The 57,671-nt window shown below is 58.7% G+C and carries 58 protein-coding genes (1 of these 58 running past the window's edge); 54 read left to right on the plus strand and 4 right to left on the minus strand.

Translation table 11 applies throughout. The features are described from left to right. From VFQ24_10825 to rplQ, 32 genes are all read left to right on the plus strand, one after another. On the plus strand, positions 1–457 hold a 457-nt coding region (locus tag VFQ24_10825), incomplete at its 5' end, for an EF-Tu/IF-2/RF-3 family GTPase (GenBank protein ID HET9178837.1). Positions 458–467: 10 nt separating this feature from the next. Next, positions 468–797: a 30S ribosomal protein S10 gene (rpsJ, locus tag VFQ24_10830; protein HET9178838.1), complete on the plus strand. Its 330-nt coding sequence runs from the start codon at positions 468–470 to the stop codon at positions 795–797. 56 nt (positions 798–853) lie between these two features. After that, on the plus strand, positions 854–1,495 hold the full coding sequence (gene rplC, locus VFQ24_10835) for a 50S ribosomal protein L3 (protein HET9178839.1): 642 nt from the start codon (positions 854–856) through the stop codon (positions 1,493–1,495). Between the two features lie 38 nt (positions 1,496–1,533). Then, positions 1,534–2,157 (plus strand): 50S ribosomal protein L4, encoded by a 624-nt coding sequence (gene rplD / locus VFQ24_10840; protein HET9178840.1) that lies wholly within the window; start codon positions 1,534–1,536, stop codon positions 2,155–2,157. Beyond that, positions 2,154–2,459, plus strand: a complete 306-nt coding sequence (gene rplW / locus VFQ24_10845) for a 50S ribosomal protein L23 (protein HET9178841.1) — start codon at positions 2,154–2,156, stop codon at positions 2,457–2,459. Before rplD ends, rplW begins: the two co-directional genes overlap by 4 nt. 27 nt (positions 2,460–2,486) lie before the next feature. Then, positions 2,487–3,314: a 50S ribosomal protein L2 gene (gene rplB / locus VFQ24_10850; protein HET9178842.1), complete on the plus strand. Its 828-nt coding sequence runs from the start codon at positions 2,487–2,489 to the stop codon at positions 3,312–3,314. Between the two features lie 10 nt (positions 3,315–3,324). Then, positions 3,325–3,636 (plus strand): 30S ribosomal protein S19, encoded by a 312-nt coding sequence (gene rpsS, locus VFQ24_10855; protein HET9178843.1) that lies wholly within the window; start codon positions 3,325–3,327, stop codon positions 3,634–3,636. Between the two features lie 28 nt (positions 3,637–3,664). After that, a complete protein-coding gene (rplV, locus tag VFQ24_10860; protein ID HET9178844.1) occupies positions 3,665–4,012 on the plus strand; it encodes a 50S ribosomal protein L22 in 348 nt (115 codons plus the stop codon). Positions 4,013–4,087: 75 nt separating this feature from the next. Then, positions 4,088–4,768, plus strand: a complete 681-nt coding sequence (gene rpsC, locus VFQ24_10865; GenBank protein HET9178845.1) for a 30S ribosomal protein S3 — start codon at positions 4,088–4,090, stop codon at positions 4,766–4,768. Positions 4,769–4,813: 45 nt separating this feature from the next. Next, positions 4,814–5,233, plus strand: coding sequence for a 50S ribosomal protein L16 (gene rplP / locus VFQ24_10870; GenBank protein ID HET9178846.1), 420 nt, complete (start codon positions 4,814–4,816; stop codon positions 5,231–5,233). 21 nt (positions 5,234–5,254) lie between these two features. Then, complete coding sequence (gene rpmC / locus VFQ24_10875; GenBank protein ID HET9178847.1) at positions 5,255–5,497, plus strand: 50S ribosomal protein L29; 243 nt, start codon at positions 5,255–5,257, stop codon at positions 5,495–5,497. Positions 5,498–5,534: 37 nt separating this feature from the next. Beyond that, positions 5,535–5,819, plus strand: a complete 285-nt coding sequence (gene rpsQ / locus VFQ24_10880) for a 30S ribosomal protein S17 (protein HET9178848.1) — start codon at positions 5,535–5,537, stop codon at positions 5,817–5,819. After that, entirely contained in the window at positions 5,816–6,184 is a 369-nt protein-coding gene (gene rplN, locus VFQ24_10885) for a 50S ribosomal protein L14 (protein ID HET9178849.1), read from the plus strand. The genes rpsQ and rplN overlap by 4 nt, the downstream gene beginning before the upstream one ends. Continuing rightward, complete coding sequence (gene rplX, locus VFQ24_10890) at positions 6,184–6,519, plus strand: 50S ribosomal protein L24 (protein HET9178850.1); 336 nt, start codon at positions 6,184–6,186, stop codon at positions 6,517–6,519. The genes rplN and rplX overlap by 1 nt, the downstream gene beginning before the upstream one ends. A 24-nt stretch (positions 6,520–6,543) precedes the next feature. After that, positions 6,544–7,140, plus strand: coding sequence for a 50S ribosomal protein L5 (gene rplE / locus VFQ24_10895; protein ID HET9178851.1), 597 nt, complete (start codon positions 6,544–6,546; stop codon positions 7,138–7,140). Positions 7,141–7,143: 3 nt separating this feature from the next. Next, positions 7,144–7,329 (plus strand): type Z 30S ribosomal protein S14, encoded by a 186-nt coding sequence (locus VFQ24_10900; GenBank protein ID HET9178852.1) that lies wholly within the window; start codon positions 7,144–7,146, stop codon positions 7,327–7,329. A 70-nt stretch (positions 7,330–7,399) separates the two neighbouring features. Beyond that, positions 7,400–7,801 (plus strand): 30S ribosomal protein S8, encoded by a 402-nt coding sequence (gene rpsH, locus VFQ24_10905; GenBank protein ID HET9178853.1) that lies wholly within the window; start codon positions 7,400–7,402, stop codon positions 7,799–7,801. Positions 7,802–7,829: 28 nt separating this feature from the next. Beyond that, on the plus strand, positions 7,830–8,375 hold the full coding sequence (rplF, locus tag VFQ24_10910; protein ID HET9178854.1) for a 50S ribosomal protein L6: 546 nt from the start codon (positions 7,830–7,832) through the stop codon (positions 8,373–8,375). 25 nt (positions 8,376–8,400) lie between these two features. Continuing rightward, on the plus strand, positions 8,401–8,769 hold the full coding sequence (gene rplR, locus VFQ24_10915) for a 50S ribosomal protein L18 (GenBank protein HET9178855.1): 369 nt from the start codon (positions 8,401–8,403) through the stop codon (positions 8,767–8,769). Positions 8,770–8,787: 18 nt separating this feature from the next. After that, positions 8,788–9,285, plus strand: a complete 498-nt coding sequence (gene rpsE, locus VFQ24_10920; GenBank protein ID HET9178856.1) for a 30S ribosomal protein S5 — start codon at positions 8,788–8,790, stop codon at positions 9,283–9,285. A 15-nt stretch (positions 9,286–9,300) separates the two neighbouring features. Then, entirely contained in the window at positions 9,301–9,786 is a 486-nt protein-coding gene (gene rpmD, locus VFQ24_10925; protein ID HET9178857.1) for a 50S ribosomal protein L30, read from the plus strand. Positions 9,787–9,797: 11 nt separating this feature from the next. Next, entirely contained in the window at positions 9,798–10,244 is a 447-nt protein-coding gene (gene rplO / locus VFQ24_10930; protein HET9178858.1) for a 50S ribosomal protein L15, read from the plus strand. Further along, positions 10,241–11,650 (plus strand): preprotein translocase subunit SecY, encoded by a 1,410-nt coding sequence (secY, locus tag VFQ24_10935; GenBank protein ID HET9178859.1) that lies wholly within the window; start codon positions 10,241–10,243, stop codon positions 11,648–11,650. The genes rplO and secY overlap by 4 nt, the downstream gene beginning before the upstream one ends. 27 nt (positions 11,651–11,677) lie before the next feature. Further along, positions 11,678–12,340: an adenylate kinase gene (locus VFQ24_10940; protein ID HET9178860.1), complete on the plus strand. Its 663-nt coding sequence runs from the start codon at positions 11,678–11,680 to the stop codon at positions 12,338–12,340. Continuing rightward, positions 12,327–13,073 (plus strand): type I methionyl aminopeptidase, encoded by a 747-nt coding sequence (gene map, locus VFQ24_10945; GenBank protein HET9178861.1) that lies wholly within the window; start codon positions 12,327–12,329, stop codon positions 13,071–13,073. Before VFQ24_10940 ends, map begins: the two co-directional genes overlap by 14 nt. A gap of 49 nt (positions 13,074–13,122) precedes the next feature. Then, positions 13,123–13,344, plus strand: a complete 222-nt coding sequence (gene infA / locus VFQ24_10950) for a translation initiation factor IF-1 (GenBank protein ID HET9178862.1) — start codon at positions 13,123–13,125, stop codon at positions 13,342–13,344. A 93-nt stretch (positions 13,345–13,437) separates the two neighbouring features. Next, complete coding sequence (gene rpmJ, locus VFQ24_10955) at positions 13,438–13,551, plus strand: 50S ribosomal protein L36 (protein HET9178863.1); 114 nt, start codon at positions 13,438–13,440, stop codon at positions 13,549–13,551. Positions 13,552–13,635: 84 nt separating this feature from the next. Further along, positions 13,636–14,022, plus strand: a complete 387-nt coding sequence (gene rpsM / locus VFQ24_10960; GenBank protein ID HET9178864.1) for a 30S ribosomal protein S13 — start codon at positions 13,636–13,638, stop codon at positions 14,020–14,022. 65 nt (positions 14,023–14,087) lie between these two features. Further along, a complete protein-coding gene (gene rpsK / locus VFQ24_10965) occupies positions 14,088–14,495 on the plus strand; it encodes a 30S ribosomal protein S11 (protein ID HET9178865.1) in 408 nt (135 codons plus the stop codon). A gap of 105 nt (positions 14,496–14,600) precedes the next feature. After that, positions 14,601–15,230: a 30S ribosomal protein S4 gene (rpsD, locus tag VFQ24_10970; protein ID HET9178866.1), complete on the plus strand. Its 630-nt coding sequence runs from the start codon at positions 14,601–14,603 to the stop codon at positions 15,228–15,230. Between the two features lie 54 nt (positions 15,231–15,284). Further along, positions 15,285–16,310: a DNA-directed RNA polymerase subunit alpha gene (locus VFQ24_10975; protein HET9178867.1), complete on the plus strand. Its 1,026-nt coding sequence runs from the start codon at positions 15,285–15,287 to the stop codon at positions 16,308–16,310. Positions 16,311–16,312: 2 nt separating this feature from the next. Beyond that, complete coding sequence (gene rplQ / locus VFQ24_10980; GenBank protein ID HET9178868.1) at positions 16,313–16,780, plus strand: 50S ribosomal protein L17; 468 nt, start codon at positions 16,313–16,315, stop codon at positions 16,778–16,780. 645 nt (positions 16,781–17,425) lie between these two features. Here rplQ and VFQ24_10985 read toward each other — a convergent pair. The 3 genes from VFQ24_10985 to VFQ24_10995 form a co-directional block, all read right to left on the minus strand. After that, positions 17,426–18,580 carry an 8-amino-7-oxononanoate synthase gene (locus tag VFQ24_10985; GenBank protein ID HET9178869.1) on the minus strand — a complete coding sequence of 385 codons (1,155 nt, stop codon included), beginning with the start codon at positions 18,578–18,580 and terminating at the stop codon, positions 17,426–17,428. Between the two features lie 63 nt (positions 18,581–18,643). Further along, entirely contained in the window at positions 18,644–19,624 is a 981-nt protein-coding gene (gene bioB / locus VFQ24_10990; GenBank protein HET9178870.1) for a biotin synthase BioB, read from the minus strand. Positions 19,625–19,656: 32 nt separating this feature from the next. Further along, positions 19,657–20,121: a hypothetical protein gene (locus VFQ24_10995; protein HET9178871.1), complete on the minus strand. Its 465-nt coding sequence runs from the start codon at positions 20,119–20,121 to the stop codon at positions 19,657–19,659. A gap of 354 nt (positions 20,122–20,475) precedes the next feature. Here VFQ24_10995 and VFQ24_11000 point away from each other — a divergent pair, with 354 nt between their 5' ends. From VFQ24_11000 to VFQ24_11025, 6 genes are all read left to right on the plus strand, one after another. Further along, the gene (locus VFQ24_11000; protein HET9178872.1) at positions 20,476–20,775 is read left to right on the plus strand and encodes a DUF1330 domain-containing protein; all 300 of its coding nucleotides are present in this window, start codon (positions 20,476–20,478) and stop codon (positions 20,773–20,775) included. 54 nt (positions 20,776–20,829) lie between these two features. Then, positions 20,830–21,288, plus strand: coding sequence for a DUF1569 domain-containing protein (locus VFQ24_11005; protein HET9178873.1), 459 nt, complete (start codon positions 20,830–20,832; stop codon positions 21,286–21,288). A gap of 200 nt (positions 21,289–21,488) precedes the next feature. Next, complete coding sequence (locus VFQ24_11010) at positions 21,489–22,499, plus strand: carbon-nitrogen hydrolase family protein (GenBank protein HET9178874.1); 1,011 nt, start codon at positions 21,489–21,491, stop codon at positions 22,497–22,499. Between the two features lie 140 nt (positions 22,500–22,639). Then, positions 22,640–24,370, plus strand: coding sequence for a ricin-type beta-trefoil lectin domain protein (locus VFQ24_11015; GenBank protein HET9178875.1), 1,731 nt, complete (start codon positions 22,640–22,642; stop codon positions 24,368–24,370). A 22-nt stretch (positions 24,371–24,392) separates the two neighbouring features. Then, the gene (locus VFQ24_11020) at positions 24,393–25,439 is read left to right on the plus strand and encodes an alcohol dehydrogenase catalytic domain-containing protein (GenBank protein HET9178876.1); all 1,047 of its coding nucleotides are present in this window, start codon (positions 24,393–24,395) and stop codon (positions 25,437–25,439) included. Positions 25,440–25,567: 128 nt separating this feature from the next. Further along, entirely contained in the window at positions 25,568–26,284 is a 717-nt protein-coding gene (locus VFQ24_11025; GenBank protein ID HET9178877.1) for a glutaminyl-peptide cyclotransferase, read from the plus strand. A gap of 44 nt (positions 26,285–26,328) precedes the next feature. Here VFQ24_11025 and VFQ24_11030 read toward each other — a convergent pair whose 3' ends face one another. After that, complete coding sequence (locus VFQ24_11030) at positions 26,329–28,857, minus strand: hypothetical protein (protein ID HET9178878.1); 2,529 nt, start codon at positions 28,855–28,857, stop codon at positions 26,329–26,331. Positions 28,858–29,070: 213 nt separating this feature from the next. On the opposite strand from VFQ24_11030, the gene VFQ24_11035 reads away from it, so the two are divergent. The 16 genes from VFQ24_11035 to VFQ24_11110 form a co-directional block, all read left to right on the plus strand. After that, a complete protein-coding gene (locus tag VFQ24_11035) occupies positions 29,071–29,391 on the plus strand; it encodes a PadR family transcriptional regulator (GenBank protein ID HET9178879.1) in 321 nt (106 codons plus the stop codon). Between the two features lie 231 nt (positions 29,392–29,622). After that, positions 29,623–32,016, plus strand: coding sequence for an ABC transporter permease (locus VFQ24_11040; GenBank protein HET9178880.1), 2,394 nt, complete (start codon positions 29,623–29,625; stop codon positions 32,014–32,016). Between the two features lie 200 nt (positions 32,017–32,216). Continuing rightward, the gene (locus VFQ24_11045) at positions 32,217–34,880 is read left to right on the plus strand and encodes an ABC transporter permease (protein ID HET9178881.1); all 2,664 of its coding nucleotides are present in this window, start codon (positions 32,217–32,219) and stop codon (positions 34,878–34,880) included. 313 nt (positions 34,881–35,193) lie between these two features. Continuing rightward, positions 35,194–35,958, plus strand: coding sequence for an ABC transporter ATP-binding protein (locus VFQ24_11050; GenBank protein HET9178882.1), 765 nt, complete (start codon positions 35,194–35,196; stop codon positions 35,956–35,958). An 84-nt stretch (positions 35,959–36,042) separates the two neighbouring features. Beyond that, complete coding sequence (locus VFQ24_11055; protein ID HET9178883.1) at positions 36,043–37,845, plus strand: hypothetical protein; 1,803 nt, start codon at positions 36,043–36,045, stop codon at positions 37,843–37,845. 138 nt (positions 37,846–37,983) lie between these two features. Next, on the plus strand, positions 37,984–38,340 hold the full coding sequence (locus VFQ24_11060) for a PadR family transcriptional regulator (protein HET9178884.1): 357 nt from the start codon (positions 37,984–37,986) through the stop codon (positions 38,338–38,340). A 76-nt stretch (positions 38,341–38,416) separates the two neighbouring features. After that, positions 38,417–41,032: an ABC transporter permease gene (locus VFQ24_11065; protein HET9178885.1), complete on the plus strand. Its 2,616-nt coding sequence runs from the start codon at positions 38,417–38,419 to the stop codon at positions 41,030–41,032. A gap of 485 nt (positions 41,033–41,517) precedes the next feature. After that, a complete protein-coding gene (locus VFQ24_11070; protein HET9178886.1) occupies positions 41,518–43,428 on the plus strand; it encodes a TolC family protein in 1,911 nt (636 codons plus the stop codon). 147 nt (positions 43,429–43,575) lie between these two features. Continuing rightward, positions 43,576–44,829, plus strand: coding sequence for an HlyD family efflux transporter periplasmic adaptor subunit (locus tag VFQ24_11075; GenBank protein ID HET9178887.1), 1,254 nt, complete (start codon positions 43,576–43,578; stop codon positions 44,827–44,829). Continuing rightward, entirely contained in the window at positions 44,826–46,124 is a 1,299-nt protein-coding gene (locus tag VFQ24_11080; protein HET9178888.1) for a SpoIIE family protein phosphatase, read from the plus strand. The genes VFQ24_11075 and VFQ24_11080 overlap by 4 nt, the downstream gene beginning before the upstream one ends. 208 nt (positions 46,125–46,332) lie before the next feature. After that, a complete protein-coding gene (locus tag VFQ24_11085; GenBank protein HET9178889.1) occupies positions 46,333–48,798 on the plus strand; it encodes an ABC transporter permease in 2,466 nt (821 codons plus the stop codon). Between the two features lie 312 nt (positions 48,799–49,110). Beyond that, positions 49,111–51,636, plus strand: coding sequence for an ABC transporter permease (locus VFQ24_11090; GenBank protein ID HET9178890.1), 2,526 nt, complete (start codon positions 49,111–49,113; stop codon positions 51,634–51,636). Between the two features lie 295 nt (positions 51,637–51,931). Next, positions 51,932–52,663 carry an ABC transporter ATP-binding protein gene (locus VFQ24_11095; protein ID HET9178891.1) on the plus strand — a complete coding sequence of 244 codons (732 nt, stop codon included), beginning with the start codon at positions 51,932–51,934 and terminating at the stop codon, positions 52,661–52,663. A 30-nt stretch (positions 52,664–52,693) separates the two neighbouring features. Further along, the gene (locus tag VFQ24_11100; protein ID HET9178892.1) at positions 52,694–53,359 is read left to right on the plus strand and encodes an ABC transporter ATP-binding protein; all 666 of its coding nucleotides are present in this window, start codon (positions 52,694–52,696) and stop codon (positions 53,357–53,359) included. A gap of 281 nt (positions 53,360–53,640) precedes the next feature. Next, on the plus strand, positions 53,641–56,094 hold the full coding sequence (locus VFQ24_11105) for an ABC transporter permease (GenBank protein HET9178893.1): 2,454 nt from the start codon (positions 53,641–53,643) through the stop codon (positions 56,092–56,094). Positions 56,095–56,182: 88 nt separating this feature from the next. Further along, positions 56,183–57,671: the 5' portion of an ABC transporter permease gene (locus VFQ24_11110; GenBank protein ID HET9178894.1), read on the plus strand. The gene runs 992 nt beyond the window's last position; the window shows 1,489 of its 2,481 coding nt (coding positions 1–1,489); its start codon is at positions 56,183–56,185; its stop codon lies off the right edge, out of view.

Below are 57,671 nucleotides of genomic sequence, written 5' to 3' on the forward strand. Positions count from 1 at the left end.
GATTGTGGGATTGAGGCCGGAGCCGTTCAAGCGGGTGGTGACGGGCGTGGAGATGTTCAAAAAGCTGCTGGACGAAGGGCAGGCGGGGGACAACATCGGCGTTCTGCTGCGGGGGACGGAAAAGGATGACGTGGAGCGCGGGATGGTGCTGTCGAAACCGGGATCGATCACGCCGCACACGAAGTTCAAGGCAGAGGCCTATATTCTGACCAAGGAAGAGGGAGGACGGCACACGCCGTTTTTCTCGGGCTACCGGCCGCAGTTTTATTTCCGGACGACGGACGTGACAGGAGTGGCGACGCTGCCGCAGGGGACGGAAATGGTGATGCCGGGGGACAACGTAAGTATGGAGATCGAGCTGATTACGCCGATCGCCATGGAGAAGGGATTGCGGTTCGCCATCCGCGAAGGCGGCCATACCGTCGGCGCCGGCTCCGTAACCGATGTCATTCAATAAGCGAGTGAAAATGCTTCATCAGAAAATTAGAATTCGTCTGAAGGCTTACGATCATCGGGTGCTGGACCAGTCGGCGGCGGATATTGTTTCAACCGCCAAGCGGTCCGGGGCGCAGGTGGCGGGACCCGTTCCACTGCCTACGGTGAAGAATAAATACTGCGTTCTTCGATCGCCCCACTCGGACAAGAAGTCGCGCGAACAGTTTGAAATCCGAACCCACAAGCGGCTGGTGGATATTCTGGAGCCGACAGCGCAGACGATTGACGCGCTGACGAAACTGGACCTTCCCGCCGGTGTGGACATCGAGATCAAAGCATTCGGGAAGGAGCACGCAAAGTAGTTGCCTGGCCGGGCCACGTATCGGCTCGATCGCAACTCTAGTGCGGCGAAGTCAATATGCTGAAGGCGATTCTGGGTAAGAAGCTGGGGATGACGCAGGTCTTCGGGGAAAACGGGGATGTGGTTCCCGTGACCGTCCTGAAGGCGGGCCCCTGCGTCGTGATCCAGCGGAAGACCTCTGCAAATGACGGGTATGAAGCGGCCCAGATCGGCCTGGTGGAGGTTCCCCCTCCCCGGCGGGTTACTAAGCCGCAGGAAGGGCACTTTAAAAGCGCCGGCGCCAACCCGGCCCGCTTCCTTCGGGAAGTGAGATTGGATGAGGAATCCGCAGATATCAAGGTTGGGGATAAGGTACTTGCGGACATCTTTGCGGCCAACGACACCGTGGATGTGATTGGCACCTCCAAGGGCCGTGGATTTGCCGGGTTTCACAAGCGGCATCACTTTGGCGGAGGTGGCGCGGCGCACGGATCGATGTTCCATCGAGCGCCGGGTTCTATTGGATCATCCTCATACCCTTCGCGGGTCTTCAAAGGTATGCGCGCGGCGGGACACATGGGCGTCAACCAAGTCACGGTGCGTAATCTTCGCGTGGTGCGGGTCCTGCCGGAAGATAACGCCATTCTGGTCGAGGGCGCTGTTCCGGGGCCCGACGGCGGCTACATCATGGTTCGAAAGGCGAAGGCCCCGCACAAGTAGAGTTGGGCGAGGCTGCGGATAGAAAAAGGGTCAGCCACATGGCAACAGTGGAAGTAAAAAACTTGGAAGGGGCGAAGGTGAAAGACCTTGAGCTTGCGGATGAGGTATTTGCCTCGAAGCCGAATGGCAGCCTGCTCTGGGAGGCGACTCGGGCCTATCTGGCCGGTCAGCGGGGGGGCACGCACTCAACCAAGAGCCGGGGCGAAGTCTCCGGCGGAGGCAAGAAGCCCTGGCGGCAAAAGGGAACCGGGCGCGCCCGGGCAGGCAGTATACGGAGCAGCTTGTGGCGCCACGGATCGATTGCTCATGGGCCTGTGCCGCGCGATTACGCGATCAAGCTTCCGAAAAGGATTCTGGCGGGCGCGCTGCGATCGGCCCTGGCGGCGAAGTTCCAGGACAATAAAATGACGGTGGTGGACCACCTGAGCCTTCAGCAGCCCAAGACAAAGTCATTTGTCGCAGCCCTTGGCAAGTTGAATGTTGGGCCTGGAACGCTGGTGGTGAATGACACGCGAGACCGCAACTTGGAATTATCTTCCCGGAACATCGCCGGTTGCGACCTGGTGCGGCATCACGACGTTCAAGCGTACCACATCCTCAGCCACGACCGGCTGCTGATTACTGAAGGGGCGTTGACGAGATTGCAGGAGGCTTTGCGATGAAGAAGACGGGTCAGCAGATTCTTCGCAAACCCATCATTACCGAGAAGAGTGTTGGCTTAAAGGATGCCTCGCGAACCCTCTGCTTTCAGGTGGACCGCACTGCCAACAAGAACGAAATCAAGCAGGCCGTTGAAGAGATGTTTGTGGAGCTTCACGACAAGATCGAATCGGTCCAAACGGCTTCCTTCCGGGGGAAGCTGCGCCGGCGCGGGTGGACTAGCGGACGGCGGCCGGACTGGAAGAAGGCTTACGTCAAACTGAAGGAGGGGACCCGGGTTCCTGAGTACGCGGAGACCGTGTAATATGCTGCTTCAAGGGTGAGCGGAACAATGGGAATTAAAACCTACAGACCGTACACAAAAACACGAAGGTACCAGACCGGATCAAGCTTTGAAGAGCTGACGTCCTCGACGCCGCATAAGCCCCTTCTGGAACCAAAAGACCGCATCTCCGGGCGCAACAACCAGGGAAGGATCACCATCTGGCGCCGGGGCGGAGGGCACAAGCGGCATTATCGTGTGATCGACTTTAAGAGAGACAAGGTGGGAATTGCGGCGCGAGTGGCCACCATCGAGTACGATCCGAACCGCTCAGCGTTTATCGCGTTGCTGCACTACGTGGATGGTGAGAAGCGTTACATTCTCTACCCACAGGGATTGAAGGTGGGCGACCAGGTTTTGGCCGGCCCCGAGGCCGACATTGTCGTGGGCAATTCGCTGCCCCTGAAGAATATTCCCCTTGGGACCACGGTGCACAATCTGGAACTTCGCCCGGGCAAAGGCGGACAGCTTGTCCGGAGCGCCGGCGGCAGCGCGCAGGTTGTCGCCAAGGAAGGTGATTATGCTCAGGTCCGGCTGCCATCAGGGGAGGTTCGGCGCCTTCACATTGATTGTGTGGCCACCATCGGCCAGGTGGGCAACCTCGATCACGAGAACATCACAATCGGCAAGGCCGGGCGAAAACGCTGGAAGGGAATACGGCCAACGGTCCGCGGAGTGGCGATGAACCCGGTTGACCATCCTCTCGGCGGAGGAGAAGGGAAGACCTCCGGCGGCCGGCACCCTGTGACGCCATGGGGCCAGCCCACGCGGGGATACAAGACGCGCCAGAACAAGCGGACTGATCGGTTCATTATCCGGCGGCGCGAGAAGAAATAGGGAGGGAAGGTTGGCGAGATCGCTTAAAAAGGGGCCTTTTGTTGATGATCACCTCATCAAGAAGATCGAACTGCTCAACCGGCGGTTCGAAAAGAAGGTGGTCAAAACCTGGTCGAGGCGTTCGACGATCGTTCCTGAAATGGTCGGTCATACGATTGCTGTCCACAATGGCAAGAAATTTATCCCCGTCTATGTCACCGAGAATATGGTGGGGCATAAGCTGGGTGAGTTTGCCCCCACGCGCACGTTTAAGGGGCACAGCGTGAAAGCGGCGACTGAACGCACCGCATCTCCGGCCCCTGCTCCAAGGCCAGCGGCTTGAATCGAGAATCGAGGGTTTGGAACCAACCATGGAAGCGAGAGCAACAAGCAAGTATTTGAGAGTTTCGCCGCAGAAGGCCCGGCTGGTTGTCAACCTGGTCAGAGGGCAGAACGTGAACGCGGCGCTCGATACTCTTCGCTTTACCAAGAAGCGTGTGGCGCAGGAAGTGCTGAAGGTCCTCGAGTCTGCAATTGCCAATGCTGAGCAGAAGTCAGATTCGGTGGATGTCGATGAACTGGTGGTTGCGAAGGCCTACGTGAATGAAGGCCCGAGGGTGAAGCGCATCCGGCCGGCTCCGATGGGTCGTGCCTATCGGTATCAGCGGCGGATGAGCCACATCACGCTGGTGGTTGAATCGCCGGAGCCGAAGGAGTAACGCTTTGGGGGAGCGGCCGTCCTCCTCCGCGATGATTCAGAAGGACGGCATGGGGATCGACTGAGGAGGTTGTTGGTGGGTCAAAAAGTTCATCCATACGGTTTTCGTCTTGGCAACATCAAGACGTGGAAGTCGCGATGGTTTGCCAAGAAGGGTTATGCGGACCTGCTTCATGAAGACCTGAAACTGAAGCGGCAGCTTAAGGCCCAGCTGAAAAGCGCCGGCGTGTCTTCAATTGAAGTGGAACGTCCGGGCAACAAGCTGAAAATCTCGATCCATACGGCGCGTCCTGGCATCATCATCGGACGAAAAGGAGCGGAAATTGACCGCCTCCGCCAGGAAGTCCAAAGAAGGACGGGCCGCGAGGTGCTGCCGATTAATATTCAGGAAGTTCACAGGCCTGAACTGAACGCACAATTAGTGGCGGAATCGATTGCCCTGCAGCTTGAAAAGCGCGTTGCCTTCCGACGCGCGATGCGAAAGGCTGTGGACTCCGCGCTGCGTTTTGGGTGCAAGGGGATCAAGGTGCGGGTTGGTGGGCGATTGAACGGGGCGGAAATTGCGCGGACGGAATGGTATCTGCAGGGAAGGCTTCCCTTGCACACGCTGCGGGCTGACATCGATTACGGACTGGCGGAAGCCAGGACCACTTACGGCGTGATCGGCGTGAAGTGCTGGATTTATAACGGCGAGATTCTTGAGCAGCGGCGCCGGCCGACACCAAAGGCTGAGAATGTCGACCGCCCGGTTGCCTGAATCCAGCCGATGTCCCCCGTACATGGGATTGAAGGTGAATGACTTATGTTGATGCCGAGCAAGGTGAAATTCCGGAAGCAGCAGCGCGGCCGGATGGCTGGGAAGGCCTGGCGGGGCGCCACGGTTTCCTTCGGCGATTATGGGCTGAAGGTGCTTGAAGCTGGATGGATTTCGGACCGCCAGATCGAGGCCAGCCGAGTGGCCATCATGCGCTTTGTCAAACGCGGTGGAAAGTTGTGGATTCGCGTTTTTCCGGACAAGCCGGTGACCAAGAAACCTGCCGAAACTCGTATGGGTAAAGGGAAGGGCGCGCCTGAGTTTTGGGTTGCCGTCGTGAAGCCCGGCCGGATCCTGTTTGAGATGGAAGGCGTGCCAGAGGCGGAAGCCCGGCGGGCGTTCCGGCTGGCGAGTGACAAGCTGCCTCTGCCAACGCGGTTTGTAACCCGGCTGGAAACGGCGCATTGATCGTATGAAGGAGTCCATGGCGTGAAGCTCGAAAAGGACAAGAAGTGGAAATGGCCCGCCGAGAACATGCGGGAGTGGACCGACAAAGAGCTCGAAACGAATCGAGTCCAGTTCGGCCAGCAGATGCTGAAACTTCGGTTCCAGTTGATCGGCGGGCAGGGTGACGTTCTGCCTGTTATCCGACAGCTTCGAAAAGGAATCGCCCGGGTGCACACGGTACAGCGGGAGCGGGACCTGAGGCTGGGCGCTCAGAAGGAATCCTGACGGAAAGATCAGGGCATAGCAACAAGGACGATGGGTAATGCTGAATAACACGCGGCAGCAAAAAATCGGAGTGGTCAGCAGTAACAAGATGCAGAAGACCGTCGTGGTGACTGTTGATCGACGCATAATGCATCCTCTTTACAAGAAAGTCACCCGTAAATCGAAGCGGTTTCTGGTTCACGATGAGAGGGGTGAGTGTCAGCCCGGCGATACGGTGCGGATTGAGGAAACCCGTCCGCTCAGCCGGCGGAAGCGGTGGCGGGTGGTGGAGGTTATTTCCAAGGCCGTTCAAGTCGGCCTGATGCCGGAGGAAAACGCATGATCGGGATGCGTACGATTTTGCAGGTGGCCGACAATTCCGGCGCCCGCAAGCTTTCCTGCATCCTGCCCCTCGGCGGAAGCGTGGGGCTGCAGGCCGGGCTGGGCGACGTGATTACAGCCTCTGTGAAAGAAGCTGCGCCGGAAAGCCCTGTCCCGAAAGGAAAGGTTGTGAAGGCGGTGATTGTTCGCATGAGGAAAGAGCAGCGGCGGCGGGATGGAAGTTACATCCGGTTTGACGAAAATGCCGCGGTGCTGATCAACGACACCGGGGAGCCGGTGGGGACTCGTGTTTTCGGACCGGTGGCCCGCGAACTGCGCGAGAAAAAGTTTCTGAAGATTGTTTCCCTTGCTCCGGAGGTCCTGTAATGGGAGTGGCGCTGGATATCCGCAAGAATGATCAGGTCCAGGTGATTGCCGGACGCGATAAAGGCAAGACGGGGCGCGTGTTGAGCGTAGTGCCGCGCAAGGGGCAGGTTTTTGTGGAACATGCCAACATGATCAAGCGCCACACGCGGCCGAACCCCTCCAAGCAGATTCGGGGTGGGATCCTGGAAAAGGAAGGCCCAATTCACGTGTCAAACGTGGCGCTTCTCTGTACTGAGTGCGGCCCTACCAGGGTCCGCCATCAGCGCATGGCGGGAGGCGAAAAAGGCAAGAAGGTTCGCCAGTGCACCAAGTGCGGAAAGGTGCTCGACAGTTAGAAGATTGAGGAAGACCAGGCGATTATGGCAGCGCGATTAAAACAGAAATACCAGACGGAAGTGCTTCCGGCCTTGATGAAAGAGTTCAAGTATCCAAACCGCATGGCGGTACCCCGGCTGAACAAGATTGTAGTGAATATGGGACTGGGTGAGGCCATCCAGAACGTCAAAATTCTGGACGCTGCCACGCGCGAACTCGGACAGGTAGCCGGCCAGAAGCCGGTGGTGACCAGGGCGAAAAAATCCATTGCTAATTTCAAGCTGCGCAAGAACATGCCGATCGGGGCCATGGTCACGCTTCGCGGTGACCGTATGTACGAGTTTTTCGATCGCCTGGTGAACGTGGCGCTGCCGCGCGTACGTGATTTTCGCGGCCTCTCGACAAGAGCTTTTGACGGAAGGGGCAGTTACACGCTGGGGTTGCGGGACCAACTGGTCTTTCCTGAAGTGGAGTACGGGAAGATTGAGAAGGTCAAGGGAATGAATATTTCCATTGTAACCGATGCGCGAAGCGATGCTGAGGCCCTGGCCCTGCTGAAACATCTCGGGATGCCGTTCCGCGCTGAAGCCCAGCGCCGCCAGGCTGCGCAGGAAGACGTGAAAGAGCAGGCAGGAGGATAAGCAGTGGCTCGTACAAGCCAGATGGCAAAATTAGTTCGGAAACCGAAATTTAAGATCCGCCACCGGAACCGGTGCCGCATCTGTGGCCGTCCGCGCGGCTATCTTCGCAAGTTTGAGATGTGCCGTCTCTGTTTCCGCAAGCTTGCTCTGCAGGGAGACATCCCTGGGGTTGTAAAGTCAAGTTGGTAGTTGGATTTGAATAAAGCGGTCGTAGCGGTAGGTAACAAAGCTGCGACGAGCTAATTGAATCGGGAGCGATATGTCTGCAGTTTCTGATCCGGTCGCTGACATGCTGACGCGAATTCGCAACGGGCTTCGCGCCCGGCATCAACGAGTGGATATGCCGTCCTCAAAATTGAAAATCGAGATTGCCCGGGTGCTGAAAGAAGAAGGTTATATCAGCAACTACAAGGTCTCGGAAGAGAAGAAGAAGCAGAACCTGCGGGTTTTCCTTCGCTATGCGCCGAATGGCTGCAGCGTGATCACGAAGATTGGCCGTGTTTCGAGGCCTGGCCGCCGTGTTTACGTTGGGTCCAGTGAAGTGCCCAAGGTGCTTGGCGGGTTGGGTGTGAACATTCTGACGACGCCCCGGGGTGTGATGACCGGCAAAGCGGCACGCCACGCCAAGGTGGGCGGAGAAATTCTTTGCAACGTGGAGTAGGCCCGAACTTCGGGCAAGGCTAAGGTTTATGTCAAGAATTGGTCGAAAGCCGATCGCGGTCCCGTCCGGCGTGACGCTGCAGGCGGAAGCAAATGTTGTGACCGTCAAGGGACCGAAGGGGACCCTTCAGGTCCCTCTTCCGCGCGGGATTCGGCTCGAGAGGCAGGATGGGACATACCTGGCTCAGATGGAGAAAGAGGGCCAGACGGCGTTGCGAGGATTGGTTCGCGCCGAAGTCGCCAACGCTATTGAAGGCGTGACCAAAGGCTTTGAAAGGCACCTTGACATTGTTGGAATCGGTTATCGCGCTGAGGTAAGCGGCAAGTCGGTCGTGCTGGCGTTGGGCTACTCCCACCCGGTTAACTTCCCGATTCCTGAAGGAATTTCCGTCAGTGTTGAAAAGCAGACTCACCTGGTCATCAAGGGAGTCAATGCTCGCCTGGTGGGGCAGACCGCTGCCAGGATTCGCGGCTTGCGGCCCCCCGATCCCTACAAGAACAAAGGGGTGCGGTACACCGGCGAGCGGCTGAAGAAGAAAGTTGGCAAGGCGGCTGCAGGAGCTGCCAAGGCGTAGGCTGCAGGAAGGAATAGCAGACGGCATGTTGACTCAAGTTTCAAAAAATGTTCGTCGCCAGAGAGTTCATCAGCGCATCCGGCGCCGGGTGAGGAGCGCCGTGTCAGCTCCAAGGCTCAACGTGTTTCGGTCGCTCAAGCACATTTATGCGCAGATTGTGGACGACGCCAGAGGCTGTACTCTGATATCCGCATCGACGTGTGATGCGGACATTCGCAAGACCCTGAAGAGTGGCGGCAACATCGCGGCGGCCAAGGTGGTTGGAAAAGCGCTGGCGGAACGCGCGAAGAATGTCGGAATTGCCCGGGTTGTTTTTGACCGGGGGGGGTATACCTATCACGGGCGCGTCAAAGCGCTGGCCGACGAAGCCAGGCAGAACGGACTGACGTTTTAACGCGAAGGAGAGCGCAATTTGGCTGTTGAGATAGATCCAAGTACGTTACAACTGAAAGACCAGGTCGTGTCCATCAATCGTGTCACCAAGGTAGTAAAAGGCGGAAAGAACCTCAGCTTTTCGGCCTTGGTGGTTGTGGGTGACGGCAACGGCTACGTCGGCTTTGGCACCGGCAAAGCGCGAGAAGTGCCAATGGCCATCCGCAAGGGAATCGAGGTTGCCAAGAAATCGCTGCACAAGGTTCGCATTACTGAAACCACGATTCCGCACGCTGTGGTGGGCCACTACGGCGCTGGCAGGGTCCTGCTGAAGCCCGCCGCAGCCGGTACAGGCGTGATTGCCGGAGGGCCGGTCCGTGCGGTGGTGGAGGCTGCCGGAATTCAGAACGTTCTGACCAAATCACTCGGCACGACGAACCCGCATAACGTTGTCAAAGCCACGATGGAGGCGCTCCTCAGCCTCCGGACTACTGAGGATGTCGCTGCGTTGCGTGGGAAGCAAGTGGAAGAAATTTAGGGAGGCAGAAAGATCGTGCCAAAAAAAACCGGAACAATTCATATCAAGTGGATCCGGAGCGGGATTGGGTTTACGCGAAAGCAGAAGGAGATCGTCAGGAGCATCGGGCTGCACCGTTTGAACCAGGTGGTTGAACGGCCCGACACTGCCCACTTCCACGGCTTGGTTGCAAAAATATCCCATCTGGTAGAGGTGGTCGAGCCGCCGGGGGCCCCTGCGTGGACTGAGTTGCCTGAGTACAGGATTATTCCGGCGGAACCCGCGGTTGCGGCCCGGCCTCCGAGGGTCGTTGCTGAGAATGAGCCTGCCGCGGCGGCTGCGGATGCCGAGCTACAGAGTACGGCTCCCGCGAAGAAAGCGACGCCGGCAAAAACTCGTGCGGCCGCTTCGTCTCCCGGCAAGGTAGCGAAGGGATCTGAGAAGCCGAAGCGCAAGGCTGCACTGGCGAAACCCGCAGCCTCGGCCCAGAAAGAATCGAAGTCCAGGAAAGGTAAGCAGTAGACGCTATGGCCATGCAGATTGGAACACTTCGGCCTCCCGCCGGCGCTCATAAACGCCGCAAGAGGATTGGCCAGGGCATGGGATCGGGACACGGGAAGACGGCGACCCGAGGCAGCAAAGGTCAACGGTCGCGCTCCGGGATGCGGATGCGCCCGGGATTCGAAGGTGGCCAGATGCCACTGCACCGCCGTCTGCCGAAGCGTGGGTTCACCAACATTTTCAAGAAGCGATACGCCATCGTGAACCTTGGTGACCTCGCAGAGCTCGACCCTAAGGAAAAAGTGACGCCGGAGCTGCTTCAGCAGCTCGGAGTTATCGGACGGCTGCACGATGGGCTTAAAGTCTTGGGAGGGGGTGAGTTGAGCGCTCCTCTTCAAATTGCAGCGCATCAGTTTTCGAAATCGGCGGAAGAAAAGATTGCCAAGGCCGGCGGGAAGGCGGAGGTAATCTCCGCATGATGGAGAATCTCAAAAGCCTTACTGAGATTCCGGACCTGCGGAAACGGATCCTGTTCACGCTACTTATGCTGGCGGTGTATCGCCTGGGATCGTTTGTTCCCACTCCAGGGATCAATCCCGACGTCCTGGCCCAGGCTTTGAGCAGCCTGGGTAATACACTGTTCGGACTCCTTTCGATGTTTTCGGGAGGCAGCCTGGGCCGCCTCACGGTCTTTGCCCTGGGGATTATGCCGTACATCACGGCATCCATCATTCTGCAGTTGCTGGGCGTGGTTTCTCCCACCCTCGAAAAACTCCAGAAAGAAGGCGAACTCGGTCGCAAGAAGATTACGGAGTATACGCGCTGGATGACCGTGGGCCTAAGCATGTTTCAGGCCTTCGGCATTGCGATTGCTCTGCAAAGAGAGACCAGCGCGAATCTCCCGCTGGTGAGCCACCCCGGATTGGGCTTCATTCTGAGTACCGTCCTTACGCTGACCACCGGCTCGGTTTTCGTGATGTGGCTGGGCGAGCAGATTACCGCACGGGGAATCGGCAACGGCATGTCTCTTCTGATCTTTGCCGGCATCGTCGTCGGACTTCCGACGGCGATCGCGAACCTGTATCAGAAGGTTTTCGTCACGCGGACCTGGAGCTTTCCAATCGTGTTTGTGCTTTTAGTCTTCATGCTGGTCGTGGTGGCGTTCATTGTCTTCGTCGAGCGTGGAGAGCGCCGCATTCCGATCCAGTACGCAAAACGGATTGTGGGGCGGAAAGTTCTTGGAGGCGTATCCACGCACCTTCCGCTCAAGGTGAACAGTGGCGGAGTGATGCCCATCATCTTTGCGGTCTCTATTCTGACTTTTCCCCAGACGATCGCGCTGTTTTCTGGAAGCCAGGGAGCTTTCGGCCAAGTCCTGGGCTGGTTCAAGACGGCATTTGGCTGGGGCGAGCCCCTTTATACGCTGACTTACGTCGTCCTGATTATTTTCTTTGCCCACTTCTACCTTTCAATCATATACAACCCGGACGAGGTTGCGGATAACGTGAGAAAGCAGGGAGGATTCATTCCCGGCATTCGCCCTGGCAAGCGGACGGCCGACCATCTGGACGACGTTCTGACAAAGATTACATGGGTAGGCGGTCTTTACCTTGCGTTGATTGCGTTGATTCCGGAAGTGATGCTTGCCGGCTTGCGAGTGAACCATCTGCCGGTCTGGCTGGGGGGGCAATGGTTTGACTCAAATCTTCCTGGTTGGCTTCTTCACGGCTTGAATATTAATTTTTATTTTGGCGGCACCTCGTTGCTGATCGTGGTGGGTGTCGCAATGGACACCATCCAGCAGGTTGAAGCGCAATTGATCATGCGGCACTACGAAGGTTTTCTGAAGAAGGGGCGTGTTCGGGGGCGTCGCGCTGCCTCGTGAGTGCACTGAACGCAAAGAAGGCGAACGATGGCGCAGATCCTCATTTTCCTGGGCCCCCCAGGCGCCGGCAAGGGAACCCAGGCGCGAGCGGTTGCCAGGGAACTGGGTATTCCGCACATCTCAACCGGCGATATCCTTCGGGAGGCTGCACGGAAAAAAACTAGCCTTGGTTTGGCTGCCAAGGCTAAGATGGATAAAGGAGAACTGGTTCCGGATGAGGTAATTTCCCCGATCGTGGAAGAACGGCTGGGCCGGCCTGACTGCAAGGAAGGCGCAATCCTGGACGGCTTTCCAAGAACCATCGCTCAGGCAAAATTCCTTGACGCCATGCTCGAAAGAGTCGGCCTTGGCGAGCCGCTGGTTCTGAACATTCAGGTGGATGCCGATTCAGTGATCGAGCGGCTCACGGGTCGTAGGACTTGCCCGGCCTGCGGAGAGATTTACAACGTTTACTTCAATCCTGCAGGTCACGTCGGCATCTGTGATAGGGATGGAAGCCGGCTCGTCCAGCGGGCGGACGACAACGAGGACGCCATCAGGATCCGCCTGAAGGCGTATGAACAGGACACTTTGCCGCTGATTGATTATTATCAGCGGAAGGACACCTTGCTTCAGGTGGATGGAAACGGGGCGCCGGCGGCGATCACAGAAACGCTCCTGAGCCTCGTGAAGACACATGATTATCTGTAAGTCGGCGGCGGAAATAGAGAAGTTGCGCCGGAGCGGACGGCTGGTGAGAGAGATCCTTGAAGAGACGCGTGAACAGGCCAAGCCCGGCGTCACAACCATGGAGCTCGAGAAGTTCGTTGAGCGGCGTCTGGCCGGGGTGGGAGCAAAGCCGGCCTTCAAAGGCTATCGGGGGTACCCGTGTTGCCTGTGCGTGTCGGTGAACGAGCAGATTGTTCACGGCATTCCTTCAAACCGCCGTTTGAACGAAGGCGACATCGTCAGCCTCGATTTAGGTGTGATCATCGACGGCTACTATGGCGACGCTGCCATGACGGTCCCCGTGGGGATGATAAGGGAACCGCTCCAAAGGCTTCTTCGCGTGACCGAGGAATCACTGCAATTGGCGATTGACAAGGCGCGCGTGGGAAACCGGCTGGGAGACATCTCGGCCGCCGTGGAACAGCATGTTGTCAATAGCGGTTTTTCAGTCGTGAAGGAGTTTGTGGGCCACGGAATCGGCCGACAGCTTCATGAAGAACCCCAGATACCGAACTTTGGACCGCCAGGTTACGGCCCGCCGCTGAAGGCGGGAATGGTGCTGGCGATTGAGCCTATGGTTAATGTAGGCGGTCCCGGATTGCGGATTCTGGACGACCAGTGGACGGCTGTCACGGTCGATGGCGCTCCTTCAGCGCATTTTGAGCATATGATCGCCGTGACGCAAAATGGTCCCGATGTTTTGACCCGCTTGTAACGGGGGAGCGAAGGCTTGTGGGCCGCTGTTAAGACAAAGAAAAAGGTATATGGCCAAAGAAGAAGCGATTGAAGTGATGGCGACAGTTATTGAATCGCTCCCGAATGCCATGTTTCGCGTCGAGCTCGAAAATGGCAAGCACAAGGTTCTGGCTCACATCTCTGGCAAGATGCGGAAAAACTTCATCCGGATCCTGCCGGGCGACAAGGTTGCTGTTGAGCTTTCACCCTATGACTTGACGCGAGGCCGTATTGTCTATCGGTACAAATAAAGGATGGCGCACATCTCGAACCTGCGGCTCTCGCGCCGTTTACGGCTGGATCGCAATTCCTCATGTCATCTGTTACGAAAAAAGAGGCCAGGAATGAAAGTTCGCTCTTCTGTGAAGAAAATCTGTTCCAAGTGCAAGTTCGTGCGACGTGGCAGGGTTTTGCGGGTGATTTGCGAAAACCCAAAGCACAAACAGCGCCAAGGCTAGGTTGGGTGTTTGCGATTCCTGATCCCGGCCGTTAGATTCTGTTCGGGAGCAGGCCGTTATGTTTGACTCACTTGGAGGTCCTTTATGGCACGTATAGCAGGGGTCGATTTGCCGATCCGGAAGCGGGTTGGAATTGGCCTCACCTATATTTACGGGATTGGGCGCGCCAGGTCGCTCTCCATCCTTGGCCGTGCGGGCGTTGACCCCGGTAAACCGGTGAAGGATTTGACTGAAGAGGAAGTGACGCACATTCGGCAAATCATCGAGGAGGAAGGCGGCGTTGAAGGCGACCTTCGAAAAGAGGTCGCGTTGAATGTCCGGCGGCTGATTGAAATTGGCTCCTATCGCGGCATGCGACACCGGCGTAATCTGCCTGTCCGCGGACAGCGGACCCACACCAATGCCCGGACGCGCAAAGGCCCGCGCCGCGGCACGGTTGCGAATAAGAAGAAGGCGGCGGCAAAGACTTAGGGTTGGCAGGCTGAGCGGCCTCGGCAGGAAAATCGATGCCGTGGCAGGATTTTTGACGGAGGATTATGGCGAAGGCAGCGGCTAAACCAGGTAAGAAGAAGAGTGTTAAGAAACGCGAAAAGCGGGTGGTTCCTCACGGAGTGGCGCACATCCAGGCGACCTTCAATAACACGATGGTGTGTATTACGGATCCGGACGGGAAAACAATCTGCTGGTCAAGCGCCGGCGCGCTTGGCTTTCGCGGTTCGCGCAAGGGTACGCCGTTTGCGGCTCAGCAGGCGGCCGCGCGGGCGGCTAGCGCCGCTCGGGACCACGGCATGCGTAGCGTGCAGGTTCGAGTGAAGGGGCCGGGTGCGGGTCGCGAATCTGCCATCCGTGCGCTCGCTGCGTCCGGCTTGGAGGTTCGGGAACTCAAAGATGTTACACCGATTCCTCACAACGGTTGCCGCCCGCCCAAGCGGCGTCGCGTGTAAGCTTTAGCGTATCTATGGGCATGAAGGGGCTGGGGTAATGCTCCGGGGCAGGAAATCAGTTGATCGATCTCCCCAGTCCGGGATGGGAAGGTACAGGAGGGTTATTTGGCAAGATATCGTGAAGCAGTATGCCGGCTTTGCCGCAGGGAGGGGCAGAAACTCTTTTTGAAGGGCCAGCGCTGTTTGACCGACAAGTGCGCCATTGAAAAGAGAAACTTTCCTCCAGGCCAGCACGGAAAATCGCGTCGTCCGAAGCCCCAGGGGTATGGAATTCAACTCCGGGAAAAGCAGAAGGTTCGGCGGCTCTATCAGATTCTCGAGAACCAGTTTCGCAACTATTTTGAAAAAGCTGTGAGCCGCAAGGGTGTTACGGGCGAGACGTTGCTGCTGAACCTTGAACAGCGGCTGGACAACGTCGTTTACCGGCTCGGTCTGGCCACGTCGCGCGCCGAAGCCCGCCAACTGGTACGCCACGGGCACATCCAGGTGTCAGGAAAGAAGGTAAACATCCCCTCGTTCCATGTGGTGCCCGGCCAGGAGATCGGAGTCCGGGAGAAGAGCCGCAAGTTGGAATCCATCCAGCGGTCGCTCGATCTGTCAGGGAATCGCGGCGTGCCGCCGTGGCTGGCGCTTGATCGGGAAAATCTGAAGGCCCAGGTGGTCTCTGTTCCGAAACGCGAAGACGTCAATTTCCCGATTCAGGAGCAGATGATCGTCGAACTTTATTCGAAATAACTAATTTGATGATAGCGCTGGAGGCGGCGGCGCTTCCAGGGAGGTGAAGGCAATATGCTCTGGAAAGGTTTTCAAAAGCCCAAGCGGCTTGTGTGTAATACAAATACTCTTACCGACAAGTATGGTCAGTTCACTGCACAGCCCTTCGAGCGCGGTTTCGGCACAACCATTGGCAACGCGCTTCGCCGTGTTCTTCTTTCATCGATTGAGGGGGCGGCGATTACCGCGGTCAAAATCGAGGGGGTGATGCATGAGTTCTCTTCCATCCCCGGTGTGGTGGAAGATGCAACGGACATTATCCTCAGCCTCAAACAAATTCCTTTGAAGATGAACGTCGAGGGTCCGAAAACTCTTACGCTGGAGGTGAGCAATGCGGGCGAGGTGACCTCGAGCATGATCCAGCCGGACGCGGACATCGAAATCCTGGATAAGGATGCTTACATCGCAACGGTCAGCGAAGGTGGCAGCCTGCGGATTGAGATGCGTGTGAAGAACGGAAGAGGGTACGTTTCTGCAGAAAAGAATTTCGATGAAGACCTTCCGATCGGGTATATCCCGGTTGACTCGGTACACTCTCCGATCCGCAAGGTCAATTACGCGGTGGAAGCCGCACGCCTCGGGCAAATGACGGATTTTGATAAGCTCACGCTCGACGTCTGGACTAACGGCGCCGTTACTCCCCAGGATGCGATTGGCCTCGCGGCCAAGCTCCTCAAAGACCACATGAGCATCTTCATCAATTTCGAGGAGGGGACGATTTCTGAGGAGATCTCGGAGGAGAAACCTTCGACGGTGTATAACGAGAATCTCGACCGTTCGGTTGAGGAGTTGGAACTTTCAGTTCGCTCCTACAACTGCCTGAAGAATGCGAACATTTCGACCATTCGAGAGCTGGTGCAAAAGTCCGAGCAGGAGATGCTGAAGACCAAGAACTTCGGCCGGAAATCTCTGAATGAGATCAAGGAAATCCTGACGGCGATGGGCCTGGGACTGGGCATGAAATTTGACGAAAGGGGCAATCCCCTGCCATTGGCCAGCCAGCCGCCTTCAGACCAGCCAGCCTGGGGACAGGAAAGCTAGCGATGCGGCATCGTAATTTCGGAAGAAAACTTAGCAGGAACACCGAGCACCGGCGGGCCCTTCTGCGAAACCTCGTGACTTCGCTGATCCTGGAGGAGCGGATAGAAACGACCCTTCCCAAAGCCAAAGAGGCGCGGGCCGCTGCGGAGCGCATGATAACCCTGGGCAAACGAGGCGACCTCCACGCCCGCCGGTTGGCGGCAAGCTATTCACTGAGCGCTCCGGCGGTGAAGAAGCTCTTTGGAGATATTGCGAAGCGCTACGAGTCGCGCAACGGCGGATATACCCGCATCGTGCGCACGGGCTGGCGAAGCGGCGACGGAGCTGATACGGCCGTGCTGGAACTGGTCGGAAACCAGGTCCTTCAGCAGCGCGCTGAACTCCGGGCGAAGCGGGCCGAGCGACGTAAGAAAGCAGCGGAGGAAGCTGCCGCCCAACAGCCGGAATTGCCGCCAAAAGCGGAAGAGTAGCGAAACTCAGAACTGCTGCCTCGCTCCGATTGTGTCGAATCTGCTGGCGGGTTGATTTACTCCTGGACGGAACCGGACGATTCGCGGTCTGCCCAGCGGTTCGCCTGCTCTTCCTTTCTGCAGCGCTAGTGCATCTGTATTTCCTCTATAACTAAGGTCCGTTCCTCGCTCCTTCTAAGATTTCGTTACGACAGGAGGAAAATTTACGACTTCGAGACGTTCGACGCAGCTTGTATATCCACGAGCCGCAGTTCGAACTCGAGAAAATGTTCCTCGATGACGCCGACATGCAGTGGGCGAAAATCGTAGTCGTCAAATGTGTCATCGAGAAGGAGACCAATTGCCTGCCTGACGCTGCCGCGCTGTTTGATCTGATTGACAGTGTCGTGCGAAAACTCCGGCCCGACCCCGCCCCGTTATCGTCATCGGTGGGCATTCGCTGCCGGTTTTGTGGCGTCGGCACGTATGTTCGCGGGAGGTTTTATAGCAACGGCACATCGCCTTGCTGGGTCGGCCCCAGGCCCCAGGAGCGGGGCAGCAGGGGCGATAAAGGTCGTCCGGGTGTAATGAGGTGCAGCCACTGTGGCCACCTCGAATGTTTCCGCCGGCCTATCGGCAGACGCACTTTTGGCGAGTTGTGCTAGCCTAGGCGTGGTGAGCATCACGGGCGGCCCACAACGCCTTCTCCAGCCGGTTGAGGATTTCTTCTGAAAGCTTTGTGGTCACTGAGAGACGCAGTCGGGACTGGCCTTGGGGGACAGTGGGCGGGCGGATGGGGCGGACGGCGAAGCCGTGGCGCGAGAGTTCGCGGGCGTAATGGACGGCGGCGTCATTCCCACCCAGCAGTATGGGGACAATCTGCGAATCGCTCGAGCCGGTATTGAATCCGGCCTCCTGCAATCGGCCGCGGAAAAAGCCGGCCAGCGCCAGAAGTCGGCGGCGTTCGGCGTCGGCCTCGGCGGCGATTTCGACCGCTTTCCCAATCTGGGCGGCGAAGTAGGGCGGCAGGGCGGTGCTGTAGATAAAGGTGCGCGCCCGGTTGACGAGGAATTGCTTCAGCGTATCCGTGCCGCACACAAATGCTCCGGCAGAAGCCAGGGCCTTGCCGCAGGGATGGACCGAGGCAAGCACGCGCGCGTTGATGCCGGCGCCGGCCACGAGGCCCCGTCCACGCGGCCCGAAAACGCCCGTCGCATGCGCTTCATCCACCACCAGGTCAGCGCCAAAGCGATCAGCCAGCGAGAGCAATTCCGGCAAGGGCGTGCGGTCTCCCTCCATGCTGAAGAGGCTTTCCACCACAATGAATTTTCGGCCGGCGGTGTCGCATCGCCGCAATGCGTCTTGCAGAAAATTGAGATCGAGATGAGGGAAGATCACTTTGCGGGCGCGCGAAAGGCGAATGCCGTCAATCAGGCTGGCGTGGTTGGATTCATCTGAAAAGACCGTGTCGTCGGGGCGCAGGATGGCGGTCAGGAGTCCCACATTGGCCGCATAGCCGGAACTGAAAAAGAGCCCGGCTTCGGTTCCGATAAAGCGCGCGAACTCTGATTCCAGTTCCTCCCAGGCCGCTGCGTTGCCGCTAAGCAGGCGCGAGCCGGTGGAGGCCACGGGGCTGCCAGATACAAGCGCGGCCGCGACAGCGCGGGCGAGCCTGGGGTCTCGCGAAAGGTCGAGATAGTCGTTAGAGCAAAGATTGACGCCCTCCATCCGGCCGAGCCGTCGAAGCTCCTGCCGCGCTGCGAGCGATTCGAGTTCCGCCCGCAGGCTGTCGAGAGCCGAGATGGTGTCCAGCTTTTTCATACCCAAACAGACTCATTTTACGTCGGTGCATTGGGGTCCCGCCCCGGCGAGACCGCCGCTACTCTAGGCCATAGGCCGCAAACCGAGATCGCGGAACAACTGATGGTCCTCATCGAACTCGGGATTGGGCGTGGTCAGCAGTTTTTCTCCGGTAAAGATGGAATTGGCCCCAGCCAGGAAGCACAATGCTGCGGCCTCGCGCGAGAGTAACCGCCGGCCGGCGCTCAGGCGCACCATTGAGGCAGGCATCAGCAGGCGCGCTGTGGCAATGCACCGCACCAGCGCCAGCGGGTCGGCGGGGTGGGCGTTGGCGAGCGGCGTGCCCTCGACGGCCACCAGCATGTTGATGGGCACGCTTTCGGGATGCGGATCGAGCGAGGCAAGCTGGTGCAGCAGGCCGACGCGGTCATCATCACTTTCGCCCATGCCGATGATGCCTCCGCAGCAGACGGTGATGCCCGCCCGGCGGACGTGATCGAGCGTGCGCAGGCGATCATCGTAATTGCGCGTGGTGATGATGTTGCCGTAAAACTCGGGCGAAGTGTCCAGGTTGTGGTTGTAGGCGGTGAGGCCGGCCTCGGCCAGGCGCCGGGCTTGTCCCTCGGTCAGCATGCCGAGAGTGCAGCAGACTTCCATGCCGAGCGCCGCGACGCCGCTTACCATTTCGAGCACTGAGTCAAAGTCACTGCCGTCGCGCACTTCGCGCCACGCCGCCCCCATGCAGAACCGCGTGGAGCCTTCGCTTCTGGCCTCGCGCGCCCTGGCCAGAACGGCTTCCACATCCATCAGGGCGGCGCGTTCCACGCCCGTTTCGTAATGCGCGCTCTGCGGGCAGTAGCCGCAATCCTCCGGACAGCCGCCCGTCTTGATGGAAAGCAGCCGGCAGAATTGTACTTCCTGCGGATTGTGGTGCTGGCGATGAACCTGCTGCGCCTGAAACACCAGCTCGAGAAGCGGCTGATGGTAGATGGACCGGATTTCGTCCTTGGTCCAGTCATGCCGGAAGGCCTGGCTGTGCGCTGAGCGTGTCGTCGCAGATTTCAAAAGCTTTTTCCTTTCATGCCAGCCGGATTAGGCTACCCCACGTCAAGAACCACTCTCGCGTTCTTGTGCTCAATCAGCGCCTCTCGACCAACCAGGTGCGGCTTCGAAGGAAAGGCCACGATACGAACCCGATAATACTGGAAATCGGCGTAGCCCAGTTGGTCCCAATCAAAAAAGTCCAGAAAATGGAACTCGGCGTCTGATGCCTTCACCTCTTTGACCGGGTCGTCCCAGTATCGGTTCCGGTCGCCTTCCCGAGGACACTGAATCAAGATAGGTACAGGACCGACCCCTTGAGGCACGATGTGATACTCATGCTCGGGCACAGTGGCAAGATCGCACGCGTGCTCGTTTGCCAGCCGCGCATCTACCAGGGCCTTAAACACCAATTTCTCGATCTGATCGAAATGGTCGCGCGAATCCCAGTTCCGCAGCTCGTCTATAACCGAAAAACCGAAGTTCCACACAGACCTGGCCACTACTCTGTAATGGTCCATTATGTCTGTGATGTCTCGCATCGAAATAGCCGCTTTATGTGCTGAAGCCTCTCGCGATTGCAGATGCCATTATGGCACGGCTTCGCAGTCAGGTGAAAAGGTAGCGGCAATGGTTTGCTCTATCTGCTTACTGCCAACTGCCTTCTGTCTATGGATTGGCAGAAGGCTCCTGCCTCGTCTGCTTCGCCCAGTACAATTCGGCCTTCATCGTATCTCCCTTGCATTTGAGTGGCGGAGCATGTTTACAATCGGTTTCCCACATTTCCGGAAACGAGCGGCAGAGCTATGCCGGCGGCGATGGAGGAATGCGCGCTCTGCATTAGGCCGCATGAACTTTGCAATGGGAGAGAAACGATGGCTGTTTACGTGATAGCCGGTTATGACATTACCGATCCCAAACGCTTTGAGGACTACGGGCCCGGGGTGATGCCGCTGCTCCAGAAGCACGGAGCGGAGGTGCTGGCGGCCGACTTTGAAAGTGAGGCCCTGGAGGGCCAGGCGCGCAAGGTGACCGTGGTGCTGAAGTTCCCTTCGGCGGAGGCGGCCCGCAACTGGTACAACGACCCGGCCTACGGCCCAGTGAGGCAGATTCGCCTCGAGTCAACCGAAGGCGGCTACATTGCGATGGCGAAGGAGTTGAAGGCGCAAGCGTAGAGACGGAAAGCACGGTTTTTTAGAGCGGTGTGCAGGGAGTTAAAATAAGGGGCGATGAAAACACTTTCGAATCCAAACGACAGGATTGAAATCCTGTACCGGCTGAGGACCGTGCGGACCACCAGCCGGCGGAAATGGGGAGAAATGACGCCGCACCAGATGATCTGCCACCTGAGCGACGCCTTCCGGTCGTGCATGGGTGAGCGCGAAGTGCGCCCGGCCAGCTGGTGGATTCCGCGGACTCCGTTTCGTTGGGCGGCGCTATGGTTGCCGATGCCGTGGCCGCACGGCGTGCAGGGGCCGTCTGAATGGGACTCCAAAACCGGGGGCAGTCAACCCAAGGAATTTGAGGAAGACAAGAAGGAACTGAAGAAGCTGATTGACCGCTACAGCAAACTGCCCAGGAGTTTTGAGTGGCCGGCCCATCCCTTCTTTGGCCGCATGCCGCTGGGTGATTGGATGCGCCTGGGGTATCTGCACGCCGACCATCACCTGAGGCAGTTCGGAACATGAAGGGCAAGGGCATGGGAGAGTTAGCGCAGAGTGTTCTCTAAAGCTGCGGTTTGTCATTGCTGAATGCCCGAGTCACCGGAGGACCCCTCACCCGGTCGCTGGCGCGCCCACGCTCTCCCTTTGGGAGAGGGCTTTGAAGCCGGATGTCGGACGGCAGGCGATGAACGTGCAGTCGCCTTGCAACCGCAAGGGTTGAAACCATGAAACTGAACAAGCGACAGATTGTTTTCCTGGCCGCCGGGCTCGCCGCAGCGGTGGTGCTGGCGCATGTATCCCCGGGTGGGATGCCGGGCGCAGCGCCACACCAGGAGACTGCGCCGGCCGGGAACGATCAGCTCATCCGGGTCGGCATCGTGCAAATGAATGCGCGTGTGCTTGATAAAGATTACAACCTGGCGCAAGCGGAAGAATTGATTCGCCAGGCCGCGGCCGAGGGGGCGAAGATTGTCCTGACACCGGAAGCTGCCGTCCAGGGCTATGCGAGGGTATCACTGCAACCGGGAGAACCCGACAATGACCCGCACCTTATTTCTGGGCGGAAGAGAATTCTGGCGGCGGCGGAGCCCATTCCGGGTCCCGCCACCAGCCGCTTTTCGGCGCTGGCCCGGGAACTCGGCATCTGGATTATTTTTGGCATGGATGAGAACCGGGATGGGAAATTATTCAATACCGCCGTTCTGATGGATCCTGAAGGGAAGATTGCCGGTACCTACAGCAAAGTCCACCTGCAGAACTGGATGGTGGCATCCGGAGTCCAGCACGGCGACGACTTCCCCGTGTGGGACATCGATGTCGGCGGCGTCCGGGTGAAGGTGGGCATCGAGATCTGCTATGACGTGCAGCATCCCGAATCGACACTGGAACTCGCCTTGGGCGGAGCGGAAGTGGTTTTTATCCCTTACTGCACTGAAGATTTCTCGCGGCCGCTGCTGATTCACTTGTTTGAGACGACTGCGCTCGAGAACAGGCTCTACATCGTGCGCGCCAATTACGGCGAGCCTCGCAACACAGGCACCAGCTCCATTATCGATTATGAGGGGAACACGGTGCGCCAGCTCACGGACCAGCCGGGAATCCTGGTTGGCGATCTTGACCTCACGGCGCTGAGAAAAACGCGTGCAGATTGGAATCCCGTGTACGGCCTGCCGAACCGCTATCCCGCCGCTTATAAGCGCCTGAGAGGACTCCCGACCGATACCGCAAATCATTAGTTCTGCCGGCCGGATTCATTACAAAGAAATCTGCCTTGAAGGCGAGCGGCGGAGAATTGCTTGCAACGGTCAGCCGTGTGGTTGTACTCTTCACTGTCCGTTTTCTTGGCCATTCTGGTTGAGCAGGAGGTGTGTTCGTGTTGCTAGGAAGGATTCTCTACATCAGTCATCCCGGCCGGAAGGGCCGTGACCATTTGCAGCCAATCATCTTGTTTTTTTTGTTTCTCATTTTCGCGTGCGGAGCGGCGACTCCCGCGGCGGGGGCCGCCCAGGACCAGCCCCTGGCTGCCACACCGCCCATGGGTTGGAATGACTGGGCCCATTACCAATGCGGATTCACAGCCGATACGATCCTCGGAAACGCGCGGGCGCTGGTCTCGACCGGGCTCTCCGCGCTGGGCTATGACACGGTGACCATCGACGACTGCTGGATGCAGGCCGACCGCGACGCGAACGGCAATCTGCAGGTGGACCCGAAGCGCTTCCCGAACGGCATGAAGCCCGTAGCCGATGCCGTCCATGGAATGGGCCTGAAGTTCGGCATTTATGAAGATTCCGGCTCTGAAACCTGCGGCCGGTTTGCGGGCAGCGGCCGTCCGCAAGGCGGGGGGCTGGCCCACTTTTTCGAGGACGCCCAGCTATTCGCCTCGTGGGGCGTGGACTATCTGAAGCTGGACGGCTGCAATGTCTACGTAGTGCCGGGCGAAACGGAGGAGGAGGCGTACCACATGGCCTATGCGGCGCAGCACGAGGCGCTCCAGAGAGCGGGCCGCCCCATCGTTTTCTCCGAATCGGCCCCCGCCTATTTCCAGGGCACTCCCGAGTGGTACGACGTTCTCAGTTGGGTGGGAAAGTACGGCCAGTTGTGGCGCGAAGGCTCGGACATCGCCAACTATCGCTCGCAGCCGATCCCGGCACAGTTCCGCCGCAGGTTCCCGCAGCTTACGCGCTACCAGAGCATGCTGTGGAATTACTCCTACAATCTTCCGCTGGGCCGCTTCCAGAAGCCTGGCAACTGGAATGACGCGGACTTCATCATCGCCGGCGACATCGGCATGAGCATTCCCGAAAGCCGCACGCAGATGACGCTGTGGTCCATGATGTCAGCCCCGCTGGTTCTGAGCTCGGACATCGCCAAACTCAGCCCGGAAGCGATTGCCATTATCGGCAACAAGGACCTGATTGCGATTGACCAGGACGCGCTGGGCAAAATGGCAACGCTGGTGCGGCGCACTCCGCAGATGGACGTCCTGTTCAAGCGCCTTTCCTCGGGCGATGACGCTATCGGGGCGATGAACCACGGCGACGCGGCGGTGAAGATTGAACTGCATCCAGCCGATCTGGGCTTCGCGGCAGATTCCGGCTGCAAACTGGATGCAAAGGACCTGTGGAGCGCGAAGGAGCAACAAGCGACATCGTCCCTGGAGGCCGAGGTGGCTTCACATGACGCCGTCATCTGGCGCGCCCATCCTTCTGACGAGTGCGGCAAGCCGTCGCGCACGGGCACCATCACGATGGTCGCTGCCGGCCGGCGCAGCCGCGATTTCGAGGGATACGCCCGCTGTATGGCCGCGCCGGGAAACGTCGAACCCTGCTCGGGAGCCGAGGGGGAGAAATGGACGGTGACCCAGAATGGCGCGCTGCAATCTTCCGGCGACCAGTGCCTGGCATTGGCCGATGGCAAGCCGGTGCTGCAGGCGTGCAACCCCGCGAGCGCCCAGCAATGGCGTTACACGCTGCAAGGAAACCTGGTCAACAACGGCGATCTCCAGTGCCTCACCGCGATCGGGCCGGAAAGCAAACCGCAAAGCCTCGAAATGCAGGTCTGCGGACACAATCTAGCAAACCAGATCTGGTCGCTGCCGAACTGAGGGCGGGGAACGGGAAGCTATCATGAAAGCTGCGTTGCTTACCCGGCTTCGGGAGATCGAAGTCCGCGACGTCCCTGAGCCTCGGTTGACCGGCCCGCACGATGTTTTGCTGCGCATTGACGCAGTGGGCGTGTGCGGCTCCGACGTACACTATTACAAAACGGGACGCATCGGCTCAGCCGTGGTGAAGTACCCGTTTGTGGTGGGCCACGAGTGCGCGGGAACGGTCGAAAAAACGGGCTCGGAGGTGCGTGGACTCCGGCGCGGCCAGCGCGTCGCCATCGATCCGCTGGTAGCGTGCGGCCACTGCGACCAGTGCCGGTCCGCTCGGCCCAACACCTGCCGCAATCAGCGCTTCCTGGGCCAGCCGGGCGAGTTGGCAGGTTCGCTCGCCGAATACGTCGTGCTGCCGCAGGAATGCTGCTATCCCATTCCGGAATCCATGACGGCCGGCCAGGCTGCCATGATCGAACCGCTTTCGATCGGCATCCACGCACAAAGGCTCGCACAGATGGAAGCGGGCTCGACAATCGCCATTCTGGGATCGGGCCCCATCGGACTTAGCGTGCTCCTGGCCTGCCGCGCGGCAGCGGAGTGCACGGCTTACATGACGGACTTGATCGGCGAACGGTTGAAAATGGCCGCGGAACTGGGCGCCGTGTGGACCGGCAACGCGGAGCAGAGGGACGTGGTGAAAGCGATCTGCGAGGCCGAACCCGCAGGCGTGGACTTCGTGTTTGAATGCGCGGGCGAGCAGGAGACCCTGAAGCAAGCTGTCGAACTGCTGAAGCCTGGCGGCACGCTCGTGATCGTGGGCATCCCCGAAGTGGACGAAGTTAGCTTTCCGGTGCACACCCTGAGACGAAAAGAGCTGATCATCAAGAACGTCCGCAGGCAGAACCATTGCACGGCGCCGGCTATCGACCTACTTTCGAGCGGCAGGATCAACGTAGACCTGCTGATGACCCATCATTTCCCGCTGCAAGACACCGCCGCGGCCTTTGAAATGGTTTCCAATTATCGCGATGGCGTAATCAAAGCGATGATTCGTGTGGCGGACAAAATCTGAGCAACCGGTTCCTTGGGTGAGGGCGGCCCGCCTTGAGAAATAAGAAGAGCGATCTCGAACCTCCCGCAAAAAATAACGAATGACTCTCCCGCCGTTGCGCCACACTGCGACTAGCATCCTCCTCTGCCTTGCGCTCGCGGATTTCGCAACAGCGGCCGACCTCTATCGCTTACCCGCACGATTCCGGTGCATTTACGCAAGGCCTGGTTTACGTGGATGGTTACCTTTACGAAAGCACAGGTCTGAATGGGCAGTCGACGCTGCGAAAAGAAGATCTTGAGACGGGCCGGGTGCTGAAGGAGGTGAGTTTGCCGTCGCAGTATTTTGGCGAGGGACTCACCAACTGGGGCAGCACGCTGATTCAACTGACCTGGCAATCGCACGTCGGTTTTGTGTACGACCGGGCGAGCTTTCGCCTGCTGCGCGGCTTTCGCTATCCCTGGGAAGGATGGGGACTGACTCAGGACGGAAGGCATCTGATCCTCAGCGATGGAAGCGACACGCTTCACTTCCTGAATCCCGGAACCTTTTCGCAGGCGAGAAGCATTCGCGTGAGTGATCATGGCGCTCCGGTGAAAGAGCTGAACGAGCTGGAGTACATCCACGGAGAAATTTATGCCAACGTGTGGATGACAGACAGAATCGCCCGTATTTCGCCAGCAACTGGCCACGTTCTTGGGTGGATCGATCTCTCAGGCCTTCTGCCGGGAATTTTTGTGCGAGAGCCGGGCGCGGTTCTAAACGGAATTGCTTACGACCCAGCGCGCAAGCGCCTCTTTGTGACTGGGAAGCTGTGGCCGAGGCTCTTCGAGATTCAAGTGGTTCGTGAGGGCGGAAGCAGATAGCAGGCCAGCGATTGCAGGCCCAATCGCGTAGCGCCGTAAGGCTCCTATTTCCTGATGAGCCAGACTTCTGCCACCTGGCAGCCGCGGCCATTGTAGCCGAGTCCGGCTTCTCGATGCCAGATCAGTGTAAGAGCACCCGTTCCCGTTGCCTCGCGCGGAATGTCGAACTCCAATGGCTTTGGCGGCCAGGGCTTCGCCATCAGGGGATGGATGGGATACTTGTCGTTGCAATCGAGCCGGATCTTCTGGCTGGGCGCGTCACCGCTATAGACAACTCTGACCTTGTACTGAGCATTGGGGTCAAGCCCCTGATACTGCAACTGGAGTGGCGCATCGAACAACGACTCGGCCCAACACTTCCAGGCCGTGGGCACCGGCGCCCGCGACCATTCGGGGTAGCCGTGGCCCACCAGCGCCGATTGCCGGAATTCGGGATCACGTTTCGCCCCGAGGCCGCGCACCAGGTGCGGCTGTTGCGACAGATCGCCGAGGTTGTCATAAAATCCGCCCGGGCCGGGATCGGCTCGATCGAGGATTTCATGAATTGACTTGTACTGCGCGCCATATGAACCGAGCTTGCGGATTGCGGCAAACTGCTGCTTCAGCCAAGGCGAGTCATTCAAGGGAGTATCAAGGGTATCGAGATTGGCGGCGCGGTCGATGGCCTCGGCCTGGTATCGCTCGACCGCAAGTTGCATGTGAATGCTCTGGAACAACGCCTCGCCAAGTTCAAGGATGCGCGTCCGCAGGTCCTGCGCAGCAAAAGCAGTGAGTGGCTCGTTCAGGCATTTTTCCGCCCGATCGAGCAGTTCCGGTAGGCTGATGCCGCTGGTTGGTTCAGTCGTCTTGTCTCCGACATCCAGCGGGTTCGGCCATACGCCCACGCGACGAATCTCCCCAAGGACCGCCCTGGCCTGCTCTTCCGCACTGGTTTCAGTAATCAGCCGCTTCCGGACAAATGCGTCGTAGTAGGCGCGGTAAAGGCCCATCTGGAAACGCCAGTTCTCGAGTTCCGTCGGCGTTGCGCTTGATTCCATGTCCTGGAATTGTTCAAGCGTGGTGTCCACGCGTTCGTTGGACAGCAGCGTGCCTCTCCAGTTTTCCTGCAGTCCCATGAGGCCCCGGGCAAAACCTTCGCGCAGGCGATCTGAAATGAAGTAGGCGCTGTACTCATGCAGGATCTCGATGGCAGGTTTTTCGGGGTCCCAGCCGAGCGAACTCCACAGAACCTTGTTAACATCGTCATTGCAGCCCTCGGAATAGGAAATGAACCCGATGGAATGCGGCGCCTGAAGATGAAAAACATCGGCGTAATCCGTGGGGCGCGGGTTGATCACTTCGCGGCCTTCGGTCAGCGCGAAAGCCAGGTCCCAGTCCGGCACAGGAAACTGGCACTCCACACTGTGGGTAATGTCGGGATACAGCCGGATGGGATAGCGTTCCGGCAGCTTTTGGCGCAGCTCGGAGACGCCGATGCGCACCTGCGGGCCATAGACCACCCCGGAAAGCCAGGCCCGCTGCCGATCGACGATTTCAAAAAATTCCTTCATCCAGGCTTCGTCGAACGATTGCGGTGACATCCACATCTCTCCGCGGGGATGATAGCGGCGGAGGTTCTCTGCCTGCTTCTCCAGCAGGGCCATCATGTATTTCGGTTGGGTATGGCCCGGATCGCCACCCGGGACCATCACGGCATCAAGGCGCGGCAGGGCCTTGAACACCTCGCCCCATTCGCGAAGCGCAAACTCCACCGTTTCCGGGTTCGAATAGTCCTTGTCCATTGCCGGATACCAGATCCAGACGTCCAGTCCGTATTCGTCCGCCAGGCGCGACATCTCAATCATCATCTGCATAGGAGGGAGCGGAAAATGCGGGCTATCGGGCTGATCATCCGAACGCGGAGGGATGAGTTCGACTGTGTTGGTTCCGAAAACCGCCAGGTCGCGGTAGTACTGCTCCCACATAGGGACGTTCCAGGCGTCATAGGCGTTGGTCTTCGGGCGGTAGCCCAATTGGTGGCCCCGCAGCTTGTACCTGGGCGAAGTTGTGATATCGAGCGGACCGCTCAGCCGGATCTGCCGCTTCGTCATCCGCAGGCTGCGCAGCAAGCCTCCAACACCAAACAGCACCCCGCGCTCCCCGGCGCCCGCAACGGTGACGACAACCGAGCCTGAACGCTCCGCGGTGCGCAGGCGATAACCGTCCGGGCCGGCTGGCTTGGGGCCACCCGACACCAGGCCACGCGCAAATTCGCCGCCCGCTTTTTCCAAGGCCTGATCGGAACCGACCACGATGGCAGGATGCGCGTCCGCCTCCAGCCGGTGCACAACGGGCCAGCGGATTTCCGTCCGCTTCTCGACCTCTTCAACGAGCACCTGCACGGCTTTCTGCTCGCGCCGTGACAGGCTCTCCGGCGTTACGACAATGGCGTTTTTCAGATCAATTGCGCTGGTCTTTGCAGGCTGCCGCCCATTCTGCGCGAAGAGACCAGCGCGACCGCCGCCGTTCCAGCCCCACGCTCCAATCAACCCGGAATAAAGTGCGCCTTCTTTCAGGAAACGCCGTCGATTCATGTCGACCTCACTCCAGCAATCATTTCCTTATCTTGTCAAAAACAATAGCCAGCGGGAATGCTCCATCCAGATTTGTTCCGCTTCTCGGCCCCGGTGACGAAGAGTATCAGGGTATCAGCCAGAATCCAATTTGGAATTTTCACGCAAATCGCCTTGACAGCCCTCACCCGCAATGGCAAACTTCCCGTAGTTTACCTATTGGAGTGCTGCTCAATGTCCGAGATTCTGCCTGGAACGCTTTACCTGATGATTCTCAAGACCCTCGAAAAGGGTCCGATGCACGGCTACGGCATCGCGCGGCGAATTAAGCATCTCTCGGATGAAATCCTTGAGGTGGAGGAAGGCTCTCTCTATCCCGCTTTGCAGCGAATGCTCATCAAGGGATGGATAGCGGCGGAGTGGCGGCCATCGGAAAACAACCGTCGGGCACGATATTACCGGCTGACGGCTGCGGGCAGACGCCAACTTCGAGTCGAGCTTTCGGAATTTGATCGCGTGGTCCATGCGGTCAGGCAGATTATTCAGACGGCATAGAGGGAGAGCTTCATGCAGTGGCTGGGCGAGGCATGGCGGCGACTGGCGTTCTTCTTTCAGCGCGGGCGGCACCAGCGCGATCTTCAAGAAGAGATGCGCGAGCACTTGCGGATGAAAGCGAATGACCTCACTGCAGCGGGAGCGCCGCCGGAAGAGGCTCGCAACACCGCCCGGCGCGAATTCGGGAACCCTCTGCTCCTTCGGGGAAAGAGCCGCGACGCCTGGGGCCTCATGTGGCTTGAGGCTCTGCTTCAGGACTTACGCTACGGCCTCCGCCAGTTGCGCCGAAATCCCGGCTTCAGCATCGCTGTGATTGTCACTTTGGCCTTCGGCATCGGGGTTAATACTTCAGTATTTAGCTTTCTTGATGCCGTGGCACTTCGTCCACTGGCAGTTCCAAGTGCAGACCGCATTGTGGTTATCCACCGTGGCGACTCGACTCGCTTCTCATACCCTGACTACATTGACTATCGAGATCGCAACCAAGCATTTACCGCCCTCGCCGCAACTTTCCCCACAGAAGCGACTCTGGATTTTGACGGCCAGAGCGACGCCATAACGGCTGAAGCCGTCTCGGCAAATTACGAGGCCGTGATGAGGACACCTCTTCTTCTCGGCCATTGGTTTACAGGTGAAGACGAACCAGAGGCCATCCTCAGTTATCGAGCGTGGGTGACGCGCTTCCATGCTGATCCCAAGGTGCTGGGAAAACAGGTGCGGTCGATTTCTGAGTGGTACACCGTGGTTGGTGTCACGCAGCCCAATTTTACCGGAGTTTTCGCGCCTCGGCCGACGGATCTCTGGGTGCCGCTTCGTTTTTGGGCAAAGCCCTTTCCTGGTATCGTGCAACGCCTACATGACCGGACCAACGCTACCGTGATGATCTTTGGTAGGATGCGAAATGGCGTATCCCCGGCGCAGGCAACTGCCAACCTGAAGGCAATTGATACCCAAATTGGTGAGCCGAACTCCGAGGTGCGTTCAACGCCGCTTGTGGCAACAATCGCACGCGGTGCATCGGACATCGGCACTCGCGATCAGCTTATGCCCATCGTAGGATTGTTCGCAGCCGTTGCCGTGCTGGTCCTGCTGATTGCCTGTGCGAATGTCGGCAACCTGATCCTGGCTCGTGGCTCAGCTAGGCAACGCGAGCTTGCAATTCGTGCTGCCTTAGGAGCAAGCAGGATACGCGTTATCCGCCAGCTCATGACGGAGATTTTTCTGTTGGCGCTGATGGGCGGCATGGGGGGACTGACCCTGGGCGCATGGACCGATGGTTTTCTGAATTCGCTCACTCCTGCAATGCCCATCCGCGTGTCGCTTCGGCTATCAATGGACATTCGGATTGTTATTTTTACTCTACTATTAACCCTGCTGACGATGCTCTTGTTGGGAGTGCTACCAGCCTGGCATTCCACTCGGACAGACGCTTATCCAACCCTTAAGGGCGAGGCCGCGCCTCAGCGCCAGTTTCGGTTACGCCAGCTTGCTCTGGTGGGGCAAGTCGCGATTTCGCTGCTCCTCCTCGTATGTGCGGGCCTCTTCCTCCGATCAATTATTGGCCTGCACGGCGTCAATCCCGGGTTTGCAGTGAAAGACCGTGTTTACGCCTGGACTTTTATCTCTCCGCCTGAGTTCACTCGCAAAACGGGACCACAATTCTACAGGGAAGCCGTTGAAAACTTGCGAAATCTTACAGGAGTCCGGAACGCCGGACTAACTCACTTTTTGCCTCTGGTTTTCGATGAGGGTTCCGACTGCGTTTCCAGCGGCGACGACCCAGTGTTAGACGTAACTCACGGTACGATTGGCACGGGTTATCTAGAAACAATGAAAATCCCGTTGCTGGACGGCCGGGACTTTTCAACTGCTGATGGCTCAGGCAGCCGGGCTGTGGTCATTGTAAACGAGACTTTGGCGCAGCGCCTCTGGCCTCACCAGAACGCGGTCGGCCGCAATATCCTTATTGGTTGCAAGAAGCGCGAAAAGGCTGAGGTGATAGGGGTCACGCGTGATTCCAAAGTAGTGTCACTGTCTGAAGCACCCCATCCCTACTTTTATCGCCTCTTTTCTCAAAACTATACCGGCTTAGCCACCCTGGTAATTCAGACCGATGGTGATCCGCATGGTGTGATGCCAGTAGTTCGGCAGAAGCTGCTGGAAATGTCCAAGAGTGTCCGCATCTACGCGCTCGACACCGTGGCTAATCACGTGAACGAATCCTACTGGCAGACCCGCTGGGTTTCTACTCTACTCGTGATCTTCGGCCTGCTGGCTTTAGGGCTGGCAGCTATAGGGCTGCACGGAGTCATTGCCTATTGGGCGATTCTTAGGACACATGAGATTGGCATCCGCGTGGCCCTGGGCGCGGAGAAACGCGACGTGCTCAAGATGGTGGTCGGGCAAGGTCTGAAACTGGCGCTGATTGGCGTTGCGATTGGCATTGCCGGGGCTCTTGCGCTCACGCGGTTCCTCGCGAGCTTGCTGTACGGCGTCAAACCGACCGACCCGCTGACGTTCATTGCTGTCTCGCTCATCCTGATCGGTGTGGCGCTTGCGGCATGCTTCGTCCCGGCGCGCCGGGCGGCCAGAGTTGATCCGATGGTGGCCTTACGCTACGAGTAGCGAGGCGTTTACCGCGCCATTTGCGAGCTGCGGAATGTGATTTGTGATTGAAAACGCTGACGGGCGATTGCTGAGAATAGGTGGACAAATTATGAGCTGTGAAGGATGAAGTATGAAATCACCCCGGAACGAGCCGACGACGGTTGCCTGGCCCCTCCGTTTCATCCTTCATTATTCAGACGGCATAGAGGGAGAGCTTCATGCAGTGGCTGGATGAGGGATGGCGACGACCGGTGTTTTTCTTTCGGCGCGAACGGCTCCAGCGCGACCTTGACGAGGAAATGCGCGAGCACTTGCGGATGAAGGCGAATGATCTTGCTGCAGCGGGAGTGCCGCCCGAAGAGGCTCGCAACACTGCCCGGCGAGAATTCGGAAACCCTCTCCTCCTTCGTGAAAAGAGCCGTGATGGCTGGGGCCTGAAGTGGCTTGAAATTCTGCTGCAGGATTTACGGTATGCCCTCCGCCAGCTTCGCCGGAATCCAGGGTTCACCGTTGTCGCTGTCCTGACGCTGGCCCTGGGAATTGGGGCCAACGCGGCCATTTTTAGCGTGCTGTACCGCGACCTGCTCCGTCCGTTGCCCTATCCTCACGCCCAGCGTCTGGTGATCTTCGGCGTGGTTGTTCCGGCGCTCGATTCCCGCCCGTTTATTTTTGGGTTTACCTACATTGGTTTACGTCATGGACCGACGCCCTTCGAATCGATGGCCTCCTGGGGGCCCGGCGTGCAAGGGTGCGAGATTTCATCTCCGCAACCGCAGCAGATGGATTGCGCTCAAGTCGAATCGACTTTTCTGCCCACGTTTGGCGTGCGTCCCATTCTCGGGCGGAATTTCACTTTCCAGGAGGACCTGCCGGGCGCTCCGCCTGTCTGTTTGATTTCCTATGGAATGTGGCGCAGCCGCTTTGGAGGCGATGCGGCGGCCCCTGGGCAATTGCTTTCCATCGACGGGGAGCCGACAAGAGTGATCGGTATCCTTCCGCGCGATTTCGAATGGCCCACGCTGGCCCGCGTAGACATCGTTCGGCCGCAAAGGCTGCCGCCGGCTGCAACGGGCCAAAGCCCGGGAGTCGCACTGCGAGCCTACGCGCGGCTGAAACCCGGAGTCAGCATTTCGCAGGCCCGAGCGCAGCTTCAGCCGTTCCTTGACCAGTTCATCCAGTCCGCACCTCCGATGTTCCGCAAAGAGATCCGCCTGGGAATCATCCCGGTACGTGAGGACCAGATCGGCTCCGTTCGCAGCGCTTTGTGGGTCCTTTTCGGGGCCACGCTCGCCTTGCTTCTGTTGGCAACGGCGAATGTGACCAACCTTCTGCTGGCGCGCGCGGAAGTTCGGCAGCGGGAGCTTGCCGTGAGGTCGGCGCTCGGTGCAGGCCGATGGCGCGTGGCGCAACTGGGACTCATAGAAAGCACCCTGCTTGGTTTGGGAGGCGGCATTGCGGGCCTCGGGCTGGGATTCCTCCTGCTGCGGGTTTCGGTTGCGCTGGCGCCGGCAGGGATTCCGCGCATCGAGCAGGTGCATCTGGCGCTGCCCGGAATCCTTCTCATCACGGGAATGTCGCTGGTTTGTGGAGTGCTCTGCGGGGTGGGATCTTCTCTGGCCGTTCCACCGGCCCATCTGCTTCTCGGCAGCCGCACAGCCGCTTCGCTTCGACGAAGACTTCGATCGACGCTGGTGGCTGCGCAGGTTGCGGTGTCGGTGGTGCTTCTTGCTGGCGCCGGCCTGCTGCTGCGCACTCTCACGAACATTGAGAATATTCCGCTGGGGATGAATACCGGCCACGTGGTAACAGCAGACGTCACTCTCGGCAAACAGTCCTTCGTCCGGCCCGGCGAAGCGGCCCAATTTTTTGATCGCCTGGAATCGCGGCTCGGTGCTTTGCCCGGCGTCGCAGGCGTGGCCGTGAGTGACTCGCTGCCGCCAACCGGCGCCGAACACAGCATGCCGTTTTTCGTGATTCACCCCGAGGGCCATCCGCCGTTTGAAAAGGGAACAGGAGGAATGGTGGCGTGGCGGGCCGTCACTCCCGGTTACTTCAAAATGCTCGATATTCCCATCATTGCAGGCCGCAGCTTCGCCGAAAGCGACCGCGGTTCGCAAGTGAATGTCATCATTTTGAGCAAAAAACTGGCAGATCGCCTCTTTCCAGCGGGGGATCCCGTCGGCCGGCGTGTGCAGTTTGCTCCCCCGCATGGGCCGTGGCATGACGTGATCGGGATCGCCGGGAACGTCAAGAATGCCGGCCTTATGCAGGAGGCCGACCCGGAATACTATCTTGTGCGCAAGAACGCGCCTGACCTCGGCCTGCGCGGTTTCCCCGACCTCCAGCGCCACGCGTTCTTTCTGGTGGAAAGCCCTCTCGGAGCCAGCGGCGTGGCGAGCATGGTGCGTGGTGCAATGGCTTCCCTGGACTCAACATTGCCTGCAAAAATCTCCACCCTGGATGCGCGAGTCGATCGGCTGCGAGACCAGCCACGCTTCGATGCTGTGCTCACCGGCTTATTTGCCATGCTTGGACTGCTTCTCGCGGGAATCGGGCTATTCGGTCTGGTTTCGTATTCGGTGGCGCGGCGCACGCACGAAATCGGAATTCGCATGGCGCTGGGAGCCGAGAAACGCGACGTGCTAACGATGGTTATTGGCCAGGGTCTGAAGCTGGCGCTGATTGGGGTTACCATCGGCGTTGCCGGGGCGTTTGCGCTCACACGCTACCTATCAAGCCTGCTTTACGGCGTGAAGCCTACGGACCCGCTGACGTTTGCTGCTGTCTCGCTCATCCTGATCGGTGTGGCGCTTGCGGCGTGCTTCGTCCCGGCCCGCCGCGCCGCCCAGGTTGATCCGATGGTGGCGCTGAGATACGAATGAAACATTTGCGATTGAATAATTTGGTGATTGAGCGATTCACGGAGAATTATGAATTATAAATTATGAAGTATGAAACAAGGCAATGGGTGCTCGCTGTGGAAGAAGGTGAGCGCATCGGCGTCTTGCCTTTCATCCTTCATAATTCAGAATTCATAATTTGTCTGTTGACAGCTAAAAACCTGCAACTCAGAACCCAAGCGGATTGCATGGCACCTTAGACAGCAACAAACCCGGACCTTTTTGCTCCGTTGCGGTGTCTATAGTGAACAGGCAGCAAGCAAATCGTTAAACCTGCCGGAAAGCGGGGACTCGGATGCTTGAACTGCGTAACCTGACCAAGCGTTACAACCGCGTGCCAGCGGTTGAGGACCTTGTCCTCAGCATCGAGCCGGGTGAAATTTACGGGTACCTTGGGCCAAACGGTTCCGGAAAAACCACCACGGTCAAGATGCTGATCGGCCTGCTGGAACCCTCGCAAGGGCACATTTGCTACCGGGGACGGGACATCCGTGAGGACATGGTTGAATATCGAAAGCATATGGGGTACGTGCCTGAAGAGCCGTTGCTTTATCCCTACATGACCGGGCTTGAATACCTCCAGCTTGTAGGGCGGCTGCGGTCCATTCCCCAGGCTGTCCTTGAGGCCAAGGCGGAACGCCTTCTTGATCTATTTGGACTCTACGGGCACCGCTACTCGCCGATTTCCTCCTACTCGAAAGGGATGAAGCAGAAGGTTCTGATCTCCGCGGCGCTTTTGCACAACCCGGACATCCTGATCTTAGATGAGCCGCTTTCCGGGCTTGACGTCACCTCTGTGCTGACGCTCAGGAGCGTTGTGCAGTCGCTGGCGCGTGAGGGCAAAATCATTCTGTACAGCTCGCACGTGCTGGAAGTGGTGGAGAAGATGTGTTCGAAGGTGATCATCCTCTACAAGGGCCGCGTGGTGGCCAACGAAAGTGTCGAGCGATTGCGTGACCTGATGCGCTCGCCCTCGCTGGAAGATATTTTCAGCCAGTTGGTCCTGCAGCAGGATACGGAACATCTGGCGAACGAGATCGTTGAGGCCATCAAGATGTAGTGGCGCCGGGATGACGAGGAAGCCGATTGGCCCGGCCTGCAGATGCCCAGAGCCAAACGACAGGGCTTTGCCGGACCTGTCTGTTTGCTGCCTCACGCTGACGGGTATATTGCCCATCCCATGACCATATTGCCCAAAATTCGCCGAATTCTCCGCGATGACGAGACCCATCTTGTTGACCTTACACGCCACTTTTTCAATCGATTTTTTGACATCGAATTTATTTCGAAGGATGCGGAAGCGCACCTGGGAGTGGCCCATATTCTGGCGCTCTTGGCTATTCCAGGCGCCTTATACGCCGTTTTTTCGCTGCCTAGCTACAGTTACATCTACTGGCATTTCACCCAGGCCCGTTACGATGCGCTCAGCCTTTCAGACCAGTGCCTGTACGTCTTTACCTCCATGTCCGTAATCGGCATGGTTGCTGTGCTGGAATGGGACAGGCTGTTTCCCGACCGTTGGGATTACGCCATTCTGATGCCGCTTCCGCTGAAGCTGCGAAACATTTTCTGCGCCAAGATTGTCGCGCTGCTCCTCTTTGTAGGGCTCTTTGTCGTCGCGGCAGGCGGCCTCCCGATTCTGTTCTATCCGCTCATTTCATCATGGGCGTTCCCTCTGGACGTTTCTTTCAAGAGTTTTGTCTGGATGATGGCGGTCCATGGCATCGCAGTCTTTTCAGGCTGTGTTTTCATGTTTCTTTTCTTCGTGGCCCTGCAGGGCGTGTTGATCAACCTGCTTAGCGGCTCTCTGTCCAGGAAGATTTCAGTTTACGTACAGGGGCTTGCCGCCATCGCCCTCGTGTGTCTCTTCTTTCTTTCGCCGCTGGTCCCAAACCTTCTACTGACCTGGGGAAGGTCCGATAGACGATTTCTTCTAGCGCTCCCTCCGATGTGGTTCCTTGGCCTTTACCGAGCTCTGCTGGGCTATCACGATGCGTTTTTCAACCTGCTGGCCCGGGTTGCAGTCTTAGGTTTGGCGCTTTCGGCTGTGGTGGCAGCCGCCGCTTATCTGGTCTGTTACCGACGATATTCCCGGATGTCGTTTGAATCGGCTGAAGATAGAAGACCGTCGCGTTTCGGATTGCGCAGCCTGGCGAGTCGGCTGGTGGACCGCCTGTGGCTCGAAGAGGGGCCGGAGCGAGGCGCCTTCTATTTTGTACTGATAACGCTGGGGCGAAACAGCAAACATCGGCTCTACTTTGTTGCCTATGTCGCCATAGGACTGGCGCTCGCGCTGATGGGTGTTCTCGAATTAATGGTCCATTCAGCGCGCGGAGGTCTTTGGGCGACCATCAGCCGGCCCAATGAAGCCCTGCTCTCAATCCCGCTGATTATCTCCTTTTTCACACTGGTAGGAATGCGGGCAGCCTTCGGATTTCCTGCGGAGCTTCGTGCCAATTGGATCTTTCAGATCACAGAGGAGAACAGCGGCACAAAATGCCTGGCCGGTGCGAGGAAGGCCATGATTGCGCTTGCCATCGTTCCCATATTTATGTCAACCCTGATTGTCTATGCCCTTTTGTGGGACCTTATGACTTCCCTGTTGACCGTTGTTTTCGGCGCCTTGTTGTCGTTAATTCTGATGGAATTGTTGTTGTGCACCTTCAGAAAAATTCCTTTCACGTGTTCTCACCTGCCCGGAAAGGCGAACCTGCCACTGATGGGGGCGATTTATTGGCTGGTATTCGCGTTTTACGCTTACCTGATGGCTTCCCTCGAAAAGTGGATTCTTCACCAGCCGCTGGCCTGGATTGTGGTGTTTGGAATGGAACTCGTCCTTCTGGGCCGCATCGTAACCTATCGGAAAAGTACTTTTGCCGACGGATTAGGGGTTGAGTACGAAGACCCTCCGGTTTCAACCGTGCTGACATTGGATCTCAACGCCTGACGGTCCGGCGCCGCCCGCTGCATTCGGCTTTTTGGACAGGCACCCCCAGGGATGCCAGACAGGCCCGCGCGGCAGTCCTCTGAACGGACGCCTTTTGGGGGTTGACATCTTACCCGAAATTCTGGATACTTGGGTCATATGTTAACCCAAGACGAAAAAGAACGGCTTGAACTCCTACAAGGGACGCTCGACCTGCTGATCCTGCGCACGCTGATCTTCGGTCCTGAGCACGGGCAGGGCATCGCCCGCGCCATCCAGCAGACCTCCGAGGATGAACTGCTGGTGGAGCACGGCGCGCTCTATCCCGCGCTGCAGCGCCTGGAATCGCGGGGCTGGATTTCCGCCGCATGGGGTGTCTCCAGCAACAACCGCAGGGCTCGTTTCTACAAACTGACGAGGAGCGGCCGCAAGCAGCTCGTCAGGGAGACGGCGAAGTGGAAACGCCTGACGGCGGCCATTGGACGCATCCTTGAATCCGAAGCTGGCGAGGGGTGAGCGTTCCTTACAGCCCTCGCCGAGGGGAGAGGGCTGTCCCGCAGGGAGGGATCGGGTGAGGGGTTTGTAAAGGACCATGCTCAAACGCAAGCGAAAACAGAGCGATTTCAACTCCGAGATGGAAGCCCACATCGCTCTCGAGGCTGACCGGCTGAAGGAACAGGGTCTGAGCGAGGAAGAGGCCCAGGCAGCCGCCCGCCGAGCCTTTGGCAACCTCACTCGCGCGAAAGAGCGCTTTTATGAATCAACCCGCTGGCAATGGTGGGACGAGCTTTACCAGGACGTCCCCTATGGTCTGCGTCGGCTTCGCCGCAACCCCGACTTCACAATTGTTGCGGTTCTGACCCTGGCCCTTGGTATCGGAGCGAATCTGGCGATTTTCACGATAGTTCGGGGAGTATTGCTGCGTCCGCTGCCGTACCATGACCCTTCGAACCTGGTCGAAGTCTACATTTCAAACCCATCGCACGGGACCGCTGAGGAGTCCTTTTCGCCGCAGGATCTCGACGACTTCCGCTCGCAGGCGAAGTCATTCGAAAGCGTCTCGGGCTACTGGTATGAGCCCGGCATGAGCTTGTACACGCTTCTCAGCCAGGGCGAGCCGACGGTGATCGAGACGGCCAATATCGATTCCAATTTTCTCCCCACACTGGGCGTTGCGCCCGCGTTGGGGCGGGGCTTCACTTCCGAGGAAAACATCCACGGCAAAGACAAGGTGGTGATTCTCAGCAATTCCCTGTGGCGGGAGCGCTTCGGCGGCGATCGCCACATCATTGGCAAGCCCATCCGGATAGGAGGCGGCGAACTTGTGGTGGTCGGTGTGATGGGGCCGGATTTCCGCTTTCCTTCGCCTGACGTTGGTTTCTGGGTGCCGATTTCCCAGGTGACCGATGACATGATTCCGCACCGGCGCGGCGTGCGCTGGATCAATGTCCTGGCGCGGCTGAAGCCGGGAGTGTCGCCGGTGCAGGCTGCAAATGAAGCCACTGTGATTGTCGCGCGGCTGGCGCGGCAGTACCCAACCACAAACGAGGGGTGGGACAAAGGCGTGGTGGAAAATCTGCGTACGGCCATCGTGGGGCAGGCCATGCCCATACTGCTGGTTCTGCTTGCGGCAGTGGGGCTGGTGCTGCTGACGGCGTGCGCCAATCTTGCCAACATGGCGCTGGCCCGAGGAGCCGTTCGCCGGCGCGAGTTTGCAATCCGCAGCGCGATGGGTGCGGGACGATCACGGCTGTTTCGCCATTCGGTCATTGAAAGCGTGTTGCTGGCGATCTTTGGCGGCGCGGCGGCGTTTGCGATCAGCCCCTCGATTTCCGCCGGGTTCCTGGCACTGGCTGGAAATGCCATCCCTCGGGCAATGGATGTCCACCTGGATTGGATGGTGGTGCTTTTCGGTTCTGCGCTAACGCTGCTGACGGGCCTGGCGATCGGCAGCGTTCCGGCACTCAGACTGGCAAGCACCGACGTGGCCGAATCGCTCAAGGCATCCGGGGCCAGGGCCTCGGCAGAACCTGCGCGGCAGCGGGGGCGGGACACCCTGGTGGTTGCCGAGGTTTCACTCGCCTGCCTGCTGCTGGCAGCGTCCGGACTCGTGCTGAAGAGCTTGTGGAAGCTGGTAACCACCGACCCCGGATTTGAAGCACGCCGCGTGCTGACCGTGCAGATGGTGATACCGTACTACAAATATCACAACGAGAACCTCATGAATTCCTACCGCGATGAGCTTGTTCGGCGAGTGGCGGCAATCCCCGGAGTACAGGCTGCCGGGGCCGGCAAGACGATGCCGCTCGCCGGAGGAGGCGAGCCCTACCAGTTTACGATCCGGAACAGCGGACGAGGGGACATCCAGGTGGCGCCAGAGGGCGGGATCTATATTGTTACGCCTGGCTACTTTAAGGCTCTCGGCATTCCCATCGTGGCTGGGCGGGTGTTCAACGAGCGCGATTTCAAGGAGCATCGGTATGGACTGCTGATCAGCCGGAGCCTGGCGCAAAAGTATTGGCCGGGTGAAGACCCCGTCGGGAAGTACCTGTATCTCTCTCGGAACAACAGGCTGGAAGTGCTCGGTGTCGTGGGCGACGTACACAATGAAGGCCTCAACAGCCGGCCAAAGCCCGCCATTTACATTCCGATGGACCTGATGTCAAGGATCAAGTTCGACCTGTTTATCCGCACCGCGGGCAATCCCCTGGCGCTGGCAGGAAGCGTCCGGCGGGTTATTCATCAAGTTGAACCGGAGCAGCCCATTCAGCAGATGGCGCCGCTCGAGCAGGTGGTGTACGAGAGCATTGCGCAACCGAGATTCTTCGCCGTCGTCATGGCATTCTTCGGCGCCATGGCCCTGCTGCTGTCTGCGATTGGCGTGTTCGCGGTTCTTTCTTACTCGGTTCGCCAGCGGACCCACGAGATTGGTATCCGCATGGCGCTGGGCGCGGAGAAGCGCGACGTGTTAGGGATGGTCGTCGGGCAGGGGCTCAAGCTGTCGCTGATCGGCGTGGCCATCGGCATCGCCGGAGCGCTGGCGCTGACGCGATTCCTCGCGAGCCTGCTTTACGGCGTCAAGCCTACCGACCCGCTGACGTTTGCCGCAGTTTCGCTGATTCTGATCGCCGTGGCTCTGCTGGCCTGCTACATCCCCGCCCGCCGCGCCGCCAAGTTCGATCCCATGGTGGCCTTACGATACGAATAGCGGCATTGGTGATTGAGTGATTGGCGATTTGTGATTGAAAGGCTTACGCCTGACATCGACAGGCCGATGGCTGAAATTTGAAACGGTCAGGACGCCACGCGGCATTCGCTGGCGCGAAAGTCTTATCAAAGACTCAACAAGCAACAAACAGACGGAGAAACACTTCAGTGTAGCAGCCGGACCCTAAACGGCGGCGCTGTCCGTTTCCGAGCACCTTAATCCCATGACCGGACACTTCCTCGGCTGCCTCAGTTCTGTTAACCTTGCGTAAGAAACTTCGTTTCAATAATTTCCATCCAAAAGACAATCTGGAACGAAATGTGCAATCGAGCTTGTGACACGTTGCTCCGGTTGATGAGACGGCATTTATCTCATCACACCATGCGAGCATAGAGAGCAAAGCATCGTGCTGGTGGGAACATTTTTGCAAGGACCTGTAGCGATGTGAAACCCGGAAGTCTCTACCCAAGGGGAGAGTTTCCAAATTGTCCAGAAACCTTAAAGAGCCAAAGCTCAAAATGGAAGGGAAGAGGCTGGTGAAAGCGTTTTGGCTGGTTTGCGTAATGATTGTGCTCTTCTCGAGTAACCAATGGGGAGCGCAGAAACCTGCGGAACAACCTTCGCAGCCGTCCGAAGCCACAGTCTACGATTATACGCGCCGCCCAGCCTTCCCGAATTTCCTCTCGTCCTATACAGCCCCTTATGTTCCCAAGACAAGGCTCGCCAATTCGGAGCTTCTAAACCAACTGATCAGCGGTGACAAATTAAATCTCTCTCTTGCGGACGCCGTTGCGCTGGCCATCGAAAACAACCTCGATATCGGCGTGGCGCGGTATGATCTGCCCATTGCACAGACTGACCTGCTGCGGGCCAAGGCTGGCGGGGCGACGCGGGGTGTTGCCGGCGCAAACATTTCCCAGGCCCTCTTCGGGGGCGCCTTGGGTACCGGCGTAAGCGGCGGAGGCGGCGGAGGCGGCAGCAATGCCGGCGGAGCGCTGGGCGGAGGCATCCCGAGTGTCGGCAGCGCCAGTTGCTGCGACCCGCAGGTACGGGTCCAATACGGATGGGGATTCACCGTGACGCCGTTGAATTACCTTGGCCTTGCCGGTGTGCCGGTCCAGAGCGCGCACACTAACTTTGCTTCAACCACTTATAGCCAGGGTTTTTTGACCGGGACCAGTCTTATCATTAACGTGTTTGGCGCACGCCAGACGAGTAATTCACCTGCGCAACTGTTCAACCCGGACCTCACCTCGAACGCAACCATCGGAATCACCCAGAACCTGCTCAACGGATTCGGACGGCGGGCCAACGCCCGGTTCATCCGCATCGCCGAGAACGATCAGCAGTTCTCGCGGAGCGTCTTTCGGCAGAGGGTTACCGAGAATGTTTCCAAGGTGATTTCCACGTACTACTCGCTGCTGGCTGACCAGGAAAGCATCCATGTCGCCACAGAAGCCCTCGGATACGCGCAAAAGCTTCTCGAAGATAATCAGGAAGAGAAGAAGATTGGCGCAGCGGCCCAGCTTGACGTGGCCCAGGCCGAGCTCGACCTTGCCAACCGGCAACAGGACCTGCTGACGGCCGAGAACACTTTTGAGCAGGATTCCCAGACGATGAAGTCCCTGATCTCCAGGAGCTTCAACGGTCAAATCGCTGCTGTCGCCATCAACCCGACGGACCGGCTGCCGAACCCGAGTCCGAATGATATCCCGTCGCTCACCGAAGCGCTGAAAGAGGGTGGAACCAACAGGCCGGAAATCGAGCAGGCGATGGTGAATCTGAGAAATCAGGAGATCACGATCCACGCCACGCGCAACGCCCTGCTGCCCACCCTGACGGCGTTTGCGGCCTATTCACCCCAGGGCCAGGAAGGCGCGTTCGGAACGGCGCTGGGCCAGGTATTTCGCAACAACTATCCTGGCTACGGCTATGGAATGAGTCTGGAAATTCCCATCCGCAACCGGCAGGCGCAAGCAGACGCCGCCCGGGCCCTGCTCGAGCAGCGCCAACTGGAGATGAAGTTGCAACAGGCCAGAAACCAGATGGTTTGGGACGTCAGCAAGGCGGTGGCCCTTGTACATCAGGCGCATGGCAAGCTGGAGGCTTCCGTCAAGGTGGCTGATCTTGCCCGGCAGACGTATGACATGACACACACCAAGTTCACAGCAGGACGGGCCACCGTGCGCGAGGTGATCACCGCGCAGACCCAGCTTGGCACAGCCGAAAACGATGTGGTGCAGGCCCGGGCCGGGTATGCCAGGGCGCTGGTCGACTTTGAGCAGGCCACCGGCACCCTTCTTACCCGTCACAACATCGAGATCTCAAACGCTGTGCAAGGCACTGTGCCTCGGTCTAAGAGTATCCCGGGTGATAGCGACAGGCCACAGCAGTGAAAAGCATTCGTGGCAGGGGGCCGGGGACTCCATTGTTGGGAACAAAGGATGAGGCTGGACCGTAATGAAAAGTAGAAGCTTTGCAACTGCACTCCATCCCGGCAGCCGGTTCAAGCTCACTCTCGAAGGCGGGTGGAGGTAGGCGGCATGGACATTCAAAGAGTGGGCGCGGCAAGAAAGCGGCGGATTCGCCTGGCGATCATGGCGGGGGGTGGCGTATTGCTGATTGCTCTGGCCACCTTGGGACTCTCAAAACTGAAGCCAGCCCCGCCGTCTGTGGACGGTTCCACGCTCTGGCCCGATACAGTGAAGCGTGGCGACATGGACGTACAGGTGCGCGGGTTAGGAACGCTGGTTCCGGTCCAGATTCAATGGATTCCGGCAGTCACCGAAGGCCGCGTCGAGCGGCGCTTCCTGCTTCCCGGTGTTAAGGTCACGCCGGATACGGCCCTGCTTCAGCTTTCAAATCCGCAGCTCCAGCAGGAAGCGCAGACGGCGGAATGGACGATGAAGGCGGACCAGGCCAACCTCGAGAGCTTGAAAGCGACGCTGAACAATCAGCTTCTAAGCGAGCAATCCACCCTCACGAGCCTCGAGTCTGACCACCAGCAGGCCCAGGCGCAGGCCGAGGTTGATGCCAACCTGGCGTCAAAGGGCATCGTCAGCGATCTCACCGCCCAACTTTCCAAGGCCAAGGCGACCGGCCTGGCATCACAGGTGGCGATTGAGAAGAAGCGCGTGAACACCCTGGCGGCCTCACTCGACAGCCAGCTTGCCGCGCAAAAGGCCAAAGTGGAGCAGGACCGCGCTTTGTATCTGCTGAAGAAAAGGCAGTTGGACGACCTGATGGTCCGCGCAGGCTATTCCGGCATCCTGACGGACATTCCGGTGGAAGTGGGCCAGCAGGTGGCGGCGGGCACGACGCTGGCCAAAGTGGTTGACCCCACCCAGTTGAAGGCCCAGCTCCAGATCGCCGAAACACAGGCCAAGGACATCCAGCTCAACCAGAAGGCTTCCATCGACACGCACAATGGCATCATCCCCGGCCGAGTGGTGCGGATTGATCCGGCGGTCGTGAACGGCACCGTTACCGTGGATGTGGCGCTTGAGGGCAAGCTGCCTGACGGCGCGCGTCCGGACCTGAGCGTGGACGGCACCATCGAGATCTCCCACCTCACCAACGTGCTTTACGTGGGCCGGCCGGCGTTTGGCCAGGCCAACAGCACGGTGGGGCTGTTCAAGGAGATTCCAGGCACCAATGAAGCTGAGCGAGTCCAGGTGAAGCTGGGCGAGGCTTCGGTGAACGAAGTCCAGATTCTCCAGGGGCTGAACATCGGTGACAAAGTCATCCTGTCCGACATGTCGCGCTGGGACGGCTTCGATCGCGTGCGGTTGCAGTGAGAGAAGGGGCGGAAATTCTGCCGGATGCCGGCGTGCAAGCCTTTGACCTTGGGTGGATGGCCATCGAGAACATGCAAATCCTTAGCGGCGAGGGACCAATGGCAAGCGTGCAGGTCGTGGATAGCCCGCCGGTTCGAACCTTCAGGTCGCCTCGCGTCCTGCTGGCGGACGATGAGCAAGGGGTTTTGGAAGCTTTGCAGCTTCTCCTTGAGCTCGATGGTGTTGAGATCGAAACGGCACGCTCGCCCAAAGCCGTTCTGCAGGCCCTCAGTTCCCGAAGGTTCGACCTCCTGGTGATGGACCTCAATTATGGGGCCGATACCACATCCGGGCTGGAGGGCCTGGATCTGATCACAAAGATTCGGACTCTTGATGACACGCTTCCCATGGTCGCCATGACCGCCTGGGGAAGCATGGAACTGGCCATTGAAGCGATGCGCCGCGGAGTGGGCGATTTTGTCCTCAAGCCGTGGGATAACTGCCATATGCTTTCCATCATTCGCTCTCAGATCGCGCAGGGCCAATCCCGCCGACTGACGCGCCGGCTTCTGCTGGAATCTGAGGAGGTCCTGCGAAGCGAAGTGACTGAGGCGTGCGAAGTTCAGCGGAATCTGATGCCAAAGGAATTTCCTCTTCTCGATGATTACGAATTTTCTGCCGCCACCAGGCCGGCGCGCAGCCTGGGTGGAGATTACTACGACGTGTTTTATCGTGGCGACGGCGCCATGGGGCTCTGCATTGCCGACGTTTGCGGGAAAGGCATCCCTGCCGCATTGCTGATGGCCAATCTCCAGGCAACCGTTCAGTCGGCCGCTGTCGAGGGACCGCGGCCAGGCCCGTTTGCCAGGCGTGTCAATTCGGCGGTATGCCGCAACCTTTCACCCGGAAGGTTTGTGACGCTATTTTACTGTCTGCTCGATATTGCCGGTCGCCGTCTCTGTTACACCAACGCCGGACATAATGCGCCGGTCCTGCTTCGAGCAACCGGCCAGGCCATTCGACTGGATTCATCGGGGCCTGTGCTGGGGGTCTTCAATGGATTGGAATATCAGGAAAGTGAGGTCTCGATCGAGCCAGGAGATCGACTGGTGCTGTTTACGGACGGCATCTCAGAAGCAGACAACCATGCAGGCGAAGAGTTTGGGGAAGACCGCATCATCGCAATTTTGAAGGAGACTATAGGCCGGAGCGCCGGAGAAATTCGGGACCGCATTTTTGATGCGGTTGACGAGTTCAGCGGCGGGTGTTTGCGGGACGACGCCACGATTGTCGTCATGGCAGCGATGAGATCTTGAATGGCTGAGTGGTTTGCGATTGCGCGATTGGGAATGAATTATGAATTATAAATTATGAAGTATGAAACAGTCGCAGCTTGGGTTGGCTGCGGAAGAAGGTGCGCGCATCGGTGTCTTCGATATCATCACTTCATAATTCAGAATTCACAATTCATAATTTCCGCCCGGCGTCGGTAATTGGTAATTCGTAATTGTGTCGAGGCGAAGCATGAGAACACTACTTCAAGATTTGAAGTATGGCCTGCGCCAGCTTGCGCGGAATCCCGGCTTTACCGCCATTGCTGTGCTGACGCTGGCTCTCGGCATCGGCGCCAACACTGCAATTTTCAGCGCCGTTAACGCGCTGTTTCTTCGCGGCCTTCCGGTGCAGGACCCCGGCCACCTGGTGTCTCTCGGATTCACTCACAAGAAGGACGTAGGTCTAACCCTTTTCTCCTACCCCGATTTCCACGATGTTCAATTGCAGACGGGGCAGTGGGCTGATCTCTTTGCCTACCGCTGGGGGTTTGACGGACTCAGTGACGGCGGGCGCGCGGAGCAGGTTTTAGCCAACTACGTAACCGGCGACTATTTCAACGCGCTGGGAATAAGGCCGGCGATCGGACGTCTGATCCTGCCCTCGGAAGGCCGAGTCCCAGGCTCCGATCCGGTCATCGTGCTGGGGTATTCCTATTGGATGCGCCGGTTCGGGGGCGATCCTTCGATTGTCGGCAGGCAGGTTCGAGTGGATGGACATCCAGTCACGGTTGTAGGAGTCGCGCAGAAGGGCTTCCAGGGACTGCTCAGCGAAGTGGATGTGCAGGCCTACCTGCCCGCGAATATGACGGACACCGAGGGCTTCACCGGTATGCTGACGGACCGCGACGCCCGCGCATTTTTCGTCCTCGGCCGGCTTAGGCCGGGTGTCAGCCTCGATCAGGCCCGGGGGCCAATGCATGCCGTTGCGACGCGCCTTTCCGGGCAATATCCGGATACGGATCTGGGGGCGGACATCTGGGTCCTGCCCCAGCGCGAAGCCGCCGTCAATCCGCTGGCGCGGCCCGGCGATTACCAGCACCAGTTAATCGCGGTGGGACTTTTTCTCGGGCTGGCAATCCTGGTGTTGCTCCTCGCCTCCTTCAACGTGGCGAACCTTCTGCTGGTGCGGGCCACAACCCGCGCGCATGAGATGGCGGTTCGCGCCGCGCTCGGAGCGTCACCGCGCCGGCTGCTGCGCCAGGTGCTTACGGAAAGCGCTCTACTGGCTTTTTTCGGGTGCGGGGCCGGAATCCTGGTGGGCTCCTGGGGCACAACTCTTTTAAGCTCGATTCATTTCACCCTGGCGTTGCCTGTCCATTTGCAGTTTGGAGTTGACTGGAGGGTTTTCGCCTATGCTGTAGGTGTCGCAATGCTGGCGGGAATGGTGGTGGGCCTGGCGCCCGCGTTTCAGGCCGCGCGCTCCAACCCCGGCGATACGCTGCACGAAGGCGGGCGTACGATCGCCGCCGGCCGCCATCGCCTCCGGGGCCTGCTGGTTGCGGCGCAGGTTGGCGGATCGGTTATTCTGCTGGTGGTGGCGGGACTTTTCACGCGCAGCCTTCAAGCGGCCCAGCAGATGGACCTCGGATTCAACCCCTCTCACGTCCTCAACCTGACCATGGACCCGCACCAGGCGGGTTACAGCCAGGAACAGGGGCTGGTGTTCTACAAGAACCTTCTGACGCGCGTGCGCGCTCTGCCCGGCGTTCAGTCTGCCAGCCTCGCATTCCAGTTTCCAACCAGCCAATTCATGGACTACAGCGCCGTCTATGTGGAAGGCCACGCGCCTTCGCCGGGAGAGGCGGCGCCGACGATTTCTGAAAATCACATTTCTCCCGGCTACTTCAAGACCATGGGAATCCCCCTGCTCAGCGGCCGGGAATTTCGTGACACGGACGACGATAAAGCGCCGAACGTCGCCATCATCAGCCAGACCATGGCGCGCCAGTTGTGGCCCAACCAGGACGCGCTGGGAAGAAAGTTTCACATGTCCAGCCAGTCGGGACCTCTGACAAAAGTCATCGGAATTGCGCGCGACTGTAAATATCAAAATCTGCTTGCCAGCGCAGAACCCTACTTCTACGTGCCTCTGGGCCAGAAATATCTTTCGATTGAAACGTTGCAGGTCAGGACCGAGGCCGCTCCGGAATCGATGATCGACGAGGTGGAAGAGCAGATTCACGCGCTGGCGCCGGGTTTGCCGGTAACCCAGGCGCAGACCATGGAGCAGGCGCTTAACAGCGGCTTTGGCGGATTCTACACGTTTCATCTGGCAGTCTGGCTGGCGGGCGCTCTGGGATTATTGGGTTTGCTCCTCGCCGTCATCGGCATCTATGGAGTGATTTCCTACAGCACACGGCAGCGGACGCGTGAGATTGGCATCCGGATGGCGCTTGGCGCGCAGCCCGGCGTCATTTCCCGGGTCGTGCTCAGCCAGGGGTTCGTGATGATCGGCGCTGGCGGTTTGATTGGAATTATCGGCTCGCTCGCTGCGACGCGCGTAATGGCGGGCTTTCTCTACGGTGTCAGGTCCTACGACCCGCTCACTTATCTGGGCGTGGTCTTTCTGATTGCAGTGGTCACCATGATCGCCTGTTACATTCCCGCGCGGAGAGCGGCAAAGGTCGATCCCATGGTGGCCCTTCGCTACGAGTAGCGAAGGGTTTATCCCGCCATGGGTGATTTGCGAGCTAGCGATTGAAAGAGAATTATGAATTATAAATTATGAAGTATGAAATGAAGGGCCGACGTTGGTCGCTCAGACTGCCGTTTTTGCAGTCTGCGGCCTTTGCTTGGGCTAGCGGTGGGAAGAAAACTACGAAGTACAAATTACGAATTACCGGTGCGGAAGTTGCGCGCGTGTCAGTTTCTTCCTTTCATCCTTCATAATTCAGAATTCATAATTTCCGCCCGGCGCTGGTAATTGGTAATTTGTAACTCGTAATTCGTAATTTCAGAAGGGCGAAGCATGAGCACGCTAATCCAGGATTTAAAGTACGGCCTGCGTCAACTGGGAAATAACCCTGGCTACACGGCTGTTGCCATTCTCACCCTTGCCCTTGGCATCGGCGCCAACACGGCCATCTTCACGCTGGTGGACGCGATCATGCTCAAGAGCCTGCCGGTTGCCAATCCCGGGGAGCTCTACCGTGTGGGTACCAGCAACAACTGCTGTGTGCAGGGAGGAATGCAGAATAACTGGGATCTTTACTCCAACGACCTGTACACGCAGCTCCGCGATCATACGCCGGAGTTCAGCCAGATGGCCGCTTTCAAGGCCTCATTGTCGAACCTCAGCGTGCGGCGCCGCGGCGCCTCCGGCGCGGCCGAACCCTACCAGGGCGAACTTGTCTCGGGAAATTATTTCTCGATGTTTGGGCTCAGAGCCTACGCCGGGCGCGCCATTACGCCCGCTGACGACCAGCCGAACGCGCCGCCCGTGGCCGTGATGGACTACCGCACCTGGCAGACGCACTTTGGCTCCGACACTTCGGTGGTCGGCTCGATATTCGTCGTCAATATGGTTCCCTACACCGTGGTGGGGATTGCGCCGCCCGGCTTCTTTGGAGACACGCTGCGTTCTGACCCGCCCGATTTCTGGTTGCCGCTGGCCACGGAGCCGGTCCTGAACGGGCCGAATTCCATCCTGAAAAATCCCGGACTCCATTGGCTCCACGTTATCGGCCGCATGAAGCCGGGCGTCCGGCCGGCGGCGGTGCAAAGCGAAGTCACCACCGAGCTGCAGCGATGGCTTGCCGCACAACCGGACCTCACAGCCTACGAGCGCACTCAACTCAGCAAGCAACATATCGTTATCGGGCCCGGCGGAGAAGGCGTTGCCAGCATGCAGGACCAGGCACACGACGGACTTCGTCTGCTGATGATCATCGCGGGCCTCGTGCTGCTGATTGCCTGTGCCAACATCGCCAACCTGCTTCTGGCCCGCGGCGCCTCGAAGCGGTTTGAGACCGCAGTGCGTGTGGCGCTAGGCGCTCCGCGGCGGCGTCTGGTCCGCCAGATCCTTACTGAAAGCGTGCTGCTGGCCGTTATGGGCGGTGTTGCGGGGTTGTTGGTGGCATACCTCGGCACGCACACTCTGCTGCTGATTGCTTTTCGCGGCGCGCATTATGTCCCCATCAACCCCACGCCCTCGCTCGTCGTGCTGGGGTTCGCCTTTCTGCTTTCGCTGATCACAGGGGTGGTTTTTGGCGCGGCGCCGGCCTGGATCACGACGCATTCCGATCCTGCGGAGGCGTTACGCGGCGCCGGCCGCTCCACTCGCGACCGCTCGTCGCTGCCGCGAAAATCTCTGGTGGTCATCCAGGTGGCGCTCTCCGTCGTGCTGCTGATTGGCGCGGGCCTGCTCACCAAGAGCCTGCGCAACCTTGAAAATCAGAGCTTCGGTTTCGAACCTCAGGGCCGCCTCATCGTGAGAGTCGACCCGGTTCTTGCCGGCTATAAACCCGATCAACTCCACGGGCTCTACCAGCAGCTCGAGAACCAACTTTCCGAGATTCCCGGCGTAAGGTCCATCAGCTATTCGATTTACAGTCCGATGCGAGGCGACAATTGGGGCTTCAGCTTTCACATCCTGGGGCGTCCGCCGGAAGAGCGGGATGGCGCTTCTTTTGACTGCGTTGGCCCGCACTATTTTGAGACCATCGGCACGCGCCTGGTTCGCGGCCGTTTGATCGGCGAGCAGGACACTGCGGCATCGCCCAGGGTTGCCGTCGTCAATCAGGCCTTCGCCAGGAAGTTCTTCCCCAAGCAGGACCCGATCGGGCAGCACTTTGGGATGGGCGGTCCGAGCCACGCCGGGGACATGGAAATCGTTGGCATCGTGGAGGACGCTAAATATCAGAGCGCGCACGAGCCACCCTACCCGACGTACTTCATGCCCTTCTTTCAAATGACAAACGATCCCAAACTGGAGTTCCTCAGGGTTGGGACTGCCTACATTGGCGATATCGAGCTGCACGTCGCCGGCCAGCCGGAGAACCTGGAGAAAGCCATCCGCCGGACGCTGGCAAACATCAATCCCAACCTGACAATCCTCGACATGATGAGCCTCAGCCGGCAGCTCGAGCTCAATTTCAATCAGGAAAACCTGATTGTCTGGCTCACCGAGCTTTTCGGGCTGTTGGCGCTGGTCCTCGCCTGCGTTGGACTTTATGGAGTCACCTCGTATTCGGTGGCGCGCCGAACCAGCGAAATTGGCCTTCGCATGGCCCTTGGGGCGGACCGTGGGAACGTCCTCCGGCTGGTGCTAAGCGGCGCGATGCTCCAGCTCGCACTCGGCCTTGCGGTCGGCATCCCGCTGGCGCTGGCGGGTGGGCGGCTGGTTTCAACCATGTTGTACGGGGTGAAGAGCTATGACGTCTGGATTCTGCTGGTGGCTGCTGTCGTCCTTGCCGCTTGTGCGTTCGTCGCGGCGTACCTTCCCGCGCGGCGGGCGGCCAATGTCGATCCATTGGTGGCGCTGAGATACGAGTAGCGGCGCGTTTATCGCGCCATGGCTGATTTGTGATTTGCGAGCTAGCGATTGAAAAGGAATTATGAATTATAAATTATGAAGTATGAAATAAGGCAACTGGGTGGCTGGCTGCGGAAGAAGGTGGGCGCATCGGTGTCTTCTCTGTCATCCTTCATAGTTCAGAATTCACAATTCATAATTTCCGCCCGGCGCCCGGAATTCGTAACTCGTAATTCGTAATTTGTAATTTTGTCGCCCTGTTTTTGAGACTTTTCAACTTTGAACGCGCGAGCCTGGCGGCGCGCAGGAGGGAATGATGGAAGAAAATGGAATGAGTCTGATCAAGCTGGAAGGGGTGAACAAAGTTTTCCTGACGGAGGAGCTGGAAACGCACGCGCTTTCCGGCGTGCATCTGGATATTCACAAAGGGGAATATGTGTCGATTGCGGGCCCGTCGGGCTGCGGCAAGTCAACTCTGTTGTCGCTGATCGGCCTGCTCGACACTCCCACGGATGGCAAATACTGGCTGAACGGCAAGCCGGTGGAAGAACTCGGCCTGGGCGAACGATCGCGCATCCGCAATCGCGAAGTGGGCTTCATCTTCCAGAGTTTCAACCTGATCGGCGATCTCAACGTGTTTGAAAATGTTGAGCTGCCGCTCACTTATCGCGGCATGCCGTCAGCGGAGCGCAAGCAGCGGGTGCAGGAGGCGCTCGAGCGCGTGGGCATGGCCCACCGGATGAAGCATTATCCCTCCCAACTCTCGGGCGGCCAGCAGCAGCGCGTTGCGGTGGCGAGGGCCCTGGTGGGCGATCCGGCGGTCCTGCTGGCTGACGAGCCGACAGGCAACCTGGATTCGAAAAACGGCGAGGCGGTGATGGACCTGCTGAGCGATCTGCATCGGGCCGGATCGACCATCGTGATGGTGACGCACGATCCGCGATTCGCGCGCCACGCCGGGCGGACAATACATCTGTTTGACGGCCGCATCGTTGATGAAGCCACGGCCGCCGATCTGGCGCTCAACGAAGGGCCACTGTTGGCCTGACCTAATCAGATTAGCGGAGCGAAGTACATAATGATTCAACTCATCAATGTCGAAAAGTCTTTCCCTGTCGGCCCCAGCCGCTACTACGTGCTGCGCCGCATCAATCTGGAGATCCGGCAGGGCGAGTTCCTCACCATCATGGGGCCTTCGGGAGCCGGCAAATCAACGCTGCTCAGCATTCTCGGCATGCTCGACGGCGACTGGACAGGCGAGTACTACCTGCTGGACCAACCCATCCACCGGATGAAAGTTAAGCAGCGCGCCGAAGTGAACAAAAAATACGTCGGCTTTGTTTTCCAGCAGTACCACCTGCTCGACGGCTTGACCGTGGCTGAGAACCTGGATATCCCGCTTTCCTACCGCAATATCAAAAAATCCGAGAGGCAAGCCATGGTTGCGGACACGCTCGACCGTTTCCACATCGTCGGCAAAAAAGATCTTTATCCAACCCAACTCTCAGGCGGACAGCAGCAGCTCGTCGCCGTAGCGCGGGCCGTCATTGCCAGTCCCAAATTGGTCCTTGCTGATGAGCCTACCGGAAACCTTCACTCGAGCCAGGGGAAGGAGATCATGGACCTTTTTAAGAAGCTGAACGACGAGGGCGCCACCATCGTCCAGGTGACCCACAACGAGGCGTGGGCGGCCTACGGCGGCCGCATCATCAATCTTCAGGACGGGTGGATTGGCACCGACTGACTCATTGGCTGATTGAGTGATTGAGCAATTGGCGATTGAACCCGGTTATGAATTCTGAATTATGAAGGATGAAATGAAGGGCCGATGTTGGTAGTGCAGACTGCCGTTTTTTGCAGTCTGCGGCCTCTGCACTTGGGCCAGCAGTGGAAAGAAGAAAATACGAATTACGAGTTACGGTTGCCGAGTCGGCGCGCGTGATGCGGCGCGGTCCCCGGCTTAGCACCCACAACTCACAACGCAGAACTGGTAATGGGTAATTTGTAATTTGAGAAGGTCGAACTATGAGCACGCTAATCCAGGACTTAAAGTACGGCCTGCGCCAACTGGGACGAAATCCCGGCTTCACCGCCGTGGCCGTGTTGACACTGGCCCTGGGTATCGGGGCGAACACGGCGATTTTTTCGGTGATCAACGCTTTATTTCTTCATCCGCCGGGTCTGCCGAACCCGGAACGGGTCGTTGCGGTGCGGGCAAAGTACGACAAGCTGGGCCTGAAAAGCATCGTTATCTCCGCGCCCGATTTCGCCGGAATCCGCGACAGCAAAAAGATCTTTGCCGCCGCTGCCATCGACAACATTTCAGATTTCAACTATACGGCGGGCGACTGGCCCCAGCGCCTCCAGGGAGCCATGGTCTCATGGCAGTGGTTTGACGTTTTCGGCGCAAGGCCCATGCTGGGACGGACTTTCACTCCGGCGGAGGACCAGCCCAACGCAAACCATGAGGTGGTGCTCGCTTATGGAGCGTGGCAGCGATGGTTTGGCGGAGACCGGGGAATCATCGGCCGGACCATTCAGTTGAACCAACAGCCATACAAGATCATTGGCGTGATGGGCCCGGAATTCCGCTGGCCTGATTCGGCGGATTTGTGGACGCCGATTGGGCTCGCTCCTGACGCCTTCAGTCCGAACAACACATTTAATGAAAGCTATTTTACCGTGGCGCGCTTGCAGCCGAATATAACCTTTGCGCAAGCAAGCGCCTATGTTGGCGTACTGGTCAAGCGCGTCGTGGATGATCCCCGTTCGAGCTATGCAAAAGACTCCGGCTGGGGCGTGTTTATTTTGCCGGTGGTGGACTTCATTTACGGCGATCTTCGGACGCCCGTGTTGATCCTGGCGGGCGCGGTGGGGCTTGTGCTCCTGATCGTGTGTGCGAACATTGCCGGCCTGCTGCTGGCCAAAGCAACAGGACGCGGGCGGGAGCTTGCTGTCCGCGCGGCCCTTGGGGCCTCGCGAAGGCGTCTGGTTCGCCAGGCGCTCGCGGAAAGCGCGCTGCTTTCACTGGCGGGAATACTGGCGGGCCTGCTTGTTGCCGGTCTTGGCGTCAGCGCCCTGCTGCTGATTGCCCCCAAGGAACTCGTCGCGGCGGGCAGCTTCCCATTGGACTGGCACGTCCTGATATTCACCGTCGGGCTGGGCGCCGTTGCCGTTTTCTTGTTCGGATTGATGCCCGCCTGGCAGATGTCCAGGGTTGAACCCTACCGGGCGTTGCGAGGGTCTGAGAGAACGACGGCCGGGGGACGCCAGCGCCATCGACTCCGGTCGTTCCTGGTGATTGGAGAGCTGGCGATGGGTCTGGTCCTGCTTGCCGGGACGGGCCTGCTGCTTCAGAGCCTGAAACAAATCCTTACGGTGAATCCCGGCTTCCAGCCGCACGGCGTATTGACTGCCGGGCTTTCACTTCCGGAGAAGCAATACGGCACTAAAGAGAAGCAGTTCGCCTTTTTCCGCAGCGTAATGGACAGCCTTTCACACGCGCCGGGCGTCACGGCAGTAGGCGCGGGCTATCCGGTGCCCTTTACGGGAGGCAATGCATCCGCCTCATTTCAGATTGACGGGCGACCCACCGGCCCGGGCGATCCCGGACCGCATGGCAACATCCGCTTTGTCACAGGCGGATACTTCGCCGCGCTTGGAATCCCCCTGCTCCAGGGCCGTCTTTTCAGTGAAAACGATCGCCTTGGGTCCGAGTCTGTTGCAATCATTGATAAGAATCTGGCGCGAGAATACTGGCCGAACCAGAATCCCATCGGGCAAAAAATCCGGAATGGGCGGCGTGACTCCTGGGCTACGATTGTTGGCATCGTCGGCCACATTCGCTTCACGCAGCTTGCGGGAGAGGAGTCGGGCTCAAACATATCCGAGAGTGCCGGAAAGGGCGTTTACTACTATCCGCTGTTCCAGAAAGAGGCGCCGTACGGATATTTCGTCGTGAAGTCCAGCGGCGGAGCAGCGGCCCAGGCTGATCTGGTCCGTCGCGCCGTCCGGAGCGTGGATGCAAACCAGCCCGTCTCCGACGTAAAAACCATGGACGAGCGGATTGCCTCCTCATTGGCGCCGCAACGCTTCGCCGCCACCTTGCTGGCAGTGTTTGCCGCGCTGGCCGTTCTGCTGGCGGCGATTGGACTTTACGGCCTGATGAGCCACAACGTGGCGCAGAGGACCAGCGAAATCGGCATTCGCATGGCGCTGGGAGCGACCCGCGGCGGAGTGCTCTCCATCTTCGTTAAAGAGGGACTCCGTCTTGCTCTGGCTGGGGTTGCCCTCGGCATAGCCGGAGCGTTTGTGCTGGCTCGGTTTCTCTCGAGCCTGCTCTACGGCGTCACGCCCACCGACCCGCTCACCTTCATCGCCGTTTCACTCATCCTGATTGCCGTGGCCCTCGCGGCGTGCTGCATCCCCGCGCGCCGCGCCGCCAGAGTCGATCCCATGGTGGCGCTGAGATACGAGTAGAGCAGTGGTCAGTGGTCAGGGGTTAGTGATTAGTGAAGACCAATCACTATGCACTAACCACTAATCACTATTTGCCAGGAGGCAAATCATGGGTACGCTAATCCAGGATTTAAAGTACGGCCTGCGTCAACTGGGAAGAAGCCCCGGCTTCACCGCTGTTGCCGTGCTGACGCTGGCGCTTGGCATCGGCGCCAATACAGCCGTTTTCAGCGTGATGAATGCTGTTCTTCTTCGGTACCTGCCGGTTTCCGATCCTCAGCAGCTTGTCTATCTGCACACGGATTCATTTCCATCCGGCGGCTCTGAGACAGGCAATCCCCCAAACACGTTTAACATGCCGAGTTTTGAGCAATTCCGCAACGAGCATCGAGTGTTTCAAAGCCTGGCGGCCTTTGTCCCACTGGCCGTCGGGAAAGTTTCCGTTCGTTCGGGCCAGGAGCCTGAGGCGGCCAGCGTGGACATGGTGAGTGGGAACTTTTTCTCCGGTCTGGGCATCCGGCTGGCACGCGGCCGGGCCTTTACGCCGGAAGATGAAACCGCCCACACCCAGGCAGCCGTGCTCAGCTACGATTACTGGACGCGGCAGTTTGCCCGCGATCCTTCCGCGATTGGCCAGACTATTTACATCAAGTCGGTGCCGTTCACCATCATCGGCATTGCGTCGCACGATTTCACCGGAGTGGAACCGGATGAAACACCCACCGACGTTTGGATTCCTTTCCAATCCCGGCCTGACCTGAAACCCTGGGCGCGCTCCCCCCAGGAGAAGGACGGGTTGTATAGTCCGCCCAACTGGTGGTTTCTGATGATGATCGGTCGGCTGCAACCGGGAATGACGTGGCAACACGCTATCGCCCAGCTTCAGCCCGCGTACAGCCGAACTGCATATGAAGGTATCGGCGAACGCAAAGCGAAAGAGCGGCCCCCTCAACTCTATTTTTCAGCCACGGGCGGAATCCAGAAGCTGCGGGAAAACTATGACAATCCCTTTTTCGTGCTGATGGCGATGGTGGCCATCGTGCTGCTGATCGCCTGCATCAACGTGGCCATGCTGCTGATTGCCAGGAACGCCGCCCGCGAGCGGGAGTTCACCATGCGAGTGGCTCTTGGCGCCAGCCGCAGCCGCCTGTTCCGGCAATTGCTGACGGAGGGCTTGCTGCTGGTGGCTGCCGGAAGCATCTTCGCCTGGATTTTTGCCCTCTGGGCCACACAGGCGCTCGCTGCCTGGTCTGAACTGACCGTCGACGTTGCCCCGGACAGCGCCGTGTTGCTCTTCACTCTATGCGTTGGCCTTCTCACGGCACTTGTGCTGGGGCTCGCTCCGCTGCGGAACGCCTGGCGCGTGCCTTCCGGCCTTGCGCTCAAAGCGGCAGGGACTGTCGCGAATCCTGGGCGCAGCAGATTTCGAGCCGGGCAGGCGATCGTAGCCCTGCAAATCGCACTCTGCCTGGCGTTGCTCGTGGGCGCCGGCCTCATGATCCGAACGCTGCGCAACCTGGAAAATGCAAACCTCGGCTTCCGCCCGTCCGGTTTGCTTATCTTCGGGGTCGCTCCTCCGCAGGGCATCGAGACCGATG

This window comes from Terriglobia bacterium, from assembly GCA_035712365.1.
Lineage (GTDB): Bacteria > Acidobacteriota > Terriglobia > UBA7540 > UBA7540 > SCRD01.

What these genes read in the sequence shown, in the direction of transcription:
- rpsJ (HET9178838.1), top strand. Translation starts at nt 468, where the DNA reads ATGCTTCATCAGAAAATTAGAATTCGTCTGAAGGCTTACGATCATCGG.
- rplC (HET9178839.1), top strand. Translation starts at nt 854, where the DNA reads ATGCTGAAGGCGATTCTGGGTAAGAAGCTGGGGATGACGCAGGTCTTC.
- rplD (HET9178840.1), top strand. Translation starts at nt 1,534, where the DNA reads ATGGCAACAGTGGAAGTAAAAAACTTGGAAGGGGCGAAGGTGAAAGAC.
- rplW (HET9178841.1), top strand. Translation starts at nt 2,154, where the DNA reads ATGAAGAAGACGGGTCAGCAGATTCTTCGCAAACCCATCATTACCGAG.
- rplB (HET9178842.1), top strand. Translation starts at nt 2,487, where the DNA reads ATGGGAATTAAAACCTACAGACCGTACACAAAAACACGAAGGTACCAG.
- rplV (HET9178844.1), top strand. Translation starts at nt 3,665, where the DNA reads ATGGAAGCGAGAGCAACAAGCAAGTATTTGAGAGTTTCGCCGCAGAAG.
- rplP (HET9178846.1), top strand. Translation starts at nt 4,814, where the DNA reads ATGTTGATGCCGAGCAAGGTGAAATTCCGGAAGCAGCAGCGCGGCCGG.
- rpsQ (HET9178848.1), top strand. Translation starts at nt 5,535, where the DNA reads ATGCTGAATAACACGCGGCAGCAAAAAATCGGAGTGGTCAGCAGTAAC.
- rplN (HET9178849.1), top strand. Translation starts at nt 5,816, where the DNA reads ATGATCGGGATGCGTACGATTTTGCAGGTGGCCGACAATTCCGGCGCC.
- rplX (HET9178850.1), top strand. Translation starts at nt 6,184, where the DNA reads ATGGGAGTGGCGCTGGATATCCGCAAGAATGATCAGGTCCAGGTGATT.
- rplE (HET9178851.1), top strand. Translation starts at nt 6,544, where the DNA reads ATGGCAGCGCGATTAAAACAGAAATACCAGACGGAAGTGCTTCCGGCC.
- rpsH (HET9178853.1), top strand. Translation starts at nt 7,400, where the DNA reads ATGTCTGCAGTTTCTGATCCGGTCGCTGACATGCTGACGCGAATTCGC.
- rplF (HET9178854.1), top strand. Translation starts at nt 7,830, where the DNA reads ATGTCAAGAATTGGTCGAAAGCCGATCGCGGTCCCGTCCGGCGTGACG.
- rplR (HET9178855.1), top strand. Translation starts at nt 8,401, where the DNA reads ATGTTGACTCAAGTTTCAAAAAATGTTCGTCGCCAGAGAGTTCATCAG.
- rplO (HET9178858.1), top strand. Translation starts at nt 9,798, where the DNA reads ATGCAGATTGGAACACTTCGGCCTCCCGCCGGCGCTCATAAACGCCGC.
- secY (HET9178859.1), top strand. Translation starts at nt 10,241, where the DNA reads ATGATGGAGAATCTCAAAAGCCTTACTGAGATTCCGGACCTGCGGAAA.
- VFQ24_10940 (HET9178860.1), top strand. Translation starts at nt 11,678, where the DNA reads ATGGCGCAGATCCTCATTTTCCTGGGCCCCCCAGGCGCCGGCAAGGGA.
- map (HET9178861.1), top strand. Translation starts at nt 12,327, where the DNA reads ATGATTATCTGTAAGTCGGCGGCGGAAATAGAGAAGTTGCGCCGGAGC.
- infA (HET9178862.1), top strand. Translation starts at nt 13,123, where the DNA reads ATGGCCAAAGAAGAAGCGATTGAAGTGATGGCGACAGTTATTGAATCG.
- rpmJ (HET9178863.1), top strand. Translation starts at nt 13,438, where the DNA reads ATGAAAGTTCGCTCTTCTGTGAAGAAAATCTGTTCCAAGTGCAAGTTC.
- rpsM (HET9178864.1), top strand. Translation starts at nt 13,636, where the DNA reads ATGGCACGTATAGCAGGGGTCGATTTGCCGATCCGGAAGCGGGTTGGA.
- rpsK (HET9178865.1), top strand. Translation starts at nt 14,088, where the DNA reads ATGGCGAAGGCAGCGGCTAAACCAGGTAAGAAGAAGAGTGTTAAGAAA.
- VFQ24_10975 (HET9178867.1), top strand. Translation starts at nt 15,285, where the DNA reads ATGCTCTGGAAAGGTTTTCAAAAGCCCAAGCGGCTTGTGTGTAATACA.
- rplQ (HET9178868.1), top strand. Translation starts at nt 16,313, where the DNA reads ATGCGGCATCGTAATTTCGGAAGAAAACTTAGCAGGAACACCGAGCAC.
- VFQ24_10985 (HET9178869.1), bottom strand. Translation starts at nt 18,580, where the DNA reads ATGAAAAAGCTGGACACCATCTCGGCTCTCGACAGCCTGCGGGCGGAA.
- VFQ24_10995 (HET9178871.1), bottom strand. Translation starts at nt 20,121, where the DNA reads ATGGACCATTACAGAGTAGTGGCCAGGTCTGTGTGGAACTTCGGTTTT.
- VFQ24_11000 (HET9178872.1), top strand. Translation starts at nt 20,476, where the DNA reads ATGGCTGTTTACGTGATAGCCGGTTATGACATTACCGATCCCAAACGC.
- VFQ24_11005 (HET9178873.1), top strand. Translation starts at nt 20,830, where the DNA reads ATGAAAACACTTTCGAATCCAAACGACAGGATTGAAATCCTGTACCGG.
- VFQ24_11010 (HET9178874.1), top strand. Translation starts at nt 21,489, where the DNA reads ATGAAACTGAACAAGCGACAGATTGTTTTCCTGGCCGCCGGGCTCGCC.
- VFQ24_11020 (HET9178876.1), top strand. Translation starts at nt 24,393, where the DNA reads ATGAAAGCTGCGTTGCTTACCCGGCTTCGGGAGATCGAAGTCCGCGAC.
- VFQ24_11030 (HET9178878.1), bottom strand. Translation starts at nt 28,857, where the DNA reads ATGAATCGACGGCGTTTCCTGAAAGAAGGCGCACTTTATTCCGGGTTG.
- VFQ24_11035 (HET9178879.1), top strand. Translation starts at nt 29,071, where the DNA reads ATGTCCGAGATTCTGCCTGGAACGCTTTACCTGATGATTCTCAAGACC.
- VFQ24_11040 (HET9178880.1), top strand. Translation starts at nt 29,623, where the DNA reads ATGTGGCTTGAGGCTCTGCTTCAGGACTTACGCTACGGCCTCCGCCAG.
- VFQ24_11045 (HET9178881.1), top strand. Translation starts at nt 32,217, where the DNA reads ATGCAGTGGCTGGATGAGGGATGGCGACGACCGGTGTTTTTCTTTCGG.
- VFQ24_11050 (HET9178882.1), top strand. Translation starts at nt 35,194, where the DNA reads ATGCTTGAACTGCGTAACCTGACCAAGCGTTACAACCGCGTGCCAGCG.
- VFQ24_11060 (HET9178884.1), top strand. Translation starts at nt 37,984, where the DNA reads ATGTTAACCCAAGACGAAAAAGAACGGCTTGAACTCCTACAAGGGACG.
- VFQ24_11065 (HET9178885.1), top strand. Translation starts at nt 38,417, where the DNA reads ATGCTCAAACGCAAGCGAAAACAGAGCGATTTCAACTCCGAGATGGAA.
- VFQ24_11075 (HET9178887.1), top strand. Translation starts at nt 43,576, where the DNA reads ATGGACATTCAAAGAGTGGGCGCGGCAAGAAAGCGGCGGATTCGCCTG.
- VFQ24_11085 (HET9178889.1), top strand. Translation starts at nt 46,333, where the DNA reads ATGAGAACACTACTTCAAGATTTGAAGTATGGCCTGCGCCAGCTTGCG.
- VFQ24_11090 (HET9178890.1), top strand. Translation starts at nt 49,111, where the DNA reads ATGAGCACGCTAATCCAGGATTTAAAGTACGGCCTGCGTCAACTGGGA.
- VFQ24_11095 (HET9178891.1), top strand. Translation starts at nt 51,932, where the DNA reads ATGGAAGAAAATGGAATGAGTCTGATCAAGCTGGAAGGGGTGAACAAA.
- VFQ24_11100 (HET9178892.1), top strand. Translation starts at nt 52,694, where the DNA reads ATGATTCAACTCATCAATGTCGAAAAGTCTTTCCCTGTCGGCCCCAGC.
- VFQ24_11105 (HET9178893.1), top strand. Translation starts at nt 53,641, where the DNA reads ATGAGCACGCTAATCCAGGACTTAAAGTACGGCCTGCGCCAACTGGGA.